A 56571-nucleotide genomic window follows, 5' to 3' on the forward strand; every position below is an offset into this window, starting at 1 on the left:
CGCCCGTTCTTCCCGGCCAATGGCTGGGTATGCTGGGCGGCGGCCAACTCGGCCGCATGTTCTGTTTTGCCGCCCAGTCGATGGGCTACAAGGTCTGCGTGCTGGACCCGGATCCGCGCTGTCCGGCCGGTGCCGTGGCCGATCGCCTGATCGTCGCCGATTATCGTGACGAGACCGCGCTGGCCGAACTGGCCTCGCTGTGCCCGGCCGTGTCGACCGAGTTCGAGAACGTGCCGGCGCAGTCGCTCGACTTCCTCGCCGCGTCCACGACCGTGAGTCCCGCCGGGCGCTGTGTCGCCATCGCGCAGGACCGGGTGGCGGAGAAGCGCTTCATTGAAAGCTGCGGCGTGCCGGTGGCCCCGCATCTGGTGATCGAGTCGAACGAGGCGCTTGCCGCCATCGGCGACGCGGCCATCGAGCGTGTGCTGCCGGGCATTCTGAAGACGGCGCGTCTGGGCTATGACGGCAAGGGCCAGGTGCGCGTGAATACGGTCGCCGAGGCTCGCGAGGCTTACGCGGCGCTCGCCGGCGTGCCCTGCGTGCTGGAGAAGCGTCTGGCGCTGGCCTTCGAGGTGTCGGTGCTGAGCGCGCGCGGCGCGGACGGTGCGGTTGCGACCTACCCGCTCGCCCAGAACGTGCACATCGACGGCATTCTCGCGACCACGACGGTGCCCGCGCCCGATGCGGCTCCGGCACTGGCCGATGCCGCGCGCGCCGCGGCGGCCAAGATCGCGTCGCAAATGGATTATGTCGGCGTGCTGTGCGTCGAGTTTTTCATTCTCAAGGACGGGACGCTCGTCGCCAACGAAATGGCGCCGCGTCCGCACAACAGCGGCCACTACACCATCGATGCCTGCGCCGCCAGCCAGTTCGAGCAGCAGGTGCGTGCGATGGCCGGGCTGCCGCTCGGCGAGACGCGTCAGCACTCGCCGGCCGTGATGCTCAACGTGCTTGGCGACGTCTGGTTCGACGGTGCCGCCAAGGATCATCCGCGCACGCCCGCGTGGGCGGACGTGGTGGCGCTGCCGTCGGCGCGTCTGCATCTGTATGGCAAGGAAGACGCCCGCGTCGGCCGCAAGATGGGTCACATCACGTTTGCCGGCGCGTCGCTGGACGAAGCCCGTCAGGCGTGCGTGACGGCCGCGGCGAGCCTCGACATCCCGCTGGAAGACTGAGCGATGGCAATGCCTCGAGCGCCGCGCATCGTCATGCCATCGGCAGCCGCGATCACGCAGGCGGCCGAACAACTGGCGGCCGGCGAACTGGTCGCATTCCCGACGGAAACGGTCTACGGCCTTGGCGGCGACGCGGAGAATCCGGCGGCCATCGCGGCTATCTATGCCGCGAAGGGTCGTCCGGCGAATCATCCGGTCATCGTGCACTTCTGCCCGGAAGGGGATCCCGGCTACTGGAGCAACGACGTCACGCCGGCTGCCCGCAAGCTGATGGACGCCTTCTGGCCAGGCCCGCTCACGTTGATTCTCAAGCGCGCGCCCCATATTCCCGAGGCCGTCTCCGGCGGACAGGATTCGGTGGGGTTGCGCTGCCCGTCGCATCCCGTGGCGCAGGCGCTGCTGCGTGAGTTTGCCCGGCTCAAGGGGGGGCAGGGCGGTGTGGCAGCGCCCTCGGCCAATCGTTTCGGTCAGGTGAGTCCGACGGCGGCACAGCACGTGCGCGACGAGTTTGCCGGACTGCCGGGCGTCACCGTCCACGTGCTCGATGGCGGCGAGGCCGCGGTGGGGATCGAGTCGACGATCGTGGATCTGTCGCGTGGGTTCCCCGCGCTGCTACGCCCGGGACATATCACGCCCGAGCAGATCGCCGAAGTGCTCGGGCAGATGCCGCGCCTGCCGGGGCAGGACGCCGACGCGCCGCGCGCCTCGGGCACGCTCAAGGCCCACTATGCGCCGCGCACCCCGTTGTATCTGTGCGATGCCGGGCAATTCGGCCCGGCGCTGGCCGTGCGTCCCGCGGCAGAGCGCGTGGCGGTGGTGGCGTTCGCATCAACGCTCGCGACGCTGCCCGCCGAGGTGTCGGCGTCGGCCGCGATCGTGAAGGTCGAGTTGCCGGGCACGCCCGCCGCGCTTGCGACCGACCTGTACGCGATGCTGCGCCGGCTCGACCGCGCCAACGTCACGCATATCCTGTTCGAGCGTCTGCCGGACACGCCGGCATGGGCGGCGGTCGGCGACCGCCTCGGTCGCGCGGCAGCGGCGTTCGAGCGCGCATAACGAACGCGTAGTGCTGCCCTGGCGAGGCGACGACGCCTCGTCAAGGCGCGTTGCGCGACGCTCCGACGCTGCCGACATCTCCCGCACCTCCGACACCTCCGACACCTCCCGATAATCCGCCGGCTGATGGGGTGGCAGTCTGTCCGGCGGCGACTTGCGCCGCCTGCCACGCGCGTCGCCACTCGGGCGGCCCGAACAGCGCCATCGCCTTGTTGCGCCAGCCCGGCATCGTGAGCGCGTCACGCGCCATGGCCTGCCATTCGTGAAATGTCAGCGTGATCGGGTTGTGCGTGCGAATCGGCTCGACGATGCCGAATTCGCACGGCTCGGTCTCGCTTTCCTCGACGTAAGACCCGAACATGCGATCCCAGACGACCAGCACGCCCGCATAGTTGCGGTCGATGTAGCGGGGATTGCGCGCATGATGGGCACGGTGGATCGACGGCGTGTTCAGCACGTATTCAATCCAGCCCAGTTTCGGAATCGCCTGGGTATGCACGAAGAACTGGAACGCAAGATTGAGCAGAACCACGCCGACGATCTGTGTCGGTGTGAAGCCGATGAGCGCCATTGGCGTCCAGAACAGCCACATGCCCGCGACCGGATACATCAGGCTTTGCCGAAAGGCCGTCGACAGGTTGAGCCGCTCGGACGAGTGGTGCACGACATGCGCCGCCCACAACCAGCGAATGCGATGACTGGCGCGATGAAACACGTAGTAGAGAAAGTCCTGCACGACGAAGAGCAGCACGAAGCCGAGCCATCCGCCCGGCATCGTATAGAGACGGTGATGGTCGTAGAGCCAGGCATAGAACGGCACGATGAGCAGCCAGGCCAGTTTGTCCGCGCCCTGGTGCATGAGCGCGAGCGTGGCGTTGCTGACGGTGTCCTTCAGGCTGTACATGCCCGGGCGGCGCCGTCGCCAGTACCAGGCTTCGACGCCGATGCACAGCACGAACACCGGCGCGAGCGCCAGCAGGATCAACTCGACGTTCATGACCTCGCGTCTCCTCACGATGGGGTCATTGGAATCGGTGCGCCGGCGTCTTGGCGTCGGTGGCACCGATGGAGCGTCTATTCTGACGTGAATCGAGCGGGGCAGCGCGGCGGTTAGAGGGAAACGTCAAATGCTGCCCGCCAGCACCGCCGTGTCAAACGGTGCGCAACATCGGAATCAGGGGGCGTTCTCGTACACCCACGAAATGAGTGCGTCGTTGAAGCCGCGCGCGTGGCTCGCGCGCGGATCGTTGATCAGCGAGACCACCACGTAGATGTTGCCGGAGCGCGTGCCGACATAACCGGCCACGGCGCCCACATCGTCGAGCGTGCCGGTCTTGATGTGCGCGTTGCCGGCCACATCGCGGTTCATCAGCCGATTGCGCATCGTGCCGTCGACGCCGACGGTCGGCATCGACTCGATCAGTACCTGGGCGGTTGGACTGTTGATGCCGTGTTGGAGCAGGCGGGCCAGCTCCGCCGCACTGATGCGCTCGATGCGCGACAGACCCGAGCCGTTTTCCACGACGAGCCCTGGCATGGCGAGATCGTTCTTGTCGAGCCAGCGGTTCAACACGTCGCGCGAGCGCGTCAGGCTGGCGGGCGTGCGATTGTTGTCGGCGGCGAGACCCAGCGTCAGGAACAGTTGTCGTGCCATTACGTTGTTGCTGAATTTGTTCATGTCATGCACGACTTCGGCCAGCGTCTGGCCGCGATGCGTGACAAGCAGGTGGGCGCCCGGCGGCACGATGCCTGTACGCACATTGCCATTGAACTGCCCGCCCGACGCTTGCCAGAGGGCGCGAAAGCCCCCCAGGAAGAACTGATCGCGATCGGGGGCGGCCACGTTCCAGCCCTTGTCCTCGCACGAGGCCGGATACGTGCCAGAGAAGTGCGCGACATAACTGCCGTCGGCCATCGCATTCAGCGTGGGATGAATGCGGGCGAGCCAGTCGCCGCAATTTCCCGAGCCGGTCGACGACAGGTTGTTCGACACTTGCAGGTTCGCCAGCGGCGGCAGCACGCCCACGTCGACGGTGCCGTTCGGATTGCCGGCGAAGCTGAACGAGACCGCCTTGAACGAGTACAGCAGCGGATCCGGTGCCACGTTGTACGGCCGGTCGTCACCGCCGTCGATGGCGCCGGTGTCGCCGATGTCCGCGCTGTAGGCGGAGCGGTCGAGCACGATGTCGCCGTTGATGTTCGTCACCCCGGCGTGGTGCAATTCTGCGACGAACTTCTCCATCTCTTCGGGCACGAGCTTCGGATCGCCCGAGCCCTTGAAATACAGATTGCCGTTGAGCGTGCGGCCATCGGACGTGCCGTCCGTGAATGCCTGCGTGCGCCAGCGATAGTCGGGGCCGAGCGTGTCGAGCGCCGCAATCGTCGTGACGAGCTTCATCGTCGAGGCCGGATTGCGTGGCACGTTTGGATTGACGGCAAGCAGCGGCGGCGCGATACGGCCTCGGGTTTGCAACGGATTGTCGACCTTCGCCACGATCACGCTCACGTGGGCGGCGGGCACCTTGCTCGCGGCGAGCGCGCGTGCCAGCTCAGGCGGCAGCGGCGTGGCGCGGGCGGCGCTCACCGGCACGTGGGGCATCTTCGCGTGCTTGTGCGGTTTCGCCTGGACGGGCGCGCTCGCGAGCATCACGAGTGCCAGTGATACACAGCCCGCGCGAGCGACGTCACCCATGACGCGGCGTGATGTCGGCGAATCCAGTAAGCCCGAAACGTTGGGGCGGCGAAGGGCGCTGCGGAGCAGGCGAGGAACGCGCATGACGGGCATGAGTCTCCAGTGTTGCGCGCTGCGAAACCGTACGGCCTGAGTGCACAACAGGCACAGGCAAAGCGATGCGGACGCGGCGGCGAAGCGATGAGAAAGTAACCGAGCCGCGATGTGCGTCTGCCATGCGCGGCGCATGCGTGACATTGTAAGTCGGTCATGCAACGAACTGTCGCTACAATGGGTCGAAATCCGGAGAGTGTCACGCGCAGGCAACATCGGGCGACCTCATGCGACCTCAAGCAACGTTGCATTGGCGGCTCGTGACACCCGGAGATGGTCTCAACGGGTGCCCAATCCATGCGAATTTTGTTGGTGGAAGACGATGCGATGATCGCCACGGCCGTCACGAAGGGGCTGCGCCAGGACGGCTGGACCGTCGATCATGTTGGCGACGGGCAACGCGCGCTCGACGTGCTCTCGCTCGAGTCGTACGACGCGCTGCTGCTCGATCTCGGTTTGCCGCGTCGTGACGGCATTGACGTGCTGCGCACGTTGCGTGCACGCGGCCAGACACTGCCGGTGCTCATCGCCACAGCGCGTGACGCGGTGGCCGACCGGGTGAAGGGGCTCGACGCGGGCGCCGACGACTACCTCGTCAAGCCGTTCGATCTCGACGAACTGGCTGCGCGCTTGCGTGCGCTGGTGCGGCGTCAGGCCGGGCGCAGCGAGCCGTTGCTGCGCCATGGCGGTATCGTGCTCGACCCCGCAACGCGTCAGGTCACGTGCGGCGGGTCGCCCGTGGTGCTCTCCGCGCGCGAGTACGCAGTGCTCGAAGCGTTGCTCAACCGACCGGGCGCGGTGTTGTCGAAGGCGCAACTGGAAGAGCGCATCTATGGCTGGGGCGAGGAAGTGGCGAGCAACGCGGTCGAGGTGCACATCCACGGGCTACGCAAGAAGCTGGGCGCGGACGCGATTCGCACCGTGCGTGGCGTCGGTTACATGATGCCCGCGCACATCGGTGAGACGCCACCGACGGCGGGCACGACCGCACCGGAGGCGAACTGATGCGCTCGATTCGTCGTCGTCTGCTGTTCGGGTTGCTGATCACGCTCGTGGTGGCGCTGCTGCTCGCGGGCATTGCCATCTTCCGTCAGTCGCGCACGGAGGCCAACGCGCTGTTCGATTTCCAGTTGCAGCAAATGGCGCTGTCGTTGCCCGCAGAACCGTTCTCGAGCGTGCCGGGCGCGCACAACGACGCGGGCGGACTCGTCATCCAGATATGGAGTCGCAACGGGGTGGAGTTGTATTACTCGCACCCGAGCACGCCGTTGCCGCCGCGCGCCGAACTCGGCTTCACCACGGTGCAGACGCCCGAAGGCGACTGGCGCGTGTATGCGGCGCTTGTCGGCGACAACGTCGTGCAGCTCGCGCAGCCGATGGTCATCCGCGATTCGCTTGCGGTCTCGATGGCCGTGCGCACGTTGTTGCCGCTGGTGGTGGCGATGCCGGTGCTCGCTTTGCTCGTGTGGATCGTAGTGGGACGCGGTTTGCAGCCGCTGCGACGTGTGACGAAGGCGCTCGACACGCGGGCGCCGGGCGCGCTGGACGCCCTGCCCGAGGTCGGGTTGCCCGATGAGGTGCGTCCGCTTGTGCGGGCGCTCAACAGTCTGCTTGGCAGGCTCGACGCGTCGCTCGCGCAGCAAAAGGCCTTCGTGGCCGATGCGGCGCACGAATTGCGCACGCCGCTCGCCGCGTTGCAGCTACAAGTCCAACTGCTCGACCGGGCGCACACGGACGCGGAGCGGGCCGAGGCGATGCGTGATCTGCGCGATGGCGTGCGACGCGCTTCGCATATGGTGGCCCAATTGCTTACGCTCGCACGACAAGAGCCGGATGCCACACGGGCGGCTGCGGCATTCGTTGAGGTGCCGCTGGCCCCGCTGCTGGGCGAAGTCGTGGCGCATCATGCCGCGCTGGCGGTGGCGCGCGGGATCGATCTCGGGCTGGACGCGCCCGACGCGCTGGCGGCCGTCAGCCGCGTGCGCGGCGATGCGAACGCATTGCACACGCTCTTCGGCAATCTGGTCGACAACGCGCTGAAGTACACGCCGCGTGGCGGGCATGTCGACGTGCGTCTGGTCGCGGCAACGCCGGCGCCGGTGGTGGAGATCGAAGACACCGGGCCGGGGATTGCGCCGGCCGAGCGCGAGCGCGTGTTCGACCGGTTCTTCCGTGGGGGCGCGGCGTCGCTGGACGGCGCGGCATCCGGGCAAACCGTGCAGGCGGACACCGCATTGCACGACGATGCCGATGCCCCGCGCGCACAGGGCAGCGGGTTGGGGCTGGCAATTGTGCGCAACATTGCACAGGCGCATGGCGCGCACGTCGAGTTGTTCGACGCCCGCAACGCTCATGGGCTTCGCGTACGCGTGAGTTTCGGCGGCGCGACGTCGGCGCCGCCGCCTGCGCTTTGAGGCGTCCATTGCGTATGACACTCACCCGCGCGACACGCTCGTGACCTTGTCGTTATCGATCGTCAGCGTGCGGCGATCTGGGCGATAGTCGCGCGTCGTCGGCATCGCCTTGCCGTCCTGCATGCCGATCCGCCACGGGCAACCCCGAAGCATCGCCTTGGCTTCGCCGAGCGACTTGCCCACGAGGGCCTGATCGGCCGGTGCTTCCGGTGTGCAGGCGCGGGTTTGGCCGGGCGTCGCGTTCGGCATTGGGGCGGGCATCGGGGCGGGCATCGAGTCGGCCGGGCCTTGCGTTCCCATCCCATTGCCATGGCCGCCGGGCGCGGCGTGCACGGCAGCGGCGAATGCGAGGCACAATGCGGCCCCGGCGCATCCCATCCAGTGCGAGGCGCGGCGATGCGTGTGCCGGCGATAAAGCGGTGTATCAGTCGTGGGCATCATGATTCTCCAGTAGACGAAGCCGTGCGGCGCGGGATCGCGCCACTTCGCCACCGTAGTCAGCGGAACGCGTCGTGCGCAAGGCAAACGACGCGAGTTGGCCCTTCAAACACCTGCTGCCGTAACGCATAGCACTCAGTGCGACACCATTTTGCGGTTGATAAGTGACTTTGGGACGTCTTCGTGCGCTCCCTTAAGGTTGCCTTAAGGGAGCGTCTCTACCATCACAGTCATGTCAAACGTGGTGTCAGTCAGGAGAGACTCATGCGGACCTCAAAGCTCACTCGTACGCTGGTTGCCAGCGCTGTGCTCGTCGCGTTGACGGGCGGCTACGTCGCAGGACGTCAGCACTGGCAGGCCCCGCTCGCTTCGGAGATGGTCACCGACGCCAATGCGGCGAACCCGGCCACCCCCGCCGCCAATGCACCGAACACCCCAAATACGCCGAATGCCGCGCCGCGCATGCTCGTGCCGGACTTCTCGCAACTGGCGGAACAATACGGACCGGCCGTAGTCAACATCAGTGTGACGCACGATGGGAAACCTTCGGCGGGTGGCGGTGCCACTGCGATGCCGATGCCGCCGGGCATGGATCAGAACGATCCGTTGTTTCAGTTCTTCCGTCATTTTTACGGCGCGCCGGGCAACGATGGGGGCGGCGATGGCAGTGGCGATGGCAGCAGCGTACCGACGCGCAGTCTCGGTTCGGGCTTCATCGTGAGTTCGGACGGTTACATCCTGACCAATGCGCACGTCGTGGACGATGCGAGTCAGGTCACGGTGAAGCTCACCGACAAGCGTGAATACAAGGCGAAGGTCGTGGGCAGCGACAAGGCGAGCGACGTGGCGTTGCTCAAGATTGCCGCGACGAACCTGCCGACGGTGAAGATCGGCGATCCGTCGAAATCGAAGGCCGGTGAGTGGGTGGTGGCCATCGGGTCGCCTTACGGCTTTGACAACACGGTGACGGCGGGCATCGTGTCGGCAAAGGCACGGGCGTTGCCGGACGAGAACTACACGCCGTTCATTCAGACGGACGTGCCGGTCAACCCGGGGAACTCGGGCGGGCCGCTGTTCAACCTGAACGGCGAGGTCATCGGCATCAATTCGATGATCTATTCGCGCACCGGCGGCTTCCAGGGGCTGTCTTTCGCGATTCCGATCGACATGGCGATGAAGGTCAAGGCGCAGCTCCAGCAGTACGGCAAGGTGAGCCGTGGCCGGATCGGCGTGACGATTCAGGAAGTGAACCAGTCGTTGGCGAAGTCGTTCGGGTTGCCGAAGCCGACCGGCGCGTTGGTGTCATCCATCGACAAGAACGGCCCCGCCGCGAAATCGGATTTGAAGCCGGGCGACGTCATTCTGGCGGTCAACGGCACGACCATCGAGGACTCGGTGCAGTTGCCGGAGAAGATCGCCGACATGCGTCCGGGGCAGAAGGCCACGCTGACCGTCTGGCGCAATGGCGCGAAGCAGGACGTGAGCGTGAGCGTAGCGGCGCTCAATGAGAAGAAGGACGTTGCGAGCGCCGACGACTCGGCCACGCACGGCCGGCTGGGCCTCGCGGTGCGCGAACTGTCGCCGGACGAAAAGCGCGCGGCGCAAGTCACGCACGGTTTGTTGGTGGCACGCGCGAGCGGTCCGGCGGAACAGGCCGGGGTGCAGCCGGGCGACATTATTCTGTCGCTCAACGGCACGCCGGTGACGAGTGCCTCGCAACTGAGCGATAAGCTCAAGAAAGCGGGCAATAATGTCGCGTTGCTCGTGCAGCGCGACGGGCAGCAGATTTTCATCCCGGTTGATCTCGGCTAACCATCGGGCGAGACACTCGCGGGGTGCCACGCACTACCTTGTGTGCCGGTGCGCGGCCGCGATGGCTTCACGGCTGCCGCGTCACCGGTGCGATCCTGCATCGTGACATCATGAACGGGAGGTCGAACATGGGGCAACAATGGCAACGCTGGTCGATGGCTGTCGCCGTGGCCGCAGCATTGGTCGGAGGGCTTGGCGTATCAGTGGCGCATGCGCAGGGCGGCACGCTGCCGCCGTCGATGCAACAGGGCGACGTGACCTACGTCTCGGGCGGTATCGACAGCGATCAGTCGGGCGCCTTCAAGCGCGAAGCGTCGCACTGGCCGTTGTCCATCGAGATGGCGGCACGTGGCGACGGGGCGAACGAGTATATCGCCGACGCCCAGGTGCAGATCATGCGCGGTAGCAAGACGGTACTCGACGCACGGTCGGAAGGGCCGTTCATGCTGGTGAAGCTGCCCGAGGGCCGCTACACCGTGAAGGCGACCTATGACGGCAAACCGATGACGAGAGAAGTGAAGGTGCCTGCCAAGGGGCACGCAGCAGCAATGTTCTTGTGGCCGCACGACTGATGTGCCGATCGATCGTGTGAAGTGAAGCGCCACGAATGACGAGGTAACCCAGGTAGTACCACTCTGCAACGAGTGAGCGAGTTGCGCCGCCGAAAGGCGGCGCTTTTTTTTGCGGCACGTGATGTATGGTGATGCTCGACGACGGGAGACGACGGGAGACGACGGGAGACGACGGGAGCCGAGGGGAGACGAGGGGAGACGAGGGGAGACGAGGGGAGACGAGGGGAGACGAGGGGAGACGAGGGGAGACGAGGGGAGACGAGGGCAGGCGACTGGGGGGCGACGTGAGGCGACGGATCGTGCCAGCACTCGCGTCGAGGTTCAGGCCGTGCTGCGACACGCCGCGGTTTCGCCATCGAGGGGGGCGTCGGCGGTGCGCAGGGAGAATGTTTGTTTGACGTCGACGCCGTTCTTGATGGCCGTCATTTCCGCGAGAATCGCGACGGCGATCTCGGCTGGCGTGCGTGCGCCCAGGTGCATGCCGACCGGGCCATGCAGCCGGTCGATTTCCGCCGAACTCAGATCAAACAGCGACAGTCGCTCGCGGCGTCGTGCGTTGTTCACGCGCGAGCCGATCGCGCCGATGTAGAACGCGGGCGACTTGAGCGCTTCGAGTAGGGCCATGTCGTCGAGCTTGGGATCGTGCGTGAGGGTGAGCACGGCGCTGTGCGAGTCGAGCTGCAAGCGCACGATCAGGTCGTCCGGCATCTCGCGCGAGAGTTCGGTGCCCGCCACTTGCCACCCATCCGCATATTCGCTTCGGGGGTCGCAGACGATCACCTGATAGTCGAGCGCGCACGCCATGCTCGCCACGTACTTCGAGAGTTGCCCGGCACCGATCACCACCAGTCGATGGCGTGGGCCGTGCGAGGTGATAAGACGCACGCCGTCGAATTCGAGCGACGGCGTGTGATGTCCGGGCGCGACGCGCACTGCCCCGGAGGTCATGTCGAGTTCGCGCACGACGAGTCGGAATCGCGCGATGGCGTCGAGCAGTTCCGGAAGGCGCGAGGCGTCGCGCACCGGCTCGAGCACCAGTTGCAGGGTGCCGCCGCATGGCAGCCCGAAGCGATGCGCTTGTTCGGCCGTCACGCCGTAGCTGGTGAGTTGCGGGCGATCGTGCGGCCAGTCGGCATCTCGAATGCGGGCGATGAGGTCGTCTTCGACGCAGCCGCCCGACACGGAGCCGACCAGGTGGCCATCCTCGCGAATCGCGAGCATCGAGCCCACCGGGCGCGGAGCGGAGCCCCACGTGCGTACCACCGTGCACAGCGTGACGAAAAAGCCCGCACGGCTCCACTGCACGGCAGACTTCAGCACTTCCAGATCGACACTGTCCATAGCACGGTTCCTTGGCCATTACGCGAGTGGCAGCCCATCGGCCAAGGCGTGGGCCGTCGTCAATTTGCCGCTCGATGTGATGCGCCGAGTATAGCGCGCCTTGGCTTGCGCTGTACTCCACGGGATCTGGCGCATTGCCCTGCCTTTTCGTCACCTCGCGACGCGTCGCAGCGGCGCGCTAACGCGGGGGAACTCGTGTCACAATAGTTCGCGTTTCGAGGGAACGCCGCAATACCGACGAGCGATCACATGGCGTTTGGGGAGGGGGCAATGGAGCTACATGACAGACGGCAATTGCCGGTGGCGCGAGACCTCGCATGGATCGCGCTGAACGACCCGGGCATCTTGCGTGGGTGCATTCCGGGCTGCGAGTCGATCGAGCGGATCGACGACACGACATGGACGATCGTCGTGGGGGTGGCATCGGGGCCGCTGGTCGGTCGCTGGACAGGCAGGATCACGATGACCGATGTGATGGCGCCCACGTCGTACACCTTGAATTTCGATGGCCTGGGTTCTGCCGCCGGACACACCGAAGGCAAGGCCACCGTCACGTTGCAGGCGCACGGGCCGATACACACATTGCTCACGTATGACCTCACCGCGCGTGTCGGTGCCGAGTCCGCGCATCTGGACACACCTCAGGCAGAAGCCGCGGCCCACAAGCTTGTCGACGAATGCCTCGCGCGTCTGACTGCTGCGATTGCACCGCACGTCGCGACCTACCCGCCGATTGCTGCCGACGGCGAAGTGGCCGCCGCGCTCGCGACGGATGCGGCGCTGCGCGATACGCCGGCCACGCCTGGCCTGCTGGCGCGCTGGTGGCCGTGGATTGTGGCGGCGTTGATTCTGATCGTCGTCCTGCTGTGGGGCAGCCATGCCAGTTGAGCGTCGTCGAGGCAAAGGCGGCACGCAGCTTACGCCGTTCGCGCAGAACTTCGCGGCGCACTCCGACACGCTGCTCAACCAAATCGGGTTGCTGCTCGACGCCCACGTGCCGACCTTCGACGCGTTTCTCAAAGGCGGCGAGGCGCAGGATCCGGATGTCGCGCGGGTACCGTCGCATCGCCCGTGATGCCGGACCCGTCCGAATATCACGAAAACGTTATTTTTCTGTGAGGACTTCGTCACCGGCCTGACGTGACACTGGCTCCATCGACGCCAACCCAGCGATGGAGGTTCCCATGTCCCCCTTGGCAAAGTCCTTGCCGCCCGCCGCTCAGCCCCCCGGGCGAGCCGGTCCGGTCCAGCCTGGCTGGCTGCGCGTTACCCACTGGCTGAACGTGCTGGCGGTGCTCACGATGGTCACGAGCGGCTGGCGTATCTACAACGCGTCGCCGATTTTCGGCTTTCGCATTCCCAATGAGATCACGCTGGGCGGCTGGCTTGGCGGCGCGCTGCGGTGGCATTTTGCCGCGATGTGGCTGCTGGCGGCCAACGGGCTGGTCTATCTGCTCGTGAATGTCGCGAGCGGACGGCTGTCGCGCCGCTTCTTCCCATTGACGTTGCGCGGCATGTTGCGCGATGCGTTCGCCGCACTGCGCGGGCGTCTCGCGCACGACGATCCTCATCAATACAACCAGGTCCAGCGTGCCGCGTATCTGTTCGCGGTACTCGATCTCGTCTTGCTCGTGGCGTCGGGACTCGCGATCTGGAAGCCCGTGCAGCTCGGTTGGCTGTGTGCGTTGTTCGGGGGATTCCAGGGCGCGCGCTGGGTACATTTCTTCGCGATGGCGGGCCTCATGGCGTTTGTCGCGATCCATGTCGTGATGGTGGCGCTGGTACCGCGCACGTTGCGCACGATGATTACCGGACGCTGAGCGCGTCGGCGACAAGACACGGAGCTGCCATGACCTTCGATCGAAAGCCCAGCCACCTTCCCCCCGACGCGCCGGTCGTGCGTGACGGCGAAGCGATTCTCCATGAGGCGCGTGCGTTGATGACACGACGCGTGACCGAACCCTCCCGCCGGGCCTTCCTGACGCGGACGCTGTCGCTCGGTGGCGTGGCACTGCTCTCGGGCTGTTCGCTCGATGACAACGCGGGTGTCGCGTCGGCGCTCGACACGATCTCGCGGTGGAACGATCGGGTGCAGGCCGCCCTGTTTCGCCAGGACGTGCTGGCGCCGACGTTCCCGGCATCGCGCATCACGCGGCCGTTCCCGTTCAATGCGTACTATTCGATGGACGAAGCTCCCGTCGTCGAGGAAAGCGATTACCGTCTGGAATTGTCCGGCCTCATCGCGGACAAGGCCCCCTGGCGGCTCGACGCATTGCGTCGTTTCGCCGCCCCGCGCGCGGCGGAACAAATCACGCGCCATGTGTGCGTGGAGGGCTGGAGCGCCATCGGCCGCTGGGGTGGCGTGACCTTCGCCGATTTTCTGCGCCACATCGGCGCGGACACCACGGCACGCTACGTCGGCTTCAAATGCGCCGACGACTACTACACGAGCATCGACATGCCGACGGCGTTGCATCCGCAGACGCTGCTCGCGCTGACCTATGACGGCCAGACGCTGCCACGGGAGTACGGCTTTCCGATGAAGCTTCGGATTCCAACGAAGCTCGGCTACAAGAATCCCAAGCATATCCGCGCGATTTTCGTGACCAACACGTATCCGGGCGGGTACTGGGAGGACCAGGGCTACAACTGGTTCGGCGGCAGTTGACGCAACCGCGCGACTGCATGATGGACGGGGCGCTGGCACGGCGTTTCGGCAGGACTCACTCACATTTCGAGGACTACGGCAATGAAAATGCGATACCTGGCAGTCATGATGATGGGATTGGCGCTCGGCACCGGTGCGGCATTCGCGCAGGACGCGATGAGCAAGGGCGACGCGATGTCCAAAGGCGGCGCAATGAGCAAAGGCGATGCCATGAGCAAGGACATGGACAAGAGCGGGAAGATGTCCAAGGACGACGCGATGGGCAAGCACGACGCGATGTCAAAAGGCGGTGCGATGAGCAAACCCGCTGCCAAGGGCAAGATGGACAAAGGCGGCGAAATGTCCAAGGGCGGCGGGATGGGCAAATCCCAGTAAGCGAGCTGACGTAGCACGACATACCGACAAGGCGTCGCCCCGGATCTGCGTGGCGACGCCTTGCGCGTTCTGGGCGATGGCCGCGCCGCTTCATCACGTCAGCGCGTCAAGGCAACCGATTTGATGAGCAAATACACGTCGCGGCCCGTCGCCAGTTGCAGTTGATCGGCAGAGAAGCGTGTGATGCGAGCGCGCAGCACAGTCCCCGCGGTATCGCCGAGCAGCGAGGCGCTGACTTCCACCGAATCGCCCAGGTCGCGCAGCGATGCCACGCGTGCGCCCAGCACGTTCAGCACGCTGGTGTCGACTGGCCGCGATGTGGCGACGGCAACGTCGCGCTCGCGCACGAGAATCCGGCAGGCGTCCCCCGCTTCGCCACTGGCACGCGGCACTCGTAGCCGAACCGTAGCGCTGCCGTTCACGGCCAGCTCGGTCAGCCCGTAATGGGCATCGTGCGCGACGATGCGCGTCTCCAGCACCGTGCCCGGCGACTCGGCGGTACCGTCGAGCGCGTCGCGATGCACGTTGAGCACGTCCGCCGGCGCGCCTTGCGAGATCGTGCGTCCGTCCCTGAACAACACGACCTGATCGGCCAGTCGCATCACTTCGTCGAGCGAGTGTGTGACGTACAGTACAGGCAGTGCCAACTCACGACGGATGCGGTTCAGGTAGTCGAGCACCTCGAGCCGCCGCGCATGATCGAGCGAGGCGAGCGGCTCGTCCATGAGCAGCAGGCGCGGGCACGACAGCAGCGCACGTCCGATCCCCACGCGTTGCTTCTCGCCGCCGGAGAGGGCGCCCGGGCGGCGATTCAACAAGTGACCCAGGTTCAGCACGTCGACCACGTGTGCAAGCGCAATGGCGCCGGTGCCGGCGGCGGCCACGTCGCGGCGCCGCAACCAACGACCGAACAGCAGGTTCTGACGCACGGTCAGATGCGGCAACAGGCGCGCGTCCTGGAACACATAGCCGATGCGGCGACGCCATGTCGGCAGCGCGACGCCGGTGTCGCTGTCGAAGAGCACCTCGCCGCCCACGACGATGCGTCCGGCATCGGGCGTGAGCAGGCCGGACACCGCGTTGACGACCGTGCTCTTGCCGCTGCCGGACGGCCCGAACAGCGCGCTCACGCCCATGCCCGCGGCGAACTCGGCATCGAGCGCAAAATCGCCGAAGCGATGTTGGAGACGCACTTCAACCGTCATAACCGAGCGCCTTGCGATGACCGAAGCGGATCAGCACTTCGGAGACGATCAGCGTGGCGAGCGCCAGCACGACCGAGATGGCGCACAGGCGCCAGACCATGGCGTCGCCATCCGGCACCTGCGTGGCCGTGTAGATCGCCAGCGGCAGCGTCTGTGTTTGTCCGGGAATGTTCGAGACGAACGTGATCGTGGCACCGAACTCGCCCAGCGCACGCGCGAACGCGAGCACGAAGCCATGCAGAGCGCCGGTCGCGGTGAGCGGCAACGTTACCGTCAGGAAGGTGAGCCAGGGGCCTGCGCCGAGCGTCTGCGCTGCCTGCTCGAGTTTCGTGTCAGACGCTTCGAGTGCTTGCCGGATGGCGCGCACGAGCAGCGGGAAGCCCATCACGCCGGCGGCCAGCGCTGCGCCCGTCCAGCGGAACGCAAAGGTGAAGTGAAACCACTCATGCAGCCACTTGCCGATGGCGCCCTGGGTGCCGAACAGCACGAGCAGCGCGAAGCCGACGACGACCGGCGGCAGCACGAGCGGCAAGTGCAGAAGGGCATCGAGCAGCGCCTTGCCTGGGAACTGACGACGGGCGAGCAGCCATGCGGCCGCGTAGGCGAGGGGCAGGCTGCACAGCGTGCCCCACAAGCCCACGCGCAGGCTCAGCGCGATGATGCCCCATGTTTCCGGTGTGAGGCTCATGATGGACGGGGCGGGCAAGTTACGGGCGGGTGAAGCCGAAGCGCTGGAACGTGGCCTGGGCGGCCGGCGTTTGCAGGAATCGGTAGAACGGATCGGCATCGGCTCGGTTGGCCTGCTTCGTCACCGCCACCGGGTAGACGATCGGCGCATGGCTGTCGGCCGGGAACGTGCCGGCGATGCGCACGCGCTTCTCGGCGTTGGCGTCGGTCTTGTAGACGATGCCGTAGGGCGCTTCGCCGCGTGCGACCAGCAACAGCGCGCTGCGCACGTTGTCGGCGGCCGCGACCTTGCCTTGCACCTTCGACCAGAGACCGAGCTTTTCGAGGGCCGCCTTGCCGTAGAGACCCGCCGGCACGTGCGCCGGGTCGCCCATGGCGAGCTTGCCGCTGCCGAGCTTGGCGTCGATGTCGGCGGCGCCCGGCGTCAGATCGACATTGCCCGCGGTCGAGGCCGGGGCGATCAGCACCAGCGCGTTGCCGAGCAGGTTGTGACGCGTGTTCGTGTCGATCAGATCGTGCTTCTGCGCATAGTCCATCCAGTCCTGGTCGGCCGAGATGAATACATCGGCGGGGGCGCCTTTCTCGATTTGACGAGCCAGCGTCGAGCTGGCGCCGTAGACAAGCACCGGTGTCTTGCCGGTTTCCTTCGTGTAGGCGGCCGACACATCGTCGAGTGCGTTCTTCATGCTGGCGGCGGCATACACCTGCTGGGCCGCGGCGTGGCCGGCAAACAACAGGCTTGCGCCAACGGTGGCGATGCCGAGTGCGCGGTGCAACATCGTGCCGGTGTTGTTCCGGGCGTTGTTCTGGGCGTGGGACTTGAGGCGTGCGATGACGATAGTAACGACAGCTTTCACGAACGTGGTCTCCAGCATAGGTTGGCTCGGCTGACTCGGTGTTCGGCGAATGTCGCCGTGAGCCGGCTCATGAATGCAGTCCGGCCGCGAGGCCGGACGCCCGGTTGCGCAGGGTGCGCAACGCGTTATGTAGGATTATATATAACGCTGCGACGCTGTACAGGTATACGGCGTATCACGGCGCTCAGATGGCACTCATGGGGCGTGAGAGGGGGCGCCAAGGGGTGTGTGAGAGACCGCTGGGGCGCGAAAAGGTGCATGAACCGCATGAAGTGCGCGAAGCGCATGAAGCGCATGAAGCGCACAAGGCGCATGTGGCCGCGTCAGGCGGCGCTCGGCGGCGGTTCGTTGCCGGCGCGCAGCATGGCGGGGCTCGTACGCAGCATGTCGAAAAAGCCGTCGACCACGGCATCGCACTCCACGCCGAGATCGTAATCCGGCAGGAAGAGCCAGTCCGACATCATGCCGACCACGAGCGCGTGCAACATAATCGCCGCGCGGCGTGTGTCGAGTGCCTTGGGCAGTTGACCGCGCTCGATCGCGCGTTCCATGTCTCGCGTGATGCGCTGCTTGCCGTCGGCGCACGCTTCGCGCTGGCGTTCGAGCACCGACAGCATCTCGTTTGTGTATTCGCACTTGTGAAACAGGATGTCGAGCACGCGGCGACGGCGCTCGTTGCGCGCCGTCTCCCGGAGCACGAGCTTGCAGATTTCGTGCATGCGCGCCATCGGGTCACCGTCCAGCGGTTCGGTGCATTCCTCGTCGATCATGCGCTCCATCGGCAGGCGGATGCGATCCGTCATGGCGTTGAACAGATCGATCTTGTTCTTGAAGTGCCAGTAAATGGCGCCGCGGGTCAGGCCGGCGGCTTCGGCGATGTCGGCAAGCGATGTACGCGACACACCCTTCTGTGCGAACACCGTCTCGGCGGTGTCGAGCAACAGATTGCGGGTCTCGATCGCTTCCTCTTTGGTTTTGCGGGCCATCGTCGTGTCAGAGGGGCGGCGGAAATTGGCGAAATGCAATGGAATGTAACGTCAATCGCGCCGCACCTTGGTGCGACGCAATATCATTTACATACATTCATGAATGTATCTATAATAGCAGCCGCTTGCTCTATTGCACAGGGAACATTTAAGCTCCTTCGTCTAAGGGAAACACCTCACTGATTCCAGGGAGCGAATTGACCGGGGCGCACCGGGCGGCGGGCGGCAGGACTGACCTGCTCCGTTGCCGGGGTCTCCGGAGCCTGTTCGACGATCTCACATGAGTGCCAGCGTGCGCGAGGTTCGCCGCGCCGGGGATGTCTTCTTGGCCGCCTTCCGGGCCTGTCTCCGAGGATCCGCCTGTCGGTCTCCTCAGGCACTTGCCGACCCGCCTTTGCGCGCCGGAATGTCGGATGGGCCTTTGCCGCCGCAATCGTACGCAACGTAATTGTCATTTTGGTTGACCGCATTCCATTTATCGGGGGCGTATATGCACGTCAAGAGAAGTTCACTGGGGATGGTCACTGCCGTCGCACTCGCGGTGCTGACCCTGGCCGCGTGCGGCAAGAAGCCGCCGCCGCCGCAGGCCATGGTGCCGGAAGTCGGCGTCGTGACACTGCAATCCCAGAACGTCACGCTGACGACCGACCTGCCCGGACGCACCTCACCCTTCCGCGTTGCGGATGTTCGTGCGCGTGTCGACGGCATCGTGCTCAAGCGCGATTTCACCGAGGGCAGTGACGTCAAGGCAGGCCAGCGTCTGTACAAGATCGATCCGGCCACGTACCAGGCCGCGTATGAAAACGCCAAGGCAACCCTGGCGAAGGCCGTGGCGAATCAGGCGTCGACAAAGCTGCTGGCCGATCGCTACAAGCAACTCGTGGCTGTCGAAGCGGTGTCCAAGCAGGACTACGACAACGCCGTCGCCGCGTCGCTGCAGGCCGACGCCGATGTGCAGGCCGGCAAGGCGGCCGTCGACACGGCGAAGATCAACCTTGGCTACACCGACGTGCCGGCGCCGATTTCGGGCCGCACGGGGTTGTCGCAGGTCACGGAAGGCGCATATGTGCAGGCTGGGGCTGCCACGCTGATGACGACTGTGCAGCAGATCGATCCGATGTACGTGAACGTAACGCAATCGGCGGCGCAGGGGCTGCGTTTGCGCCGTGCGCTGGCCGACGGCAAGCTGCAAAGCGCGGGCAAGAATGCCGCCAAGGTCGAGCTGACGCTGGAAGACGGTACGACGTACCCGCTCGAAGGCAAGCTGCAGTTCTCCGACATCACCGTCGACCAGACGACCGGCTCGGTGACCGTGCGCGCCATCTTCCCGAACCCGAACCGCGAGTTGCTGCCCGGCATGTTCGTGCACGCGAAGCTCCAGGAAGGCGTGAAGGAAGGCGGTCTGCTCGTGCCGCAGCAGGGCGTCACGCGTGACCAGAAGGGCCAGCCGACCGCGCTGATCGTGAACAAGGAAGGCAAGGTCGAGTTGCGCCAACTGGTCACCGATCGCGCGATCGGCAACATGTGGCTGGTGAGTTCCGGTCTCGTCGCCGGCGATCAGGTGATCGTGTCGGGTCTTCAGAAGGTGCGCCCGGGCGCGCCGGCGAAGGCGGTTCCGGCGCAGTTGCCGGGGGCCGAGGCGCCTGCGGGTGCCAGCGCACCGGCCGCTGCCGCCCCCGCCTCGGGCGCCAAAGCCCAATAACGGGGAGCCTCTTTCATGGCAAAGTTTTTTATCGATCGCCCGATCTTCGCTTGGGTGATCGCGATCGTCATCATGCTGGCCGGCGCGCTTTCGATCCTGAAGCTGCCGGTCTCGCAGTATCCGCCGATCGCACCGCCGTCCGTTCAGATCACGGCCGTTTATCCGGGCGCCTCGGCGCAGACCGTGCAGGATACGGTCACGCAGGTGATCGAGCAGCAGATGAACGGTATCGACAACCTCGAATACATGTCGTCGACGTCCGACGGCTCGGGGACCGCCCAGATCACGCTGACTTTCGCGCAGGGCACGAATCCGGACATCGCGCAGGTGCAGGTGCAGAACAAGCTGCAGCTCGCCACGCCGCTGCTTCCGCAGCAGGTGCAACAGCAGGGGATCAAGGTCGCCAAGGCGACCAAGAACTTCCTGCTGGTGATCGGTGCGTATTCCGACGACGGCAAACTGAGCGACATCGACCTCGCCAACTATCTGGCCGCCAACGTGCAGGATCCGATCAGCCGTGTGAACGGTGTCGGTCAGGTCCAGCTCTTTGGCGCGCAGTACGCCATGCGCGTCTGGGTCGATCCGCAGAAGCTCAACGGCTACAACCTGACGATCCTCGATGTCTCGAGCGCCATCCAGGCGCAGAACGTGCAGGTCTCGGCCGGCGAGCTGGGCGGTGCGCCGGCGGTGAAGGGCCAGCAGCTCAACGCCACGGTGATGGCGCAGAGTCGTCTGCAGACCCCGGAGCAGTTCCGCAAGATCCTGCTCAAGGTGAACAAGGACGGCTCGCAAGTGCGCCTGGGCGATGTCGCCCGCGTGGAGCTGGGCGGCGAGTCGTACCAGGTGGTCGCGCGCTATAACGGCAAGCCGGCGGCAGGTCTCGCGGTCACGCTGGCCACGGGCGCCAACGCGCTGCAAACGGCCACCGCCGTCAAGCAGAAGGTGGCGGAACTCGCGCAGTACTTCCCGACGGGCATGAAGGCGGACTTCCCGTACGACACCACGCCGTTCGTGAAGATCTCGATCGAGGAAGTGATCAAGACCCTCATCGAAGGCATTGTGCTCGTGTTCCTCGTGATGTATCTGTTCCTGCAGAACCTGCGGGCGACGATCATCCCGACGATTGCCGTGCCGGTGGTGCTGCTCGGCACGTTCGGCATCATGGGCGCGGCGGGCTTCTCGATCAACACCTTGTCGATGTTCGGTCTGGTGCTCGCCATCGGCCTGTTGGTGGACGATGCGATCGTGGTGGTGGAAAACGTCGAGCGGGTGATGTCCGAAGAAGGGCTGAGTCCGAAGGAAGCGACGAAGAAGGCCATGGGCCAGATCGTCGGTGCGCTGGTGGGCGTGGCGCTCGTGCTCTCGGCGGTGTTCGTGCCGATGGCATTCTTCGGCGGCTCGACCGGCGCCATCTATCGCCAGTTCTCGCTGACCATCGTGGCCGCCATGGCGCTGTCGGTGCTCGTGGCCATCGTGCTCACGCCGGCGATGTGCGCCACGATCCTCAAGCCTATCAAGAAGGGCGAAGTGCATGAGAAGCGCGGCTTCTTCGGCTGGTTCAACCGCACGTTCGACAACAGCTCGAAGAAGTACCAGAGCCAGGTGGAGCGCATTCTCAAGCGCAGCACGCCGTTCGTGATCGTCTACGTGGTGATCGTGGCCGTGGTGGGCTTCCTGTTCGTGCGCATGCCAACGGCGTTCTTGCCGGACGAAGATCAGGGTTACTTCTTCAACCTCGTGCAATTGCCGCCGGGCGCGACGCAGGAGCGTACGCTCGACGTGATGAAGCAGGTCGAGAAGCACTATCTGGAGAATGAAAAGGACGCCGTGCGTTCGATTTTCACCGTGACCGGCTTCGGCTTCAACGGCCGGGGGCAGAACGTGGGTCTTGCGTTCACGATGATGAAGCCGTGGGATGAGCGCCAGTCGTCCGATCTCAAGGTGCAGTCGGTGATCGCGCGGGCGTACCGGGCGTTTGCCGGCATGAAGGACGCGATGGTCTTCGCGATCAACCCGCCGTCGGTGCCGGAACTCGGCAACGCGGGCGGTATCGACTTCGAGTTGCAGGATCGCGCGGGGCTCGGCCACGACGCGCTCATGGCCGCCCGTAACCAGTTGCTGGGGATGGCGGCGAAGAACCCGAACCTTGCGAACATGCGTCCGAACGGGCTCGACGACACGCCGCAGTACAAGGTGGACGTTGACGAAGAAAAGGCCGCGGCGTTGGGGCTGTCGATCTCCGACGTGTACAGCACGCTCTCGGCGTCGTGGGGCTCGTCGTACGTGAACGACTTCATCGACCGGGGTCGCGTGAAGAAGGTGTACGTGATGGCCGAGGCGAAGGACCGCATGCTGCCGCAGGACATCAACAAGCTCTACGTGCGCAACTCGAGCGGGGCGATGGTGCCGTTCTCGGCGTTCGCCACGGGCCAGTGGATTTACGGCTCGCCGCGTCTGGAGCGTTACAACGGCGTGCCTGCCGTGGAAATTCAGGGCATGCCGGCGCCGGGCAAATCGTCGGGCGACGCCATGAAGGCGATCGAGGAAATCGCGAAGCAACTCCCGACCGGGATCGGCCTGGAGTGGACGGGGCTGTCGTTCGAAGAGCGCATCTCCGGCTCGCAGGCGCCGGCGCTGTACGCCATCTCGATCCTGATCGTGTTCCTGTGTCTGGCGGCGTTGTACGAAAGCTGGTCGATCCCGTTCTCGGTGATTCTGGTGGTGCCGTTGGGGGTGTTGGGGGCGCTGCTCGCCGCGACCCTGCGTGGGTTGTCCAACGACGTATACTTCCAGGTGGGTCTGCTGACCACGGTGGGGCTGTCGGCGAAGAACGCAATTCTGATCGTGGAATTCGCCAAGGATCTCCAGGAGCAGGGCCGGACCCTGATGGAAGCCACGATGGAGGCGGTGCGACTGCGTCTGCGACCGATTCTGATGACATCGATGGCGTTCGTGCTCGGCGTGCTGCCGCTGGCGATCTCCAACGGCGCAGGTTCGGCGTCGCAGCACGCGATCGGTACCGGCGTGATCGGCGGTATGCTGGCGGCGACGTTCCTCGCGATCTACTACGTGCCGGTCTTCTTCGTGCTGGTGCGCAAGCGCTTCGCGCATGAGTCGCTGGACACCGTGGAGCATCCGGAAGCGCGCAAGCCGAACCCGGACGCCACCGAAGGCCCCGCCAAGGAAGGAAACTGACCCATGAAGCACAAAGCATTGTCGATTGCCTTGGCGGCAGCGTTCCTGGCAGGCTGCACCTTGGCGCCGCACTATGAGCGGCCCGAGGCGCCGATTGCCACGACGTTCCCCAGCGGCCCGGCCTACAAGACCCCGGGCGCGGCGAACCAGAACGGCACCGCGGGCAGCAACGCCGTGGTGGCGGCCGATCTGGGCTGGCGAGAATTCTTCACCGACCCCCGCTTGCAGAAGTTGATCGAGATCGCGTTGCAGAACAACCGCGATCTGCGCGTGTCGATGCTCAACGTCGAAGCCGCGCGTGCGCAGTACCAGATCCAGCGCTCGGCGCTGCTGCCCTCGGTGGGGGCGGCGGGGCAGGCGTCGGTGCAGCGCATGCCGGCGGACCTGACGTCGTCCGAGCGGGCGAGCATCAGCCGCAGCTATCAGGTGGGTGTGGGGTTCACGTCGTACGAACTCGATCTGTTCGGTCGTATCCAGAGCCTGAAGGATCAGGCGCTGGAGACGTACCTGGCCAGCGAGGACACGGCCAAGACGGCGCACATCACGCTGGTCTCGGAAGTGGCGACGGCGTACCTCACCTGGCTCGCCGATCAAGAATTGCTCAAGCTCACGTCCGACACGCTCAAGAGCCAGGAGTCGTCGTATCAGTTGACCAAGCGCAGCTTCGACGTGGGGACGGCCTCGGGGCTGGATCTGCGCCAGGCGCAAACCCCGGTCGACGCGGCGCGGGCGAATCTCGCGCAGTACACGCGTCAGGTCGCGCAGGACGAGAATGCGCTCGCGCTGCTCATCGGTCAGCCGTTGCCGGCCGATTTGCCGCCGGGGCGTCCGCTCGACGGGCAAGGCTTGCTCGCCGATCTGCCGGCGGGGTTGCCCTCCGATCTGCTGCTGCGTCGCCCGGACGTAACGGCGGCCGAGCACACGCTCAAGGGCGCCAATGCCAATATCGGCGCGGCGCGCGCGGCGTTCTTCCCGTCGATCTCGCTTACGGCGAGCGCGGGCACGGCCAGCGCGTCGTTGAGCAACCTGTTCAAGGGCGGGCAGGGGGCGTGGTCGTTCGCCCCGAGCATCACGCTGCCGATCTTCGCGGGGGGGCAGAACCGCGCCAACCTTGATCTGGCCAAGGTGAAAAAGCGTATCGAGGTCGCCAATTACGAGAAGGCAATTCAGACGGCGTTCCGCGAAGTGTCCGACGGGTTGGCCGCACGCGGCACGCTCGACGATCAGGTTGCCGCGCAGGAGTCGCTCGTCAAGGCGAGCGATGAGAGCTACAAGCTCTCGGATCTGCGTTATCGCAACGGCGTGGACAGCTACCTGAACGCGCTCGTCTCGCAACGCTCGCTGTATTCGGCGCAGCAGTCGCTGATCGCGACGCGCCTGTCGCGCTGGACCAACCTCGTCACGCTGTACAAGGCGCTCGGCGGCGGTTGGGAAGAGCACACGGTTCCGGCCAATGCGGGGGCGTCGTCGGCCCCGGTGGCGTCGGCATCGTGACCGTGACGCGAGGCAGGTGCGCGGCGTGAGCGGCGCAAATGTCTCGTGACGGTGCAAGACTTGACGATCAAGACGCCCGGCAATGCCGGGCGTTTTTCTTTGGTGCGTCTCGATTCGAGGTGAAGAAGCTCAGTTCCCGAGAGGTTTAGACGCGGGGTTCTACGCTCGCCCCTACCTGGCTTGCGGCTTCGTCGATATCCTTGTTCGCGTTGTATTCGCAACACCCCGAGCGTCGACGCGAGCGTTATCCAGAGGTTGCCGACGTGGCGCACGGGTCACTTATAAGCTGACGGCTTTTCCAGGGAGAGACACCATGAGCGATCTACAAGCGCGCTTCGACGAGGCGGTAGCCCAATCCAAGACGCTGCCCGAGCGCCCCGATAATTTCACCTTGCTGCGGATCTACGCGCTCTTCAAGCAGGGCACGGAAGGTGACGTGTCGGGGGCGCGCCCGGGCATCACGGATTTCGTCGGCCGCGCCAAGTTCGACGCCTGGGAGATGCTCAAGGGCAAGTCGAAAGAAGAGGCACAGCAAGCGTATGTCGCACTCGTCGACGAGTTGAAGGGATGAGGTTGACGGGTACACGCTGCGGGTAGGCGAGGCCATGTCGCGACGACGTCGATGGGGCGAGGAGTCGATGGGTTGATTAGGCAATGCGTGGGTGGGGTGGCGTTGCATCGATGGCGCGGCGTCGAGTCCCTTCGGTACGACAAGCCAGCAGACGGCGACTTCGGTCGCCGTTTTTTATGGGCGCGTGCGTGATGAGGTGGCGATGCGTTGCGTATGAGAAGTGAGGTGGCGCATGACGGGGCGGGTTTTGCGGTGGTGTCTGATTGGCGTGTCGTTGGCCGTGCGCGACGATGGATGCGTCATCAACGAGACGAGGTATCGAACCATGAGACATGATCGCCGGCACCCTGTGCGCTTCGCGGATCGGCATACGCTGCACGATGCACTGATCAATCGCGCCCGAACGCGCTTGCGACGAGGCCACGGTTTGCCGCTGCTCGACGCGGGCCGACGGCGGGGGCCGAGGCCGCTGCCGCCGCGTGAATCGGAGGCGCCGAGGGGGGCGACGTCGACGGGCCGGCCGCAGCGAGGTGTGCGGCGCAAGATGTTGGCACGGGGCGCAACAATGCTCGACGTCATGTTTGCCGTCATGGCGCTCGCGGCCGGTGCGCAGGGCTTTGCACGATGGCAGGCTGCGGGAGGGGTGAGCTCGGCGGAACTGGCGACGATACCGAACGTGACGATGTTGGCCATGCCGGCTCGGGCGCCAGCCCTCGCACGTGCTCCGGCAGCGAGCGATGCATGGCTCGTTCGCCGTCGGCCATGAGGGTGCCGTACGGTAACCAGGGCGCCAGCGCTCGCACGCGCCCCGGCAGCGAGCGAGGTATGGCTCGTTCGCCGTCGACCACGAGGAGGCCGCGCGGTAACGCGGGCGCGAGCCCTCGCACGCGCCCGGACGGCGAGCGATGCTTGGCTCATTCGCCGCTGACCATGAGGGCGCCGCGCGGTCGCACGGGCGAAGGATCGCGCAAGCCTGGCATGGCGGGCTTCACATTGCTCGAAGTGGTGCTGGCCATGCCGCTGGGCTTGTTGGTTGTGATGGCAGCGACGGCGATCTATCTGGCGGGCATTCGCTTGTGGCGCGTTCAGGCCGAGCGACACGACGTCAACGAGCGCGCCATCTTTGCGCTGACGCAGCTCACGCGGGCCGTCGCGATGGCCGGCTATCGCAATTGGGATCCGATGGAAGGCGCGATCCGGTTGCCTGGGCCTACGGCGCGAGACTGGCCGTCGCTGCGGGTCGGTGCCGAGTGTGCGGGTACGGCCGACAAGTGTTCGCGGTTCGGTTGGCAGGGTAGTGCGCTGCTGGAGGTGCAGTTTCACGGGGCGGGCTTTTCGACGGGTAATGGGGCCGTCCACAACTGCGCCGGTCGGCGCGTGAAAGCCACGGGGCGTCTGGATGAGCGCCAACTCAGCATCTTCTATGTCGACAAGGGAGAAGATAAGATTCCGTCGCTTTTCTGCCGCTACGGTTCGCGACAAGGGAGGGCGACGGATCTGAGGCCTGCACAAGTGCTGGTCCGGGGTGTGGAGGCGATGTACATCCGGTTGGGGTTTCGCGACAGTGGGACTGGGGGACTGCGTTGGGTCGCCCCGGCCCTGCAGATGCGGAACCGACCGCCGCGCCCGCCGGCCGGAGAGCGGGGATGGGAGAACGTGGCGGCGGTCGCGTTTTCGTTGGTGATGCGCGGTGCACCGCGAAGCGGTGGCAAGCCGAGGGGGGAGCAGGTGGTCGAGGTGTTCGATGCGGCGTCCGGCGGTCGTGAGTTCAAGCGACTGGGCAACGCCGGCGATGTCCACTTACACGTGTTCAATGCGGTGGCCTTTCGTCGTAACGACGGTGGCGTGGAGGAGGCGGCCCAATGGTTGGCGTCTTCATTGTGATGTGGTTGGCTGCCCTGATGTCGCTCGCCGCGTCCGGCATGCAACATCGCCAGTTGGCAAGCCGCTTTGTCGCGTACACGAACGATCGCGCAGGCGCGTTTGCCGCGGCCGACGAGGCGCTTGCCGAGGCGCGGCGCTGGCTCACCGATGACGCTCGCGCCGAGGACATCGCGGCGATGTCCGCGTTCGACGCGGGGCCGCATGGGGTGCTCGCGGCGAGCCATCGGGGTGATGTCTGGTATCCCCAACGGGTGCCTCGATGGCGGACGCTCGAGTGGGGCAGCAGCGGGGCGGTCGTCAGGGTGCACAAGGCGCGATACTTTATCGAGAGGATCGCCTTCTCCGCCTATTTGGCGGGTGACGCGGCGAAGCGCGACCCGTCAGTGCGACGTTATCGGGTCAGTGCGATGGGATGTGGCGACTTGCCCGGGACGCGCGTCTACCTTCAGGCGATCTACGAGGTTCGGCGGCGCGCGCCGGCGGTGCGTCCCGGTGCGGGCAGCCCATCCGATGCTTCGCGTTCGTCGTCTGCCTCCTATGCCTCGCGCTTATTGAATTGGCGTGAGGTGGTGACTTGGCATGATGGTGCCGCGGGCGTATCCGCATCGGGTGCCCAACGAGAACCTTGCGATGCGTCGTGATCCACGGACGACGTCGGGCGTCACGTTGCTGGAGTGTGTCGTCGCGATGGCGGTACTTGCCGTGGCGCTGCTGGCCGTCGCGCCCTCCATCGAGGCGGTTCGCCGTCGGGTGGGGGTGGATATTACGGCGCGCGCGTTCCTGGCATCGATGCAGACCGCACGCGCGGAAGCGCTGGGGCGTCACCGGCGCGTGGCGATAGCACCGCAAGGCGATGGGCGTCTGAGCAGTGGCTGGGTGACGTTCGTGGACGAAAATCGGAACGATCGCTTCGACGCGGGGGATCAATTGCTGGGAAGATATGCGCCACTGCCGCCAGGGATCAACGTCGAAGCGGACTGGGCGCTGTACTACACGGAGGGACTGGCGTTCGCGGAAAGCGGCTTCATGCGGACAGAGAACGACAGATGGCTCTCGGGGACGGTACGAATCGAAGGGCACGGGCGGCGCATCTGTATCACGATCAACGCCTATGGCCGCGCCCGCATCGCGCGCCGTTGCGCTGCCGCACCGCGATGAATCCGTGTGAATCCGTGACGACGTGAAGCCAAGAGGTCGGGCGGCCATGATGCGACGACACGAAGGCGCGATAACACTGCGACGCCCTGTTCGCATAACGCAATGAGGCGATGACGCTACGGCGCTATGGAGCTATGGAGCCGAGATGAACCCGTGATGTTATGACGTCTGGGAGCGGCGTCGCCGCCACGCAGGGACGTGTCAGGCGGCGGTCGTGTCGGTTACATGATGGGCGGTACGCCAGCGTCGTTCGTGTCGGTTTTGGAAGCGTTCGTGGCAGACGCCGCGGCCGACCCAGAGCGGGACGCGCCGGGATCGTCGGCTTGTGGCGTCGACGGCTTCGTCGATTCCTGCCAGAGCTTGATGCCTTGCCACGCAAGTACGCCGAGGCCGCCCCACTTGAGGCTGCGACGAACCAGGCGTCCGACAGGCTTCCGCGACAATCCGGTGAGGGCCAACGAAGCGACCGAACTGACCAGGGGATAGCGCTCGAACAGGCCGCCGAGCTTGAGTCCGGAGTTGGCCAGTCCCCCAAGCCCGGCGAGCTTTGCAAAGCCGCCCGGCAGCAGGTAGCGCACCCAACGGAAATTGCGCAGACGCTCGCGCGTGACGCGCGAGACCTGGATCAGTTCGGCTCGCTCGACGGCAATGCGCGTGAGCACCAGTTCCTTGCGAATGGCGAGGAGTTCATGACGCGAACGTCGTGACGGTCGCGGGCGGCGAGGGCGGTTCGGTTCGAGCGGCACGGGGCAGATCTCCTTCAGTCCGGACGCAGCGCGTCGCGATCCTTTTCGAACTCGGCCAGTGTGGCCTCGAACGGCATTGGGGCATCGCGCAGGATGTTTCGCGCGCGTGCGGCGCACCATCCCGCGAGCCCCAGATACACGACGAAGATGCCGGTCATTGCCTGAAGACGATAGGTGTCCCAGAAAAGCACGATAACCAGCGCGGTGAGCGACACCAGGGCGAGCACGCCGAAGAGCATCGCCGCCAGACCGAGAAAAGCCACGCCCATCAGGCGTTCCTTTTCTTCGGTCAGCTCGATGCCGATGAGTTCGATGCGCGACTGTACGATCTCGAGCAACGTACCGGCGAGGCGCCGCAGCGAAGGCCGCGGCGGGGTCGTGCGATCAGGGTCGGTCATGAAGTGAGCTGGGCGGCCCACCCGACCTGTCGCGCCGGTCAGGCGGGCTCCGCCTTGGGCAGAGGAGTGAGCGAAGACGTGACGAATACCGGTGTCTGCGCCGCTTACTTGCGATTGAGCAGGAGGCCGATTACCACGCCGATGCCGGCGGCGATGCCCACGGCTTGCCACGGATGATCGTGAACATAGTCGTCGGTCACGCGAGCGGCCTGCTTGCTCTTCTCCACGACGACCACCTGCACGTCGGAGGCTTTTTCCTTGGCTTGCTTGAGCAGTGCCAGGGCCTTGTCGCTCAGCTCGGAGGCGCGCTCACCGGTCGTGTTGGCGGCTTGCTTGAGCAGGTCTTCGGCGTCGGCCAATACGGATTTGATATCGGTCATGAACTTCTCCTTGTTGGTAGGTACTTGCGACATGGTCGTTACCCGATTTTGGGAGGAAAATGCCAGAGGGATATGAGTGACATCGTAACGCGTTCAATGCGTCGTTGCCAGAAAACAACGTCCCGGTGGTCTTATATTTCGATTAATTATTTGCACCAAATTTTTTATTCGTTCTGGCAAAGGTTAGCATCCTTTAGTCTTTCCCCCACTGAGTTGACGGACATCAAGGAGACTGTAAATGACATTGCGTTTGGGTGACATTGCCCCCGATTTCGAGCAAGACTCGTCGGTTGGCAAAATCAAGTTCCACGAATTTCTCGGCGATAGCTGGGGGGTGCTCTTCTCCCACCCGGCCGATTACACGCCAGTGTGCACGACTGAGCTGGGTCTGACCGCCAAACTCAAGGGTGAGTTCGAAAAGCGTAACGTGAAGGCGATTGCGCTGTCGGTGGACGATGCCGAATCGCACAAGGGCTGGATCAACGACATCAACGAAACCCAGCACACCACGGTCAACTTTCCGATTCTGGCCGACGGCGATCGCAAGGTGTCGCAGCTCTATGACATGATCCATCCGAATGCCAGCGAAACCGTTACCGTTCGCTCGCTGTTCGTGATCGATCCCAAGAAGAAGGTGCGTTTGATCATCACGTATCCGGCCAGCACGGGGCGCAACTTCGACGAAATCCTGCGCGTGATCGATTCGCTGCAACTGACCGACAACTACTCGGTGGCCACGCCGGGTAACTGGAAGGATGGCGAAGACGTTGTGATCGTTCCCTCGATCAAGGACGAAGCTGTGCTGAAGGAAAAATTCCCGAAGGGCTACAAGGTCGTGCGTCCGTACCTGCGAATGACGCCCCAGCCGAACAAGTAATCCGGCCAACCCGTCGGGTCGCAAAGCCGTCAGCGGTCGTTGACGACATAAGCGAAAATGCCAGCGCGAGAGCGCTGGCATTTTTTGTTTGGTACGCGCCGTCACTCGGGGGATTGACGGCCCGCGACTTGCGGCCTGAGAAACGACGCGTACCAGACAAGTGCCATGCACCGCGAGACGCGCGAGGTGCATGGCATCCGGTCAATCGAATCGATCGATCAGAAGAACGCCTGGATGCCGGTCTGTGCGCGACCGAGGATCAGGGCGTGGATGTCGTGCGTGCCTTCGTAAGTGTTGACCACTTCGAGGTTCACCAGGTGGCGGGCGATGCCGAACTCATCGGAGATGCCATTGCCGCCGAGCATGTCGCGCGCGAGACGGGCGACGTCAAGCGCCTTGCCGCACGAGTTGCGCTTCATGATCGAGGTAATCTCGACGGCGGCAGTGCCCTCGTCTTTCATGCGACCCAGACGCAGGCAGCCTTGCAGGCCCAGCGTGATTTCCGTTTGCATGTCGGCCAGTTTCTTCTGGATCAACTGATTCGCGGCGAGCGGACGGCCGAACTGCTGACGGTCGAGCACATACTGACGTGCCATGTGCCAGCAGAATTCGGCGGCACCCAGTGCACCCCAGGCGATGCCGTAGCGGGCCGAGTTCAGGCAGGTGAACGGCCCCTTCAGGCCCGAGACGCCCGGCATCAGGTTCTCTTCCGGCACGAACACCTGATCCATCACGATTTCGCCGGTGATCGATGCCCGCAGGCCGACCTTGCCGTGAATGGCCGGGGCGGAGAGACCCTTCCAGCCCTTTTCCAGAATGAAGCCGCGAATCTTCTCCTCGCCATTCTCGTCGGCGAGCTTGCCCCAGACGACGAAGACGTCGGCGATCGGCGAATTCGTGATCCACATCTTGCTGCCGCTCAGCTCATAGCCACCTGCGACCTTCTTGGCGCGCGTGGTCATGCCGGCCGGGTCCGAACCGTGGTTCGGTTCCGTCAGGCCGAAGCAGCCGATCCACTCGCCGCTGACCAGCTTCGGCAGGTACTTTTGCTTCTGCGCTTCGCTGCCGAATTCGAAGATCGGCACCATGACGAGCGACGACTGCACCGACATCATCGAGCGATAGCCCGAATCCACGCGCTCGACTTCACGCGCGATCAGGCCGTAGGCCACGTAGTTCAGACCCGGGCCGCCGTACGCTTCAGGAATTGTCGGGCCGAGCAGGCCGATCTCACCCATCTCACGGAAGATGGCCGCGTCGGTGCGCTCGTGACGGAACGCCTCGAGCACGCGCGGTGCGAGCTTGTCGTTCGCGTAAGCGGCGGCCGCGTCGCGAATCATGCGCTCCTCGCTGGTGAGCTGCGCGTCGAGCAACAGCGGATCTTCCCATTGAAACTGTGCATTGCCTGCCATGACCTATCTCCTCCGATGTCCTCGAAAAATGCGCTGACAAATCCTCGTCGGCCCTGCCCCATCGTCCGGTGGGCGTTGTGGCACCCCGAACCGGGAAAGCGCGACGACTTGACTAAAGTTCCGCAATGCGGAACAATGTTCCGAAACTGAAGTTAGTTTAACACTAAAATTTTTGGCTCGGCAACGGTCAGTTGTTGTGCGGGTCGATCCATTTTGATGCGGAGCACGCGATGGTTGTGGTCAAAACGTCCCTGTCTGCCTTTGCCGGCGCGCCGGCGCATGGTGTGCCGCCGTCGCACGACGAGCGCAAGTTCGTCACGGCGCTTGCGCGTGGTCTTGAACTGCTGCGCGCCTTTGGCCCGGATGACACGCTGCTGGGCAATCGCGACTTCGCGGCGCGTACCGGATTGCCGAAGGCGACCGTCAGCCGGCTGGCCTATACGCTCACCGAGCTGGGCTATCTGCGCTACGACGCCGAGTTGGGCAAGTACGCGCTCGACGCCGGCGTGCTGGCGCTGGGGTACGCGTTCCTGAATGGCACCGACATGCTCACGTTGGCGCGTCCGCACATGCGCGCGTTGGCCAAGGAAATGGGGTGCTCGATTTCGCTGGGTTGCCGCGAAGGCATCGACATGATGTATCTCGAGACCATCCGCAGCGATTCGGCACATCTCACGCTCGGCCTGACGGCGGGTTCACGTTTGTCGATGTTGACCAGTTCGATGGGGCGCGTCTACCTGGCGGCCATGACCCCGGTCGAGCGGGAGACGATGCTGGCCGATCTGCATGACGCCTATGACGCGAAGCCAGCGGCGATGCGCAATGTTGGCTGGGACGCGCTGCGATCGGGCGTCGACAAAGGGATCGAGACGTACAAGCGCGAGGGGTGCTGCTACTCGTTTCGCGAATGGCATGAGGGCGTGAATGCAGTGGCGGTGCCGCTACGCGACATCAGGCAGAACCGCTGGCTGGCGATCAGTTGCAGCGGCCCCTCATCATCGATCCCGGATGCAGTCTTCCGTGAAGAGATCGCACCACGATTGAAGCAACTCGCCGCGCGCCTCAGCGGGCAGGTGTAAGTCGGTGTAAGTCCGCTGACGTCGTCTGAAGCCGTCTGAAGCCGGCAAAAATCGGCGAACGTCAGTGGTCCATCGGGTTGGGGCTCGCCCGCGGCACTCCATTGCCGGTTAAGTCGCACCGCGGGCGACCCCCAACCCGATCCGCAACCGCCTTCGATTCGACAACTCCCACCAACATGACACGGCCAACAAAGCCAGAACGACAACAGTAGCAACAGACCGGACAACAGCAGGAACAACAGCAGGAACAACAGCGGGGACGAATGCTGGGATGATCAGGGATCAACAGGGGCGAACGGGGTGGAACGTAGGGGCGCACGATGGCGGTGATTGTCCGTTCCCTGACGTAGCGACTTAACCGGCATTGGAGCGGAGTCAGGGGACGGGCAAGCGCCGCAGCCCTGGGCGTGTGACAGGGCGACGTGCGAATCTATGCGATGGGTGTCATCACCGCACAGAAAAGAACTCACAGCAACGTCCGCACATGCCAAAGCTCGGGGAAGAGCACGACATCGAGCATCTTGCGAAGGTAGGGGGCGCCATTGGTGCCACCGGTGCCTTGTTTGAAGCCGATGATGCGTTCGACGGTCGTGACATGGCGGAAGCGCCATTGGCGGAAGGCGTCTTCGAGATCGACCAGCTCCTCGGCCATCTCGTACAGTTCCCAGTGTTGCGAGGGGTTGCGATACACCTCGAGCCAGGCGGCTTCGACGCTCGCGTCGTGCGGCGTTGCCGTCGTCCAGTCGCGCTCCAGGCGTTCGGGTGCGATGGCAAATCCGCGACGTGCGAGCAGACGCACCACCTCGTCGTAGAACGACGGGGCGCGCAGCGCGGCTTGCACTTGCTCGAAGAGATCCGGGCGATGGGAATGAGGCTTGAGCATCGCTGCATTCTTGTTGCCGAGCATGAACTCCAGAATGCGATATTGATACGACTGAAAGCCCGACGAGCTGCCGAGCGACGGGCGCATCGACGAATACTCCGACGGCGTCATCGTCGCCAGAACGCTCCACGCCTGCACCAGTTGTTCGAGAATGCGCGACACACGGGCGAGCATCTTGAACGCGGGCGGCAGGTCATCGTTGTGCACCGCTGTACGCGCCGCCTGCAGTTCGTAGAGCGCGAGTTTCATCCACAACTCGCTCGTCTGATGCTGAATGATGAACAGCATCTCGTTGTGGTCGGTCGAGCGCGGATGTTGCGCGTTCAGAATCGGATCGAGCGACAAATAGTCGCCGTAGCTCATGCTCTTCGAAAAGTCGAGCTTTGCCTCGTGCCATTGCGTGGCATCGGCCGACGCCTGCGCCGGGGCGGAAGTCGCGCCCGGTGTCGCATCGTCCGTGCGCTGATGCCCGAACGGGCACCCGCCCGATGCGGGCGTCACCTGGGGCGGCGTGTCCTGCGTGTCCTGCGGCTCGAGCGCGCGGGAAGGGGTCTTGCTCATGCTCATGACTCCTCGCTCAGGTCACCGCACCGCGGCGGTGAAATTCGGGCTTGTCCCACGAGCCCGTTGCCAGCACGTCGCGCAGAATCTCGACCGAATCCCAGACATCGGCAAAGCTCGTGTACAACGGCGTCATGCCGAAGCGCATGATGCGCGGTTCACGATAGTCGCCGATCACCCCGCGGGCAATCAGCGCCTGAATCACGGCGAACCCTTCCGGATGCTCGAAGCTTACCTGCGACCCGCGTGCCGCGTGATCGCGCGGCGTTACCAGCGTGAGCGGGAATTCGGCGCAACGCGATTCCACCAGTTGGATGAACAGATCGGTCAGCGCAAGCGACTTGCGACGCAACGCTTCCATCGAGGTCTGCGCAAAGATGTCCAGGCCGCACTGCACCAGCGAGAGCGAGACGATCGGCTGCGTGCCGCACAGGTAGCGCCCGATGCCGTTGTCCGGCGTGTACTCGGGGTGCATGGCGAACGGCGTGCGATGGCCCCACCAACCCGACAGCGGTTGCCAGAACGTATCCTGAAGACGCTTGTTCACCCACACGAACGCCGGCGCGCCCGGGCCGCCGTTCAGATACTTGTACGTGCAACCCACGGCGTAGTCGGCGTTGGCACCGTTCAGGTCGACCGGCACCGCGCCGGCCGAGTGGCACAGATCCCACACGCACAGGGCACCGGCCGCGTGAATCTCCGCGGTGCGCGTCGTCATGTCGTACATGGCGCCCGAGCGGTAGTTCACGTGCGTAAGCAGCACCACGGCGACGTCGTCGCCCAGCGCGGCGGGCAACTCGTCCGGCGAATCGATCAGGCGCAGCGAGTAACCGTCGTCGAGCAGGCGCGTGAGGCCCTGCACGATGTACAGGTCGGTCGGGAAGTTGCTGCGCTCGGAGACGATCACCTTGCGTTGCGGCGCGAGCGTGCGCTGCGCGTCCAGCGCGGCGGCCATCACCTTGAACAGGTTGCTCGACGTGGTATCCGTCACCACGACTTCGCCTTGGCCTGCGCCGATGATCGGGGCCAGCGCGTCGCCCAGCGTGCGCGGCAGCGCGAACCAGTCGGCTTCGTTCCAGCTGCGAATGAGACCCACGCCCCATTCGGCCGTAATCACCTCCTGGGCACGTTGGGCCGAGGCGACCGGGCGCGCGCCCAGCGAGTTGCCATCGAGATAGATCACGCCGGGGGGCAGATCGAATTGAGCGCGCAGCGGGGCGAGCGGATCGGCCGCGTCAAGGGCCAGACAATCGTTGCGAGAAGACGTCATGGTTTGCGTTTTGTCAATGTAAGCAATGCGAAAAAAGGAAGTCGTATGTCGTGCGCCCAGCCCGGGCCGTGCCCCTCAAAGCGAGCGCAGCACCGCGCGCACCGGACTCGCATCGAGCCGCATGAACTTGAGCGGCAATGCGATGAGTTCGTAATCGGACGGCACGATGGCATCGAGCACCAGTCCTTCCAGAATAGCCATGCGATGCGCCCGAATGCGATGGTGGGCATCCATCGTCTTGCTGTCCTGAGGATCGAGCGACGGCGTATCGATGCCGACCAACTTCACCCCGTGCGACGCAAGCAGGTCGATGGTCTCGGGCGCGACGGCGCAGAAGTCACTGTCCCAGCGGGCGACAGGCGCTTGCGCATAAGTGCGCAACAGCACGCGCGGCGGCACGTTCGTCAGGTGCGGCGCGACCTGATCCGGCGTGACGGCCGGCGACGCGCCGAGGCAATGAATCACACGGCATGGGCCCAGATAGGTCTCGAGCGCCACTTCCCCGATGAACGCACCGTCATCGTCGTAATGACGTGGCGCGTCGGCGTGCGCACCCGTGTGCGGTGAGAGCGTGATGCGGCCAACGTTGACCGGGCAGCCCGGTCCGATCTGCCACACCGCCGCTTCTGTGAACGGCGTGTCACCGGGCCAGACCGGCGTGTCGCTCGAAAGCGGGGCGCTGATATCCCATACGCGGCGCTCGTTGCGCGCGTCGGCTGGGCGGTGGCGGGGTTCGGTCATGGGCGTGCGCAAAATCGTGAATCGATATGCGCATCTTAGAAGAATTCGCGTCGCAAGTGCTTGCGTATTCGGGGACGGTGATGCGTGAAATTGATTGGAAAAATTGATTTTTCTTGATTTGTTGAAAGGATATTCGACAATATTGCGAAGTGATCGAATATTCAACGATTCATCGCGAAGGGCTTTTCGCGATTTCAGACCCCGCCGCACGGCGATCGGAATGTGCCCACGGGGCGTGCGCGCCCCTTGCGTCCCTCAGGTTCCGGACGTTCCCGACGTCCCTTGCGCCATCTCGTCGATCAACCGGCGCAGCGTCGCTTTGAGCAAGGTGGATTGTTCCGCGCCGAAGCGGGCGAGCACACCGGCCTCGTGGCGTCGCGCGCTGGCGAGCAGTGGCGTGACGCGATCGCGTCCGGCGTCGGTGAGCGAGACCAGCGACTGGCGCCGATCCGTAGCGCTTTCACCGCGCACGACGTCGCCGGTCGCTTCAAGCCGGTCGACCATCTTGGTGAGCGTCGGCTGCTTGGCGAGCACGATGTCGGCCAGTTGATTGATGGTGCGCGCACGACCGTCGGAGAGCGTGGCGAGCACACGCCACTCCGTCACGCCAAGTCCGGCCGCCGCCACTTCACGATGGAATTCGTCGGACACCAGCGTGCTCGCGCGGGCGAGCAGATACGCCAGGTAGTCGTCGACGAACGGCGCACCGGCGGCAGGCATGCGGCGCCTCAGCCCAGCGACTGCGGCTTGTGGAAGCCGCCCGCGTGGAAGATCAGCGGCATGCGCTCGGCAACGTGGGCATGCACGCCGCACCGCTCGACCTCGCCGACGAAGATGACATGATCGCCCTCGTCGTAACGGCTGCGGTTATGACATTCGAACCAGGCCAGCGCGCCATCGAGCACCGGCGTGCCCGACGCCGAGAGCGTGTAAGGTACGCCCGCAAAACGGTCACCCTTCATCGTGGCGAAACGTTTGCAGATTTCGAGCTGATCGGACGCCAGCACATTCACGGCATAGTGCGAGTTCTCGCGAAAGACCGGCATGCTGCCCGCGCGCGTGGCAAGACTCCACAGAATGAGCGGCGGGGTGAGCGACACTGAGTTGAACGAACTGGCGGTGATCCCGATGAGCGAGCCGTCGTCGGCGCGCGTGGTGATCACGGTCACCCCGGTCGCAAATTGACCGAGCGCATGACGAAAGGCTGCACTGTCGAAATCTGGCGCTGAGGCGCGTTTGGCGTTCACTGTCCCTGCACTCCCGTCCGGCAAATTTGATCGGGTTGATTTGTATGAATATTCATATACTATGGCACGAACAACAGATCGACAAGACGCGTGACGGCCAGCCGCGCGCCGAGGGGCAAAGCCCCCGGCGGGCGAGAGGGTCAGACGCTCAGGAGACGATATGCTGATCGAGCGAATCGAGCATAAGTGGATCGACGTATTTGCCGAGACCTTGCGGCGCTGCGACATCGGACCCGGTGATGTGGTGGCGATTGTAGCCGAAACGCAATCCCGGCCTGTCAACGTGGAATTGGCGCAACTGGCCGCCGAGTCGCTTGGCGCCGCGCCTTTCCGGCTGGTTGTGCCGAGTCCGCGCGTGCGTGCGCCGGTGCCCGTGCGCTCGACCGGCGCCAGCGACGCGCTGGGCGGATTGGCACCCGTCGTCGCGGCGCTCAAAGCCGCCACGCTTGTCGTCGACTGCACTGTCGAAGGCTTGCTGCACGCCCCCGAACTGCCCGACATCCTGGGCGGCGGCGCGCGCGTGTTGATGGTCTCGAACGAACATCCCGAAATTCTGGAACGCTGCGCCACCGACCCGGCGCTGGAGCCGAAAGTGCGCGCCGCGATCAAGCGCTTGCGCACGGCCGCCCAAATGCACGTTACCTCCTTTGCCGGTACCGATCTGCGCATCGGACTTCGCGACGCGCGCGTGGGCGGGGTCTGGGGCTGGTGCGCCAAGCCGGGGCAGGTGGCGCACTGGCCGGGCGGCCTGGCACTGGCATTTCCCGCCGCGCACAGCGTGAACGGACAGCTCGTGCTGGCCCCGGGCGACATCAACCTCACGTTCAAGCAGTATCTGCGAGATCGCATCGAACTCACCGTCGAAGACGACTACGTGGTCGCGATCGATGGCGAAGGCGTGGACGTCGATCTCATGCGCGACTATTTCGCGGCTTGGGGCGATCGCGATGCCTACGCCGTCTCGCACGTCGGCTTCGGCCTGAACCCCCGGGCGCGCTGGGACGCACTCGCCTGTTACGACAAGCGCGATTGCAACGGTACCGAGCAGCGCGCCTTTGCGGGCAACTTCCTGTATTCGACCGGCGCCAACGAAGTGGCGGGACGTCACACGCTCGGGCATTTCGATCTGCCGCTGCGGCGTTGCACGATCGCGCTTGACGGCGACGTCGTCGTACGCGACGGGCAATTGCAAGGGGAGTTCGCCGCATGACGCTTCCCGTGCCTGCCTGTCGCACCGCCGGTGACGGTCCGCTCACGCTCGTGCTGCTGCACGGCATCGGCGGCAATCGTCATGTGTGGCCCGCGCAATTCGAGGCGTTCGTGGCGGCGGGTTATCGCGTCGCGGCCTGGGACATGCCCGGTTACGGCGAGAGCGCCATGCCCGCCGAGCCGACGATGGCGGCGCTGGCCGAGCGCTTGCGGACGATGCTCGATGCGTTGGGACCCGCGCGTTTCGTGCTCGTCGGCCACAGCATGGGCGGCATGGTCGCCCAGGAGCTGATGGCGCGTGGCGCGCCGTTCACGCGCGATATCGCCGCGCTCGTCCTGTGCGGCACATCGCCTGCGTTCGGCAAGCCCGACGGCGATTTTCAGCGTGAATTCGTGCGGCAGCGCACGGCGCCGCTCGACGCCGGCAAAACCTTGCGCGAGATGGCTGAAGCCATCGTGCCGGGCATGCTCGGCGAACCCGTTGAATTCAGCGAACCCGCCGCTACCGCGCGAGCGAGTGCGCAGGCACTCGCCGTCGATGCGATGGGCGCGCTCACGCCTGCCGCCTATCGCGCGGCGCTCCAGGCGCTGGTCGGTTTCGAGCAGCGCGCCGCACTCGCGCGTCTTGCGGTGCCGGTCCTGCTCATCGCCGGCGAGCACGACGCCAACGCACCGGCGAAAGTCATGGCGCGCATGGCCGAAGCGATTCCGCACGCTCGCTACGTTTGCCTGCCCGGGGCCGGGCATCTCATGAACCTGACGCACCCGGCGGACTTCAATGCCGAGGTGTGCGCCTTCCTCGCAACACTCTAGGAGACAACCGTGGCCTATCAGCCCCCTTCGATCGTCGGCGAGCATTTCCCGCTCACTGACAAGCAGCGGCGCCTGCTGGCGCTGGCCGAGCAGGTGGGACGCGAGTCGCTCGCGCCGCGCGCCGCGCGCTGGGATCGCGAAGCGTCGTTCCCGTTCGAGAACTACGACGACATGCGTGCCGCGGGCTTGCTGAAGTTGTGCATCCCCGAATCGGACGGCGGCCTGGGCGCCGATTTCGCCACGTACATGATGGTCTCCGCTGAACTGGGTCGCCATTGCGGTGCGACGGCGCTCACGTTCAACATGCACACGTGTTCGATGATGTGGACCGGCATTCTCGCCGACGATCTCGACATGACGCCCGAGCAACGCGCCGACCATGCGCGCTACCGCGAGCATCACTTCGCGCGCGTGATCCAGGACGGCGCGATCTATGCGCAACCGTTCTCCGAGGGCAGTGCCGCGGCCGCCGGCAAGGCACCGTTCGGCACCACGGCGACGAAGGTCGACGGCGGATGGAAGATCAATGGGCGCAAGATCTTCGCGTCGCTCTCGGGCGCGGCCAACTACTACGGCGTGCTGTGCACCGAAGAGACGCCCGAGTTGTCGATGAAGGACACGTTCTACATTGCCGTGCCGGGCGACGCCCCGGGCGTCACCGTGACCGGCGACTGGGACCCGCTCGGCATGCGGGGCACCGTCTCGCGCACGCTGCTCTTCAAGGACGTGTTCGTCCCCGACGAACTGCAACTGATGCCGCGCGGCGTCTACTATCAGGCCGCGAGCCGTTGGCCGCACATGTTCATGACGCTCGCGCCGACGTATATGGGCATCGCGCAGGCGGCGTACGATTTCACCGTGCGCTATCTGCGGGGGGAAGCCGAGGGCATGGGGGCGCCGGTCAAGCGTCGCATGTATCCGACCAAGCAGATCGCCGTCGCGCAGATGCACATCATGCTGGAGCAGACGCGCGCGCTGTTCCTGCGCGCGTTGCAAGACGGCCGCGCTGACCCGGGCAAGGAGGCGCGTCTGCGCGCCTATGCGGCGCAGTACACAATCATGGAGAATGCCAACGAGTTGTGCCGTCTGGCCATCCGCACGTGCGGCGGTCAGTCGATGCTCAAGTCGTTGCCGCTCGAGCGCCTGTATCGCGATTCGCGTTGCGGCGCGCTGATGCTGCCGTGGACCGCGGAGCTGTGCCTCGATCGCATCGGCCGCGAGGCGCTCTACGAACCCGGCGAGCGCGACGAGTAAGTCGCGCACCGACGCCTCGTCGTCTCTCTTGTCACGGAGAACAAGTTGACGCCTTTTGTAGAAGCGCTTGCCCGTCACGCACGTGCCACCCCGCAGCGGCTGGCGCTGCGCTGCGGCGTGGGCGATGAAGCGCAGCAGACCGATTTTGCCGCATTGTGGCGCCGCATCGAGCGCGTGGGCGGGCATCTGCGCGGTACGTGGCATATCGCCCCGGGCGAGCGCGTCGCGTGCCTGGGGCTGAACGACGAGCTGCAACTGGCGCTGCTGTTCGCGTGTGCACGCGCCGGGGCCATCTTCTTGCCGTTGAATTTTCGTCTCGCCGTGCCAGAGCTGGCGACCATCGTGCGTCATGCGGGCGTGCGCGTGCTGTGGTCCGACGCCATGCATCGCGACATGGCCCGCCAGATTCGCGACGCGCTCGAACCCGCCTCCGGCAACGACAACGACCTGCCCCCGCCGGCCATCGCGTCGATCGAAGGGCTGATCGCGGTGCCGTCGATCAAGCCGGTCGATTACCCCGACGTCGCGGCCGATGCTCCCGTGTTGCTCGCCTATACGTCGGGCACGACGGGCGAGCCCAAGGGGGCGCTGCACACGCAAGCCGGATTGCTGGCCAACGCCGAGGCCAGTTGGTGGGCGCACGAGATGCACGCCGATGACCACGTGCTCTCGACGTTGCCGATGTTCCACGTCGGGGGGCTGTGTATCCAGACGTTACCGGCGCTGTTGCGCGGGGCGAGCGTTACCTTGCATCCCCGCTTCGATCCTGCGGCCTGGCTGGCCGATGTCGAGAAACATCGGCCGACACTGTCGTTGATGGTGCCCGCGACGATGCGCGCGGTGCAATGCCATGCGCGTTGGCAGACGACCGATCTGTCCTCGTTGCGCGGGGTGATGGCCGGATCCAGCGTGGTGCCGATGTCGGCCATCGACGCGTTCCATGCCCGCGGCATCCCGCTCGGGCAGGTTTATGGCGCGACGGAGACCGGCCCGGTGTCGATCGCGTTGCGCTTCGGCGAGGCGAAGGCGCATCCCGGCGCGGTCGGCCGGGCGTGCCCGGGGGTGGACATCCGCCTGACCGATGCTGCCGGCCAGGACGTGCCCGCCGGCGACGTCGGCGAGATTCTCGTGCGCGCACCGAATGTGATGCGCGAATACTGGCGCATGCCGAACCACGTCTCGTTCGACGACGGCTGGTTTCACTCCGGCGACCTGGCGCGGCGGCGCGAGGACGGCTGCTTCGACGTCGTGGGCCGCAGCAAGGACATGATCATTTCGGGCGGTGAGAACATCTACCCGGCGGAAATCGAAAACGCGCTGGTCGATTGTCCGGGCGTGCTGGAGGCGGCGGTCGTGGGCGTGCCGGATGAGCGATGGGGCGAGGTGCCCGTTGCCGTCATCGTGCCCACGCCATCGGCGAGCGCGACGCAACAAGCCGTGCTCGATTTCCTAGGCGCACGCATTGCTCGCTTCAAATTGCCGCGACGGGTCGTCATCGTCGATGCACTGCCCAAGAGCGCCCTTGGGAAAGTGCAGAAGCCAATTCTCATAGGCTGGTTATCGGTCGCCCCCGAATCTGGAAACGCAACGCTAAGTCCGTCATAAAGCGCGTCACCCGATTTTCATGAAATAAGCGCCGAATCCCTTTTCAAATAAGGGGTTCGGCGTTTTTTCATGGATCAACGCCATCGTGCTTAAGGGAAAATACCTATGCGTGACGCCTCAGTTTGTTACCATCCGATGGGAATTCAATTTTTTACTTTGGGAATTGCGTCGCAAGATAGCGCCCATGTCGTCATCAACGGGGCTGCCCGCTGATTTTTTTGCTTTCTTTGGTTTTGAAGACGATGGACACCACCGAAGCGCAATCGGTCTCAGAACGCGTGTTGCAAGTCCTTGTGACTGTCGCACGCCATGGACGGCCGATCGCCGCGCGCGAAATTGCCGCGCAAACGAGCCTGCCGCTTTCCACGGTTTACCGCCACCTCGTGCCACTCAAGAAGTGGGGCCTGGTGCAGGAGCACGCCCACGAGGCGCTCTACGAACCGGGACCGGTCGGCGTGCAATTGGCGTGGGGGTTCGACCACAACTCGCATCTTGTCACCCAGGCACGCGAAGAAATCGAAGCCCTCGTGCAGCGTACCGGCGAGACCGTCGGTCTGCTGGTGGCCGCGAACGGCCAGGTCGTTTGTCTTGACATGCACGAGAGCGAGCAATCGCTGCGCTGCTCGTTTGCGAAGGGGCGTGCGCACCCGCTGGTGCATGGCGCTTCCGCCAAGGCATTGCTCTCGTTCCTGCCGCAAGCCACCCGCGAGAGCCTGATCGCGCGACAACTGGCGGGCCAGCCGGTGGCGCAGGAGCGTCTGGTTGCGCAGGTCGAAGAGATTCGTCAGCAGCGGTATGCGGTGTCCGAAAGCGAAGTCGACTTCGGCGTCTGGGGCGTATCGGCCCCGGTGTTCGCCGCCAAGGAGCGTCTGGAAGGCACCATCACCCTGATGGCGCCGGCCGTGCGTGTGGCGCAGCGCCACGATGAGCTGATCCGCCTCACGTTGGCGGCAGCCGAGCGTATTTCGAATCGATTGCAATACTTTTAACCGGTTATCCGACCGAGACTACACGAAGGAGTCCCAGATGAAATTGCGTCACATCCTGTTCACGATGGCGCTGGCCATCACCTGCTCGAGCAAGGTCTTTGCGGCCGACGACGTGCTGCGTGTCGCCACCGATGCGACCTTCCCGCCGTTCGAATACGTGGAAAACGGCAAACGCACCGGTTTCGACGTCGAGATGATCGAAGCCCTCGGCAAGGTCATGGGCAAGAAGATCGAATGGACGGACATCGACTTCAAGGGCCTGATTCCGGCCGTGCTGTCCAAGCGTGCCGACGTGGCCGCCTCGGCGATCTACATCACCGACGAGCGTCTGAAGGTCGTGAACTTCACGCATCCGTACTACACCGGCGGCCTGGCGATCCTGGTCAAGACTGACAACACGGCCATCAAGGAACCGGCCGATCTGAACGGCAAGAAGGTGTCGGTCCAGGTGGGCACGAAGTCGGTGCAGTTCCTGAAGGACAGCTACCCGAAGGTCGAGCGCGTGGAAGTCGAGAAGAACGACCAGATGTTCGAACTCGTGAAGATCGGTCGTGCCGACGCCGCCGTGACCGGCAAGCCGGCGGCGCTGCTGTACGCCAAGGCCAACCCGGTGGTGAAGGTGCTCGACAAGACGCTGACTGTCGAGCGTTATGGCTTCGCTGTGCGCAAGGGCGACACCGAGCTGACCAACGAGATGAACAAGGCGCTCGAGAAGTTGCGTGCCGACGGCACCTACGCCGCGCTGGTCGCCAAGTACTTCGGTACGTCGAAGTAATTCATTCACAAACGCAATACCGCGCGGGTCGACCGTCGCCCCCGAGTGGGGCAGCGGCGCCCGCCGACGCAATAACGCCGTAGAACTACTGACGGAGTACGCATGGAACTCGATTTTTCGCCGGTGTGGGCCAACTGGCAGGACCTCGCGCGGGGCGCGCTCGTTACCGTCGAGGTAACGGCCTGCGCACTGGCGCTGGGCTGCGTGTTGGGTTTGCTGATCGGCATGGGTCGCCTGAACCCGGCGTATCGCATTCGCTACAGCATTTGTACCGCCTACGTCACATTCATTCGCGGTACGCCGCTGTTGGTGCAACTCTTCATCCTGTTCTTCGGCTTGCCGCAGTTCAACATTCTGCTGCCGGCATTTCTGTGCGGTGTGCTGGGCCTGGGCATCTATAGCGGCGCCTATGTCTCGGAAATCGTGCGCGGTGCCATCCAGTCGATCGAGCGCGGTCAGATGGAAGCCGCCCGCTCGCTCGGTATGCCTTACGGCATGGCGATGCGCACCGTGATTCTGCCGCAGGCGATCGTGCGCATGATCCCGCCGCTGGGCAACGAATTCATTGCGCTGATCAAGAACTCCGCGCTCGTGTCGCTGCTCACGATTCATGACGTGATGCACGAAGGCCAGAAGATCATCAGCGTGTCGTACCGCTCGCTCGAGGTGTATCTGGCGATCGCATTTGTTTATCTGATTCTGACAGGCTCCACCACGCTGCTGCTGCAGCGCGCCGAAAAGTCCCTGCGTGCCGGAGGTGCCGTGCAATGAGCGAAGTGAAGAAGGAATTCGGCGCGCCGATTCTCAAGATCGAAGGACTCGGCAAGGCGTACGGCAGTCTGCAGGTGCTCAAGGGCATCGATTTCGAAGTTGATGCGCGTCAGGTGGTGGTCGTCATTGGCCCGAGCGGTTCGGGCAAGAGTACGTTCCTGCGCTGCTGCAACGGGCTGGAGACGGCCGAGCAGGGCACCATCGAGATCGTCGGCCAAAAGCTCGTCGATCACGGCAAGATGATGGGCGAGAACGCGCTCAATCATCTGCGCACCGAGGTGGGCATGGTGTTCCAGTCGTTCAACCTGTTCCCGCATTTGACGGTGCTCGAGAACGTCACGCTCGCGCCGCGCAAGCTGCGCGGCATGAAGAGCGCCGAGGCTGAGACGCTGGCGCGCGAACTGCTCGCCAAGGTGGGACTGGCCGCGAAGGCGGACGTCTTTCCGGGCACGCTCTCGGGCGGTCAGAAGCAGCGCGTGGCGATCGCCCGCGCGCTGGCCATGCAACCGCAGGTCATGTTGTTCGACGAGCCGACGTCAGCGCTCGATCCGGAACTGGTGGGCGAAGTGCTGCAAGTGATGAAGGCGCTGGCGAACGATGGCATGACGATGCTCGTCGTCACGCACGAGATGGGGTTCGCCCGCGAAGTGGCGGATGTGGTGGTGGTGATGGACCAGGGCCGGATCATCGAAGCCGGGTCGCCCGAGCAGATTTTCACCGCGCCGCGCGAAGCGCGTACGCGAGAGTTTCTGCAAGCGGTCATTGCACGGTAAGGCAGGCAAAACGTATGACAATCGATCGAACGGCCTGGCAAGGCCGTGTGGATACCGGCGAGGCCGGCCATACTCTGCGTCTGCATCAGGTGCTGCGCGACTACGACGCGTCGCAGGTCGCCGGTGGCGCTGTCGTGCTCGGGTTTTGCAGCGACGAAGGCGTGCGCCGCAACCATGGGCGCGAGGGGGCGGTCGCCGGCCCGGACATGCTGCGTCGCGCCCTGGCAAGCCTGCCCGTGCACGGCACGCCCGCCGTGTTCGAGGGCGGCAACATCGTGTGTGCCGACGGCCGGCTTGAAGCAGCGCAGGCCGCGCTCGGCCATCGCGTGGCCGAGGTGCTGGCCGCGGGGGCGCGTCCGGTGGTGCTTGGCGGCGGACACGAGATCGCCTACGGCACGTTCCTCGGCGTGGCCGAGCATTTCGGCGACCGTCTGCGCGACGAGCCGATCCTCATCCTCAACTTCGACGCGCACTTCGATTTGCGCGCCCAGCCGAGCGCCAGTTCGGGCACGCCGTTCTGGCAGATCTCGCAGTGGCTCGCGGGCCGTCAGGCGCCGTTCCACTATGCGTGTCTCGGTGTGAGCCGTTACAGCAATACGGATGCGCTGTTCGAGCGGGCGGCGGCGTTGCAGGTGGACTATTGGCTCGACGACGCCATGCTGGCCCATCGTCTGCCGGACATGTGCGAGCGACTCGAGGCAATGCTCGACCCCGTGAGTCACGTGTACCTGACCATCGACATGGACGTGTTGCCGGGCGAGAAGGCGCCAGGGGTATCGGCGCCGGCGGCGCATGGCGTGGCGCTCGAAGTGGTCGAGGCACTCATCGGTGTGGTGCGTCGCTCGGGCAAGCTGCGCGTGGCGGATATCGCGGAATACAACCCGACGTACGACCGCGACGGTCTCACGGCACGCGTCGGCGCGCGTCTGCTGCATCCGCTCATCACGCAATTCGAGGGCTAGGGTGTTGGACGTGCACGGGCGTGAGATGCGTGGCGCATAGGGTTATTTGCGCCGTTCACTGGACTTCTGCGCGACAATAGGGCGGGCGATCTGCACATGGATCGCCCGCCCTTTTGGTTTGGTGCGCCGCCGCAATATCATAGTCGACAAGCGAGGTCATGATGACAGAGCAGACGAACTCCCTGAGCAATACCCATATGGCAGTTGCCACGCTGGCCGGTGGTTGTTTCTGGTGCCTCGAGGCCTGCTATCAGCAGCTCGACGGCGTCAAGTCCGTGGTCTCGGGCTATGAAGGCGGTCATGTCGAGAACCCGACCTACGAGCAGGTTTGCGACGGCGACACCGGTCACGCGGAAGTGGTGCGGCTGACTTACGATCCGGACGTGGTTACCTTCGAGGAATTGCTGATCGTGTTCTTCCAGATCCACGATCCGACGACCCTCAATCGTCAGGGCAACGACATCGGCACCCAGTACCGCTCGGCCATCTTCTATCACGACGACGCGCAGAAAGCGGCGGCAGACCATCTCATTGCCGAATTGATGGCCGAGATGACCTATCAGCACCCGATCGTCACGCAAGTGGTGCCCGCGCAGACGTTCTGGCCCGCCGAGGCCTATCACCAGAACTACTTCCGCCAGCATCCCGATCAGGGCTACTGCGCGTATGTCGTCGCACCGAAGCTCAAGAAATTCCGTGAGAAGTTTGCCCGTCGCCTCAAGTCGGCTGCATAACCGCGCCAACCCTCCGCCGCCGCCCCTTTGCAGACATATCGCTGGCGTGTGAAGGCTCGGGGCGGTGGCGCGGTAGGGCCGCCCCGATGTCACAGAATCGCGCACACGCTGTTTTGCATCAGGTCGAGCGGATCGTGACGGGTGTGGCGATCCTCGACTGAGCGAGGTGAGCGGCCCAGATCGGTGCGTTGGTGGCATCGCGCCACCTGCGAGGTGAAATCACACAGGGTCGTATCGTCCTGGATCGCCAGTGCGTATCCATCGGGCGGCAATGTGGTGTGCCCGCGCATCCCCGCTGCGCGGTAATGAAAGGCAAGAATCGCCGAGTGATCCTTCCGGATAAGCGAGGCGTGAGGATTGCCTTCATGGAGAAACGCCAGTTCACGCTCGCCGGCGAACAGGAATGCCGCCTCTTGCGCGATGTCGAGTTCGGGGAACGTGAACCGGCCGATATCGATACTGTGGGCCCCAACGTCATAGGTCAATGCGCTCAGCGTGCCGGGCAAATAAGCCGGATCGTCCCGCAGTAGCGACGGCAGCCCCAATGCTTTGATTCGCGCGTCGACCGAGACGCTGGCGCCGTCAGGGTGAAGCGTCAGCAAGTCGCCGAGCGTCTTGCGAAGTTCGGCATTGGTGGGGTATTGAGGTGCTCCACACTCGCCAAGCGGTGTGACGAGTTCCGCGAGCACGTTGTCGAAGTAATCGTTTGCGGGAATCGTGCGGCACGTGACGGCCGCCCCAGGCAAGTGAGCGTTGGATCGCTTCGCAGCTTGCGACGCAGGTTTCCACGCGTGAGTCTGATTCTCGATCTTTTCGATATCGATGGCGATTTCGTGGCGATTCGCGTGAGCGTCAATCGCATACGAAGCCGGGTTGGATTGCGCGTAAGGAATAGCCAAGGCGAGGAACGGCATGGTCCATGCTCCCTGAAGTGGGTCCTGCGGGGAAAGGGGGGCACTGAGAAAATTCGACGTGTGCGTGACGGTCATCGTCGCCGTAAGGACTGTGTCAACCTACGACACGCACGGACGCACCACTGGCCGCCGCAAACAGGATCAGACATGGCTCTGCGACATGCGCCGCGTGTCCATAGGCAGCGTCGAGGCTGTCGAAGAAGAACGCTTCTGCCGCGCTCTGCACCTGGTGCGTCACGATTTCGAAGCGATGGTGATCGAAGCGGATGTCGAGATACGTGAGACTCGTGTGAAACCAAACCACGTAGCCGGCGAATGGCAGTACCGACGGCAACGCCGGAACGAGTCGAGCCGAGCGCGGCTCGCTGTCTGATGCCGTGGCGGTCTGCGCTTCCTGCCAGCGTCGATAGTCCTCGCGCACAGGTCGGTTTTTCATGGTTGTCTCTCCTGAGAAGTGACGACGACGCTCCCTGAAGTGTCGAGCGATGGTGCGGCCGTTGTTAAGTCACGGTTTTCGCAAATCGCCCGGACCTTGCCGGATTTGCGTCGCGCTGTCGAGGCGCGCGGCGTTCGGCGGCGCGCTCACGCCTGATGAGTGCTCACACGCTTGCCGGGGCCGGACGCCATTCAAGGCTGGCGATCGGCTTCGATCGATGTCCCGCCAACGAATCGATCATGCCTGTTGCACTGGCCGACGGGCTGAAGGAGCGTCCGAAAGGGGTATCGGACAATGCCTGGTTCTGGCGATACCGGTGAGACGACGCGCACCGAGGCGACCGTCGTGGTAGTGAATGTGGCTCGGTCTGCCGTTGAATTTTCTTCGGAGAGGGCCACCGTCGTGGGTTCTGCACAGCCAGATCGCCACCTGCCGGGGCATGGCGGGCGATAGCGCCCGGAAACCCGTGCCGCGCCTGACAATTCATATGTTCATTAATTTTCACGTAAAATGTCGGCTCCCCTCCATGTCGTCTTCAGGTAGCCCGCCGTGCGCCCCCTGCCTTTCCGCGATGCGTTGATGGCCATGATTGGCATTGCGCTCGTCAACATGCTGGTCGCCCTCGACCAGACCGTCGTCAGTACTGCACTGCCGTCCATCGTCGCCGAACTCAAAGGTTTCGAGTATTACGCCTGGATCGCCAGCATTTACCTGCTGGCCTCCGTCGTGACCGTGCCAGTGTTCGGGCGACTCGGCGATTACTTCGGCCGTCGCCGGTTCGTGATCGCCTCGGTGGTGACCTTTACCGTCGCCTCGGTGCTTTGCGGTCTGGCCCCCAACATGCCATTCCTTGTTTTCGCGCGCGGATTGCAGGGGATCGGTGGCGGCATGATGGTCGGCACCGCCTTCGCGTCCGTGCCCGATCTGTTCCCCGACGCCCGCTCGCGAGTGCGTTGGCAGGTCGTGATCACCACGGCCTATGGCATCGGCACGGCCGCGGGGCCATCGCTGGGCGGCCTGCTCTCCGAGCATTTCGGCTGGCGCTCGACATTTTTCGTGAACCTGCCGGTCGGTCTGGCGGCGCTGTATTTCGTCTGGCGATACCTGCCCAAGTTTCCGTCGGCACATCAAGGCGACGTTCGCGTCGACTGGCGTGGCGCACTTTGGATCGCCGTCGTGCTCGGCGGCTTCCAGGTGTTCATCGAGAACTTGCCGGCCCGCGGCGCATCGCTCGGGAATGGGCTGCTGATTGCCGGCGTTGCCATCGGCTTCTGGGGGCTGCTACGCACGGAACGCCGCGCCACGCATCCCATCGTGCCGCTCGACATGTTCCGTCACCCCCAGCTTGTGGTGCTCTTCACGCTGTCGGTGCTGATCGGCTTCGTGATGTACTCGCTGATCTTCTTCGCGCCGCTGCTGTTGCAGGGTGGCTTCGGTCTGAGTCCGCAGGCCGCTGGCTTGATCGCGACGCCGCTTGCTGCCTGTATTGCGCTGGGCAGCTTCATCAATACCCCGATCGTGGTGCGACTGTCGCGTCCGACCAACATGCTGATTCTCGGCTTTTGCCTGCTGGCGGCCGCGTCGGCGGGCGTGGGACTGTCCCATCGCGTGACGTCGCACGGCATGATCGCCCTGATGATGGGGTGTGCGGGCATCGGCATCGGTTTCATCCTCAACAACATGAACGTGTTCGGGCAGGAAATTGCCGGGCGCGAACGTTTCGGCATCACCACTGCGCTGTTGCAGTCGACGCGCATGGTCGGCGGCATGCTGGGCACGACGATCGTGGGCACGCTGGTCAATCACTGGTATGCCAACGGGGTGGCCGGTGTGGTGTCGGGCTACGATGGCACGCCGGCGGCCCACGCCGTCGGCCGCGCGCTCGACCCGCGCATTCTGATCGATCCGACGCTGCGTGCCGACCTGTTGACCGATCTGCGGGCCGTGGGGATCGATGGCATGCCGCTGGTCGAGACCGCTCGCCTGACGCTCGTGAACGCCGTCCACGCGGGGGTGCTGCTCACGGGCATCGCGGCGATTGCCGCCGCATTGCTGGTGCGCCGCATCCGGCAGATTCAGTTTCCCAAGCGTCGCGATCGCTCGACCGTGGCCGCGCCGGAATAAGTCGTGAGCCGCCCGGTGTTGTCCGAACGGGTTGCGCCGGGTGTCTGAAAACCAAGGCATGGGGTGAGAGAACCCCCGTCAAAATGCCGGGTCGGTGCCGACCTCGTTTACAATGCGCGGTGTTTGCCGGGTGAGCCGGCATCTCCGATTTTTGTGAACGAGGTTTCCATGATCATCAAGCCACGCGTGCGCGGCTTCATCTGCGTCACCACCCATCCTGTCGGCTGCGAGGCCAACGTCAAGCAACAGATCGCCTATGTGAAGGCGCAAGGCGCGATTGCGAACGGTCCGAAGAAGGTGCTCGTGATCGGTGCGTCGACCGGCTACGGTCTGGCCGCGCGCATTACCGCCGCTTTCGGCAGCGACGCGGCGACGCTGGGTGTGTTCTTCGAGCGTGCTGGCAGCGAGACCAAGCCGGGAACGCCGGGGTGGTACAACACGGCCGCCTTCGACAAGTTCGCCACCGAGAAGGGGCTGTACGCGAAGAGCATCAACGGCGACGCTTTCTCCAAGGAAATCAAGGCCAAGACCATTGAGACGATCAAGCAGGATCTCGGTCAGGTCGATCTGGTCGTCTACAGCCTCGCGTCGCCGCGCCGCACGCATCCGGAAACGGGGCAGGTGTTCAGCTCGGTGCTCAAGCCGGTGGGCAAGTCGGTGACGCTGCGCGGCATCGATACCGACAAGGAAGTCGTGAAGGCATCGGTGTTCGAGCCGGCCACGCAGGAAGAGATCGACAACACGGTGGCCGTCATGGGCGGCGAAGACTGGCAAATGTGGATCGACGCGCTTGCCGAGGCAGGCGTACTCGCCCCGGGCGCCAAGACGACGGCGTTCACGTATCTGGGCGAGAAGCTCACGCACGACATCTACTGGAACGGGTCGATTGGCGCTGCCAAGAAGGATCTCGACGAGAAGGTGCTCGGCCTTCGCGCCAAACTCGCGGCCAGCGGCGGCGACGCCCGCGTGGCCGTGCTCAAGGCACTGGTCACGCAAGCCAGTTCGGCCATCCCGATGATGCCGCTCTACCTCTCGCTGCTGTTCAAGGTGATGAAGGCCAAGGGTACGCACGAAGGTTGCATCGAGCAGATCTACGGCCTGTACAAGGACAGCCTGTACAGCGCGACACCGAAGCTCGACGAGGAAGGCCGGGTGCGCACCGACCAGAAGGAGCTTTCGCCCGACGTGCAGAGCGAAGTTGCGGCACTGTGGGACAAGGTGACCGACGAGAACCTGTATGACCTGACGGACTTCGCCGGCTACAAGCACGAATTCCTGCGCTTGTTCGGATTCGAGATCGACGGCGTGGATTACGAGGCTGACGTGAATCCGGACGTATCGATTCCGCATCTCGTGGCGTAAAGCATAAGGGCGTCCGGGGGCGTTCAAGGGCTTCCCGGGACGCTCAGCCGCATCGCAGTGCAATAACGATGGCCCGAGTTCGGCGCAGATGCCGGCTCGGGCCATCGTCGTTTTGGGGGGGGGGCGCGTGCCGCATGCCAAGCGTGGTGTGGCGTGGTCGCGTCGTCGTGCCTTCGCGCCGAGCCTCGCGTTGCCGTGATGTCGTGATGCCGCGTCGCTCCATCGTCCCGTCGCCGCATCGGTCAGGCCGGCGTCACTTCACGCTGGCGAGCGACGGCGCCGTAGACAACTCGACGATGCGTTCGGCCAGCGCGCGGCACGACAGCGGCGATGAGCCTTCGGCCTTGTTGTTGACGATCACGTACACGGGATGGCCGGCGAGGGCGTAGTGCGCGGCCAGTGCGGCCAGCACGTCGCGCGTGACCGGGTCGGGATCGACGATCTTGTCGAACGGCGCATATTTCGCCTTGGCTTGCTCGTAGCGATGGGCGCTGTTCAGATTCCAGCGCACCACGAGTGGCCCGGCACCCGCTTCGTCCAGCACGGCCAGCGCCGCGGCCTGACGCTCCACATGCGGCATCCGCGCGTGCAGGCCGAGGCAATAGCGCACCCCCAACTGCCCGAGCGCCCGCATGAGACGCGGCGTGAGCAATGCGCCGTCGCGAATTTCCAGTGCATAACAGGCCCCCGGCGCGGCGACGCCTTCGGGCGTTGCGTCATCCTGCGGCAGTGGCGGCAGTGGCGGCAGTGGCGGCAGTGGCGGCAGCGCGGCGAAGAAGGCTTCGATACGGTGAATCAGGGCGGGAATGTCGCGCAGCAGCGCCGACGGCAAGGGCGATACTTGAAACACCAACACCCCCGCCTTCGGCCCGAGCCCGGTCAGACATGGTGTCACGAACTGCTCGGCGGCAATTCGCGCGTCGAGAAAGCAGGGGTTCGCGCCCAGGCCTTCGCCTTTTTCTCCGCGTACGAGCGCATCGGTCACGATGCTGGGCGCCTTGACCAGGAAGCGGAAGTCCTCCGGCACCTGCTGCGCGTACTTCTGATACTCGACAATCGACATCGGTTTGTAGAACGATCGGTCGATCCCCACGCAGCGCAGCACCGGGTGGCTCGCGTAAGCGGCAAGTCCCTGACGCGAAAGCTTGGTGTCGCTGTAGTCGTCGTCCCAGACAATGCCTTTCCAGCCTGGGAACGACCACGACGAGGTGCCCAGGCGAATCGAGCCGGGCAGCCGGTCGCCCAACCGCTGCACGTCGTCCGGAATGTCGGCCGCGCCAACACCGCCGCGGCGCGTTTGTCGGGGGCGCGGTGCGTGCCTTGTCGGAGTCGCGGTGTCGTCATCGACCTGCCTGGCACGTCCGCCTGTCGCGGGATCGTCAGGCGTCGTGCCAAACAGATCGAACTGGCTCATCGGTTCTCGTACATGTAGCGGCGCGACCAGGGCAGGCGCGTGGCGGACTGGCCGGCCTTGCGGCAGACCACCTGATAGAGCGAGACGTGATCGTGCTCGAACGCATACGCGCAGCCTGCCAGGTACACGCGCCAGACGCGGAAGCGCTCTTCACCCGCCAGTTCGCGCAGACGCGGGGCGTGCGATTCAAAGCGTTCGGACCAGAGCGCGAGCGTGCGTGCGTAATGACGTCGCAGGCTTTCCACGTCGCTTGCTTCGAGTCCGCCGCGCTGCATGGATTCGAGCGCCAGGCTGATGTGCGGCAACTCGCCGTTCGGGAACACGTACTTGTCGATGAACTCGCCGCCGCCCATCGGCGTCTCGCCGCTATCCGGATCGGTCGACGTGATGCCGTGGTTCATGGCGACGCCGTCGTCCTTGAGCAGCGACGCCATCTTGGCGAAGTAGTCCCGCAGGTGCTTGCGTCCGACGTGCTCGAACATCCCCACGCTCGTAATGCGGTCGAATTGCCCCGCCACGTCGCGATAATCCTGAATGCGGATCTCGATCTGATCGGTCAGGCCGAGCTTCCTGACCCGTTCGGTGGCCAGATCGAACTGATTCTGCGAGAGCGTGATGCCGACACATTTCGCGCCGAATTTCTGCGCGGCGCGAATCACCAGGGCGCCCCAGCCGCAGCCGATGTCGAGCAACGTCTGCCCGGGCTGCAACTGGATCTTGGTGAGGATGTGATCGATCTTCTTTTCTTGTGCTGTGTCGAGGTCTTCGTCGCCGTTCTCGAAGTAGGCACAGGAATAGACCATGTTCTTGTCCAGCCAGAACTGGTAGAACTCGTTCGACACGTCATAGTGGAACTCGATCGAGCGCTTGTCGGACTTCTTGCTGTGCGTGTAGTGGCGGACTACGCGCTCCAGCGGGCCGAGCGTGGTGAGGCTACTCCCGGCAAGCGCGTAACTCATGTCGATGACGTCGACGAGCTTGCCCTCGACGTCGATCTCGCCCTTCACATAGGCCTCGCCCAGATTGTCGAGGCTGGGACTCAGCAAGCGCGTCATGGCCGCCGGGCCATTGATGCGCAACGTTACGCTGGGGTTGTCGAACGCGCCGAAATCGTAGTGCTGTCCATTCCAGAGCGCGAGGCGGATCGGCAGGTTGGAGGATGTCTTGACGCCGCTGACCCAGTTTTCGAGTTTTTTCTCCCACAACATGGATATGCTCCAAGTGTCACCAAAAAAACTTCAATCCGTAGCGCTCGGCGCAGTGACGTCTCCTCGTCAAACGGGCGGGTAGACGGACTGCGTCGGCGTCGGCATCGCCGACATCATGATTACGGGGACAGGCGCGCCACGCGCCAGGATCCGTCGGCAAGCCGGAAATATTTGATGCGATCGTGCAGGCGCGACTCGCGGCCCTGCCAAAATTCAATCGTCTCCGGCACGAGCCGGTATCCGCCCCAGTGCGGCGGGCGCGGCGGGGCGTCGCCGAACTGGCGCCGGAACGCCGCCTCGCGTTGCTCGATGATACTGCGATCGGCCACTTCGGCGCTTTGCTCCGACGCCCATGCCCCAAGACGCGAACCCACCGGGCGCGAATGGTAATAGGCGTCGCTTTGCGCTTCGCTCACCTTCTCGACACGTCCCTCGATGCGTACCTGGCGTTCGAGTTCGATCCAGTGAAACAGCAGGCAGCCGTAGGGCGTGGCCGCCAGCTCGCGGCCTTTGCGCGATTCGTAATTGGTGAAGAACGTGAACCCGCCTTCGTCCGCGCCCTTGATGAGCACGATGCGTGCATCCGGACGTCCCTCAGGCGTGACGGTGGCGAGCGTCATGGCGTTCGGCTCGGGCAGTTCGGCCGCGAGCGCCTGCTCGAACCAGCGTTGGAATTGATCGAACGGACTGGGCGCCACATCGGTCTCGGAAAGTGAGCCGAGTGCGTAATTTTTGCGCAGGTCCGCGAGAGATAGCGTCTGGGTCACGACGATCGGTGTCGGTCTGTTGCGGTTGGGGTTGCGACACAGTATAGCGAAGAGTCGGCGAACGTGCGCAAGTGACGATTTGCCGCGTTGCCTGCCCGTCAATCCGCTGAATGCGCCGCGGGATGGGCATCTCACGGCATGTGCTTGATATTTAGTAAGTGAAGTAATTGACGGTGCGGGTGGGAGCATTCGCGACATGGCGTGGCGTGGCAGCGACAAGTCCTTCATGCTGGCATGGGCATTGCTTCTGCGCGGCAAGGTGTTCGCGGTCGACGTCGGCGGGCGGGGCGGCTCACGGCGCATCGCGGCCCGGTCCGACCACGGGGGCGGTGGCAGAGGCGCGCGCGTCGCGCTTGCCACCGGCCAGGGTGCCGTTCGCGCCGCGCACCGGCTTGAGCGCCGACGGGTGGCGGCTGGGCGGATGCTGCAGGCTGGCGAGCAGTTCGCCGCATGGGCTGTCCTTGCCCGGGCCGAGTTCGAGCAGTGGCACGA

55 protein-coding genes (2 of these 55 running past the window's edge) are annotated in these 56571 nt (G+C 64.7%); 32 read left to right on the top strand and 23 right to left on the bottom strand.

What is annotated here, in order from left to right:
• On the top strand, positions 1-1175 hold the 3' portion of the coding sequence (locus PEP31012_RS20335) for a 5-(carboxyamino)imidazole ribonucleotide synthase (protein ID WP_150591110.1). 19 nt of this gene lie to the left of the window's left edge; 1175 of the gene's 1194 nt are visible here — the last part of the coding sequence; its start codon lies off the left edge, out of view; it ends in the stop codon at positions 1173-1175.
• A 3-nt stretch (positions 1176-1178) separates the two neighbouring features.
• On the top strand, positions 1179-2231 hold the full coding sequence (locus PEP31012_RS20340; protein ID WP_150591111.1) for an L-threonylcarbamoyladenylate synthase: 1053 nt from the start codon (positions 1179-1181) through the stop codon (positions 2229-2231).
• 40 nt (positions 2232-2271) lie between these two features.
• Here the strand turns inward: PEP31012_RS20340 and PEP31012_RS20345 are convergent, their stop codons facing one another.
• Positions 2272-3228 carry a sterol desaturase family protein gene (locus tag PEP31012_RS20345; protein ID WP_150591112.1) on the bottom strand — a complete coding sequence of 319 codons (957 nt, stop codon included), beginning with the start codon at positions 3226-3228 and terminating at the stop codon, positions 2272-2274.
• 177 nt (positions 3229-3405) lie between these two features.
• A complete protein-coding gene (gene dacB / locus PEP31012_RS20350; protein WP_150591113.1) occupies positions 3406-4923 on the bottom strand; it encodes a D-alanyl-D-alanine carboxypeptidase/D-alanyl-D-alanine endopeptidase in 1518 nt (505 codons plus the stop codon).
• Positions 4924-5313: 390 nt separating this feature from the next.
• Here dacB and PEP31012_RS20355 point away from each other — a divergent pair, with 390 nt between their 5' ends.
• A complete protein-coding gene (locus tag PEP31012_RS20355; protein WP_150591114.1) occupies positions 5314-6021 on the top strand; it encodes a response regulator in 708 nt (235 codons plus the stop codon).
• The gene (locus tag PEP31012_RS20360; RefSeq protein ID WP_150591115.1) at positions 6021-7430 is read left to right on the top strand and encodes an ATP-binding protein; all 1410 of its coding nucleotides are present in this window, start codon (positions 6021-6023) and stop codon (positions 7428-7430) included. The genes PEP31012_RS20355 and PEP31012_RS20360 overlap by 1 nt, the downstream gene beginning before the upstream one ends.
• 21 nt (positions 7431-7451) lie before the next feature.
• Here the strand turns inward: PEP31012_RS20360 and PEP31012_RS20365 are convergent, their stop codons facing one another.
• Positions 7452-7871: a hypothetical protein gene (locus PEP31012_RS20365; RefSeq protein ID WP_150591116.1), complete on the bottom strand. Its 420-nt coding sequence runs from the start codon at positions 7869-7871 to the stop codon at positions 7452-7454.
• A gap of 261 nt (positions 7872-8132) precedes the next feature.
• Between PEP31012_RS20365 and PEP31012_RS20370 the strand changes: the two genes are divergently transcribed.
• Both PEP31012_RS20370 and PEP31012_RS20375 read left to right on the top strand, forming a co-directional pair.
• A complete protein-coding gene (locus PEP31012_RS20370; protein ID WP_150591117.1) occupies positions 8133-9680 on the top strand; it encodes a DegQ family serine endoprotease in 1548 nt (515 codons plus the stop codon).
• 128 nt (positions 9681-9808) lie between these two features.
• Complete coding sequence (locus PEP31012_RS20375; protein ID WP_246171402.1) at positions 9809-10252, top strand: carboxypeptidase regulatory-like domain-containing protein; 444 nt, start codon at positions 9809-9811, stop codon at positions 10250-10252.
• 321 nt (positions 10253-10573) lie between these two features.
• Here PEP31012_RS20375 and PEP31012_RS20380 read toward each other — a convergent pair whose 3' ends face one another.
• Entirely contained in the window at positions 10574-11593 is a 1020-nt protein-coding gene (locus PEP31012_RS20380; RefSeq protein WP_150591118.1) for an XdhC family protein, read from the bottom strand.
• Positions 11594-11863: 270 nt separating this feature from the next.
• Here PEP31012_RS20380 and PEP31012_RS20385 point away from each other — a divergent pair, with 270 nt between their 5' ends.
• From PEP31012_RS20385 to PEP31012_RS20405, 5 genes are all read left to right on the top strand, one after another.
• Positions 11864-12481, top strand: a complete 618-nt coding sequence (locus tag PEP31012_RS20385) for an SRPBCC family protein (protein WP_174978339.1) — start codon at positions 11864-11866, stop codon at positions 12479-12481.
• Positions 12471-12668 (top strand): hypothetical protein, encoded by a 198-nt coding sequence (locus tag PEP31012_RS20390; RefSeq protein ID WP_150591120.1) that lies wholly within the window; start codon positions 12471-12473, stop codon positions 12666-12668. Before PEP31012_RS20385 ends, PEP31012_RS20390 begins: the two co-directional genes overlap by 11 nt.
• A 109-nt stretch (positions 12669-12777) precedes the next feature.
• The gene (locus PEP31012_RS20395; RefSeq protein WP_150591121.1) at positions 12778-13413 is read left to right on the top strand and encodes a cytochrome b/b6 domain-containing protein; all 636 of its coding nucleotides are present in this window, start codon (positions 12778-12780) and stop codon (positions 13411-13413) included.
• 29 nt (positions 13414-13442) lie between these two features.
• Positions 13443-14261 (top strand): molybdopterin-dependent oxidoreductase, encoded by an 819-nt coding sequence (locus PEP31012_RS20400; protein WP_150591122.1) that lies wholly within the window; start codon positions 13443-13445, stop codon positions 14259-14261.
• 81 nt (positions 14262-14342) lie between these two features.
• Complete coding sequence (locus PEP31012_RS20405; RefSeq protein WP_246171403.1) at positions 14343-14636, top strand: pentapeptide MXKDX repeat protein; 294 nt, start codon at positions 14343-14345, stop codon at positions 14634-14636.
• Between the two features lie 98 nt (positions 14637-14734).
• Here the strand turns inward: PEP31012_RS20405 and modC are convergent, their stop codons facing one another.
• The 4 genes from modC to PEP31012_RS20425 form a co-directional block, all read right to left on the bottom strand.
• On the bottom strand, positions 14735-15841 hold the full coding sequence (modC, locus tag PEP31012_RS20410) for a molybdenum ABC transporter ATP-binding protein (protein WP_150591123.1): 1107 nt from the start codon (positions 15839-15841) through the stop codon (positions 14735-14737).
• Positions 15831-16529, bottom strand: a complete 699-nt coding sequence (gene modB, locus PEP31012_RS20415; protein WP_150591124.1) for a molybdate ABC transporter permease subunit — start codon at positions 16527-16529, stop codon at positions 15831-15833. The genes modC and modB overlap by 11 nt, the downstream gene beginning before the upstream one ends.
• A 19-nt stretch (positions 16530-16548) precedes the next feature.
• Positions 16549-17385 (bottom strand): molybdate ABC transporter substrate-binding protein, encoded by an 837-nt coding sequence (modA, locus tag PEP31012_RS20420; RefSeq protein WP_246171404.1) that lies wholly within the window; start codon positions 17383-17385, stop codon positions 16549-16551.
• A gap of 323 nt (positions 17386-17708) precedes the next feature.
• Positions 17709-18371 carry a TetR family transcriptional regulator gene (locus PEP31012_RS20425; protein ID WP_150591125.1) on the bottom strand — a complete coding sequence of 221 codons (663 nt, stop codon included), beginning with the start codon at positions 18369-18371 and terminating at the stop codon, positions 17709-17711.
• 490 nt (positions 18372-18861) lie between these two features.
• Between PEP31012_RS20425 and PEP31012_RS20430 the strand changes: the two genes are divergently transcribed.
• From PEP31012_RS20430 to PEP31012_RS20460, 7 genes are all read left to right on the top strand, one after another.
• Positions 18862-20073: an efflux RND transporter periplasmic adaptor subunit gene (locus tag PEP31012_RS20430; protein WP_150591126.1), complete on the top strand. Its 1212-nt coding sequence runs from the start codon at positions 18862-18864 to the stop codon at positions 20071-20073.
• A gap of 15 nt (positions 20074-20088) precedes the next feature.
• Complete coding sequence (locus tag PEP31012_RS20435; protein ID WP_150591127.1) at positions 20089-23268, top strand: efflux RND transporter permease subunit; 3180 nt, start codon at positions 20089-20091, stop codon at positions 23266-23268.
• Positions 23269-23271: 3 nt separating this feature from the next.
• A complete protein-coding gene (gene adeC / locus PEP31012_RS20440; protein WP_150591128.1) occupies positions 23272-24762 on the top strand; it encodes an AdeC/AdeK/OprM family multidrug efflux complex outer membrane factor in 1491 nt (496 codons plus the stop codon).
• A 313-nt stretch (positions 24763-25075) separates the two neighbouring features.
• A complete protein-coding gene (locus PEP31012_RS20445) occupies positions 25076-25333 on the top strand; it encodes an acyl-CoA-binding protein (protein WP_150591129.1) in 258 nt (85 codons plus the stop codon).
• A 978-nt stretch (positions 25334-26311) separates the two neighbouring features.
• Complete coding sequence (locus tag PEP31012_RS20450) at positions 26312-27217, top strand: PilW family protein (protein ID WP_174978340.1); 906 nt, start codon at positions 26312-26314, stop codon at positions 27215-27217.
• A 17-nt stretch (positions 27218-27234) separates the two neighbouring features.
• Entirely contained in the window at positions 27235-27858 is a 624-nt protein-coding gene (locus tag PEP31012_RS20455; protein WP_174978341.1) for a pilus assembly protein, read from the top strand.
• Positions 27848-28375, top strand: coding sequence for a GspH/FimT family pseudopilin (locus PEP31012_RS20460; RefSeq protein WP_174978342.1), 528 nt, complete (start codon positions 27848-27850; stop codon positions 28373-28375). Before PEP31012_RS20455 ends, PEP31012_RS20460 begins: the two co-directional genes overlap by 11 nt.
• Before the next feature lie 221 nt (positions 28376-28596).
• Here PEP31012_RS20460 and PEP31012_RS20465 read toward each other — a convergent pair whose 3' ends face one another.
• The 3 genes from PEP31012_RS20465 to PEP31012_RS20475 all read right to left on the bottom strand — a co-directional run bounded on the left by PEP31012_RS20465 (position 28597) and on the right by PEP31012_RS20475 (position 29932).
• Positions 28597-29121 (bottom strand): DUF3318 domain-containing protein, encoded by a 525-nt coding sequence (locus tag PEP31012_RS20465; RefSeq protein ID WP_174978343.1) that lies wholly within the window; start codon positions 29119-29121, stop codon positions 28597-28599.
• Positions 29122-29135: 14 nt separating this feature from the next.
• The gene (locus PEP31012_RS20470; protein ID WP_150591134.1) at positions 29136-29519 is read right to left on the bottom strand and encodes a phage holin family protein; all 384 of its coding nucleotides are present in this window, start codon (positions 29517-29519) and stop codon (positions 29136-29138) included.
• 104 nt (positions 29520-29623) lie between these two features.
• Positions 29624-29932: an ElaB/YgaM/YqjD family protein gene (locus PEP31012_RS20475; RefSeq protein WP_026131540.1), complete on the bottom strand. Its 309-nt coding sequence runs from the start codon at positions 29930-29932 to the stop codon at positions 29624-29626.
• Between the two features lie 205 nt (positions 29933-30137).
• Here PEP31012_RS20475 and PEP31012_RS20480 point away from each other — a divergent pair, with 205 nt between their 5' ends.
• Positions 30138-30776, top strand: a complete 639-nt coding sequence (locus tag PEP31012_RS20480) for a peroxiredoxin (protein ID WP_150591135.1) — start codon at positions 30138-30140, stop codon at positions 30774-30776.
• A 218-nt stretch (positions 30777-30994) separates the two neighbouring features.
• Here PEP31012_RS20480 and PEP31012_RS20485 read toward each other — a convergent pair whose 3' ends face one another.
• A complete protein-coding gene (locus PEP31012_RS20485) occupies positions 30995-32188 on the bottom strand; it encodes an acyl-CoA dehydrogenase (protein ID WP_150591136.1) in 1194 nt (397 codons plus the stop codon).
• A 230-nt stretch (positions 32189-32418) separates the two neighbouring features.
• Here PEP31012_RS20485 and PEP31012_RS20490 point away from each other — a divergent pair, with 230 nt between their 5' ends.
• Positions 32419-33267, top strand: a complete 849-nt coding sequence (locus PEP31012_RS20490) for an IclR family transcriptional regulator (protein WP_246171405.1) — start codon at positions 32419-32421, stop codon at positions 33265-33267.
• Between the two features lie 466 nt (positions 33268-33733).
• Here PEP31012_RS20490 and kynA read toward each other — a convergent pair whose 3' ends face one another.
• The 5 genes from kynA to PEP31012_RS20515 all read right to left on the bottom strand — a co-directional run bounded on the left by kynA (position 33734) and on the right by PEP31012_RS20515 (position 37969).
• A complete protein-coding gene (gene kynA / locus PEP31012_RS20495) occupies positions 33734-34711 on the bottom strand; it encodes a tryptophan 2,3-dioxygenase (protein ID WP_150591137.1) in 978 nt (325 codons plus the stop codon).
• Positions 34712-34727: 16 nt separating this feature from the next.
• The gene (kynU, locus tag PEP31012_RS20500) at positions 34728-35981 is read right to left on the bottom strand and encodes a kynureninase (protein WP_150591138.1); all 1254 of its coding nucleotides are present in this window, start codon (positions 35979-35981) and stop codon (positions 34728-34730) included.
• Positions 35982-36056: 75 nt separating this feature from the next.
• Positions 36057-36722 carry an arylformamidase gene (gene kynB / locus PEP31012_RS20505; protein ID WP_150591139.1) on the bottom strand — a complete coding sequence of 222 codons (666 nt, stop codon included), beginning with the start codon at positions 36720-36722 and terminating at the stop codon, positions 36057-36059.
• A 255-nt stretch (positions 36723-36977) separates the two neighbouring features.
• A complete protein-coding gene (locus tag PEP31012_RS20510; protein WP_150591140.1) occupies positions 36978-37442 on the bottom strand; it encodes a MarR family winged helix-turn-helix transcriptional regulator in 465 nt (154 codons plus the stop codon).
• Positions 37443-37450: 8 nt separating this feature from the next.
• The gene (locus tag PEP31012_RS20515; RefSeq protein ID WP_150591141.1) at positions 37451-37969 is read right to left on the bottom strand and encodes a flavin reductase family protein; all 519 of its coding nucleotides are present in this window, start codon (positions 37967-37969) and stop codon (positions 37451-37453) included.
• Between the two features lie 160 nt (positions 37970-38129).
• Here PEP31012_RS20515 and PEP31012_RS20520 point away from each other — a divergent pair, with 160 nt between their 5' ends.
• The 10 genes from PEP31012_RS20520 to msrA all read left to right on the top strand — a co-directional run bounded on the left by PEP31012_RS20520 (position 38130) and on the right by msrA (position 47854).
• Positions 38130-39179: a 2,5-dihydroxypyridine 5,6-dioxygenase NicX family protein gene (locus tag PEP31012_RS20520; RefSeq protein ID WP_150591142.1), complete on the top strand. Its 1050-nt coding sequence runs from the start codon at positions 38130-38132 to the stop codon at positions 39177-39179.
• Positions 39176-39991, top strand: coding sequence for an alpha/beta fold hydrolase (locus PEP31012_RS20525; protein WP_150591143.1), 816 nt, complete (start codon positions 39176-39178; stop codon positions 39989-39991). Before PEP31012_RS20520 ends, PEP31012_RS20525 begins: the two co-directional genes overlap by 4 nt.
• 9 nt (positions 39992-40000) lie before the next feature.
• Positions 40001-41245 (top strand): acyl-CoA dehydrogenase family protein, encoded by a 1245-nt coding sequence (locus tag PEP31012_RS20530; RefSeq protein ID WP_150591144.1) that lies wholly within the window; start codon positions 40001-40003, stop codon positions 41243-41245.
• A gap of 45 nt (positions 41246-41290) precedes the next feature.
• On the top strand, positions 41291-42850 hold the full coding sequence (locus PEP31012_RS20535; RefSeq protein WP_150591145.1) for a class I adenylate-forming enzyme family protein: 1560 nt from the start codon (positions 41291-41293) through the stop codon (positions 42848-42850).
• Between the two features lie 242 nt (positions 42851-43092).
• Positions 43093-43839, top strand: a complete 747-nt coding sequence (locus PEP31012_RS20540) for an IclR family transcriptional regulator (protein ID WP_150591146.1) — start codon at positions 43093-43095, stop codon at positions 43837-43839.
• Positions 43840-43876: 37 nt separating this feature from the next.
• Positions 43877-44614, top strand: a complete 738-nt coding sequence (locus PEP31012_RS20545; RefSeq protein WP_150591147.1) for a transporter substrate-binding domain-containing protein — start codon at positions 43877-43879, stop codon at positions 44612-44614.
• A gap of 102 nt (positions 44615-44716) precedes the next feature.
• Positions 44717-45385, top strand: a complete 669-nt coding sequence (locus tag PEP31012_RS20550; protein ID WP_150591148.1) for an amino acid ABC transporter permease — start codon at positions 44717-44719, stop codon at positions 45383-45385.
• Positions 45382-46158, top strand: coding sequence for an amino acid ABC transporter ATP-binding protein (locus PEP31012_RS20555; protein ID WP_150591149.1), 777 nt, complete (start codon positions 45382-45384; stop codon positions 46156-46158). The genes PEP31012_RS20550 and PEP31012_RS20555 overlap by 4 nt, the downstream gene beginning before the upstream one ends.
• A 14-nt stretch (positions 46159-46172) precedes the next feature.
• Positions 46173-47120, top strand: coding sequence for a formimidoylglutamase (gene hutG / locus PEP31012_RS20560; protein WP_150591150.1), 948 nt, complete (start codon positions 46173-46175; stop codon positions 47118-47120).
• A 197-nt stretch (positions 47121-47317) separates the two neighbouring features.
• Positions 47318-47854, top strand: a complete 537-nt coding sequence (gene msrA / locus PEP31012_RS20565; protein WP_150591151.1) for a peptide-methionine (S)-S-oxide reductase MsrA — start codon at positions 47318-47320, stop codon at positions 47852-47854.
• An 89-nt stretch (positions 47855-47943) separates the two neighbouring features.
• On the opposite strand, the gene PEP31012_RS20570 is transcribed toward msrA, so the two are convergent.
• Together PEP31012_RS20570 and PEP31012_RS20575 are read right to left on the bottom strand one after the other, a co-directional pair.
• Positions 47944-48768 carry a hypothetical protein gene (locus tag PEP31012_RS20570; RefSeq protein WP_150591152.1) on the bottom strand — a complete coding sequence of 275 codons (825 nt, stop codon included), beginning with the start codon at positions 48766-48768 and terminating at the stop codon, positions 47944-47946.
• 94 nt (positions 48769-48862) lie between these two features.
• Complete coding sequence (locus tag PEP31012_RS20575) at positions 48863-49204, bottom strand: hypothetical protein (protein WP_150591153.1); 342 nt, start codon at positions 49202-49204, stop codon at positions 48863-48865.
• A 585-nt stretch (positions 49205-49789) separates the two neighbouring features.
• On the opposite strand from PEP31012_RS20575, the gene PEP31012_RS20580 reads away from it, so the two are divergent.
• Complete coding sequence (locus PEP31012_RS20580) at positions 49790-51328, top strand: MFS transporter (protein WP_150591177.1); 1539 nt, start codon at positions 49790-49792, stop codon at positions 51326-51328.
• 168 nt (positions 51329-51496) lie between these two features.
• Positions 51497-52690, top strand: a complete 1194-nt coding sequence (gene fabV / locus PEP31012_RS20585) for an enoyl-ACP reductase FabV (RefSeq protein ID WP_150591154.1) — start codon at positions 51497-51499, stop codon at positions 52688-52690.
• 253 nt (positions 52691-52943) lie between these two features.
• Here the strand turns inward: fabV and PEP31012_RS20590 are convergent, their stop codons facing one another.
• The 4 genes from PEP31012_RS20590 to PEP31012_RS20605 form a co-directional block, all read right to left on the bottom strand.
• On the bottom strand, positions 52944-54104 hold the full coding sequence (locus PEP31012_RS20590; protein ID WP_150591155.1) for a DUF72 domain-containing protein: 1161 nt from the start codon (positions 54102-54104) through the stop codon (positions 52944-52946).
• On the bottom strand, positions 54101-55312 hold the full coding sequence (locus tag PEP31012_RS20595; RefSeq protein ID WP_150591156.1) for an SAM-dependent methyltransferase: 1212 nt from the start codon (positions 55310-55312) through the stop codon (positions 54101-54103). The genes PEP31012_RS20590 and PEP31012_RS20595 overlap by 4 nt, the downstream gene beginning before the upstream one ends.
• Positions 55313-55431: 119 nt before the next feature.
• The gene (gene pdxH / locus PEP31012_RS20600; RefSeq protein ID WP_150591157.1) at positions 55432-56079 is read right to left on the bottom strand and encodes a pyridoxamine 5'-phosphate oxidase; all 648 of its coding nucleotides are present in this window, start codon (positions 56077-56079) and stop codon (positions 55432-55434) included.
• 292 nt (positions 56080-56371) lie between these two features.
• Positions 56372-56571, bottom strand: partial view of an AsmA family protein gene (locus PEP31012_RS20605; protein ID WP_246171406.1) — the final stretch only. It continues 1837 nt past the right edge of the window; the window shows 200 of its 2037 coding nt (coding positions 1838-2037); the start codon falls outside the window, past its right edge — the gene reads right to left on this strand; the stop codon is at positions 56372-56374.

The sequence above is a fragment of the Pandoraea eparura genome, from assembly GCF_902459725.1.
Classification (GTDB): domain Bacteria; phylum Pseudomonadota; class Gammaproteobacteria; order Burkholderiales; family Burkholderiaceae; genus Pandoraea; species Pandoraea eparura.

Excerpts from the sequence above, each read along its gene's own strand:
- PEP31012_RS20340 (WP_150591111.1), top strand. The coding sequence starts at position 1,179 with ATGGCAATGCCTCGAGCGCCGCGCATCGTCATGCCATCGGCAGCCGCG.
- PEP31012_RS20345 (WP_150591112.1), bottom strand. The coding sequence starts at position 3,228 with ATGAACGTCGAGTTGATCCTGCTGGCGCTCGCGCCGGTGTTCGTGCTG.
- dacB (WP_150591113.1), bottom strand. The coding sequence starts at position 4,923 with ATGGGTGACGTCGCTCGCGCGGGCTGTGTATCACTGGCACTCGTGATG.
- PEP31012_RS20355 (WP_150591114.1), top strand. The coding sequence starts at position 5,314 with ATGCGAATTTTGTTGGTGGAAGACGATGCGATGATCGCCACGGCCGTC.
- PEP31012_RS20360 (WP_150591115.1), top strand. The coding sequence starts at position 6,021 with ATGCGCTCGATTCGTCGTCGTCTGCTGTTCGGGTTGCTGATCACGCTC.
- PEP31012_RS20365 (WP_150591116.1), bottom strand. The coding sequence starts at position 7,871 with ATGATGCCCACGACTGATACACCGCTTTATCGCCGGCACACGCATCGC.
- PEP31012_RS20370 (WP_150591117.1), top strand. The coding sequence starts at position 8,133 with ATGCGGACCTCAAAGCTCACTCGTACGCTGGTTGCCAGCGCTGTGCTC.
- PEP31012_RS20375 (WP_246171402.1), top strand. The coding sequence starts at position 9,809 with ATGGGGCAACAATGGCAACGCTGGTCGATGGCTGTCGCCGTGGCCGCA.
- PEP31012_RS20380 (WP_150591118.1), bottom strand. The coding sequence starts at position 11,593 with ATGGACAGTGTCGATCTGGAAGTGCTGAAGTCTGCCGTGCAGTGGAGC.
- PEP31012_RS20385 (WP_174978339.1), top strand. The coding sequence starts at position 11,864 with ATGGAGCTACATGACAGACGGCAATTGCCGGTGGCGCGAGACCTCGCA.
- PEP31012_RS20390 (WP_150591120.1), top strand. The coding sequence starts at position 12,471 with ATGCCAGTTGAGCGTCGTCGAGGCAAAGGCGGCACGCAGCTTACGCCG.
- PEP31012_RS20395 (WP_150591121.1), top strand. The coding sequence starts at position 12,778 with ATGTCCCCCTTGGCAAAGTCCTTGCCGCCCGCCGCTCAGCCCCCCGGG.
- PEP31012_RS20400 (WP_150591122.1), top strand. The coding sequence starts at position 13,443 with ATGACCTTCGATCGAAAGCCCAGCCACCTTCCCCCCGACGCGCCGGTC.
- PEP31012_RS20405 (WP_246171403.1), top strand. The coding sequence starts at position 14,343 with ATGAAAATGCGATACCTGGCAGTCATGATGATGGGATTGGCGCTCGGC.
- modC (WP_150591123.1), bottom strand. The coding sequence starts at position 15,841 with ATGACGGTTGAAGTGCGTCTCCAACATCGCTTCGGCGATTTTGCGCTC.
- modB (WP_150591124.1), bottom strand. The coding sequence starts at position 16,529 with ATGAGCCTCACACCGGAAACATGGGGCATCATCGCGCTGAGCCTGCGC.
- PEP31012_RS20425 (WP_150591125.1), bottom strand. The coding sequence starts at position 18,371 with ATGGCCCGCAAAACCAAAGAGGAAGCGATCGAGACCCGCAATCTGTTG.
- PEP31012_RS20430 (WP_150591126.1), top strand. The coding sequence starts at position 18,862 with ATGCACGTCAAGAGAAGTTCACTGGGGATGGTCACTGCCGTCGCACTC.
- PEP31012_RS20435 (WP_150591127.1), top strand. The coding sequence starts at position 20,089 with ATGGCAAAGTTTTTTATCGATCGCCCGATCTTCGCTTGGGTGATCGCG.
- adeC (WP_150591128.1), top strand. The coding sequence starts at position 23,272 with ATGAAGCACAAAGCATTGTCGATTGCCTTGGCGGCAGCGTTCCTGGCA.
- PEP31012_RS20445 (WP_150591129.1), top strand. The coding sequence starts at position 25,076 with ATGAGCGATCTACAAGCGCGCTTCGACGAGGCGGTAGCCCAATCCAAG.
- PEP31012_RS20450 (WP_174978340.1), top strand. The coding sequence starts at position 26,312 with ATGGCGGGCTTCACATTGCTCGAAGTGGTGCTGGCCATGCCGCTGGGC.
- PEP31012_RS20455 (WP_174978341.1), top strand. The coding sequence starts at position 27,235 with ATGTCGCTCGCCGCGTCCGGCATGCAACATCGCCAGTTGGCAAGCCGC.
- PEP31012_RS20460 (WP_174978342.1), top strand. The coding sequence starts at position 27,848 with ATGCGTCGTGATCCACGGACGACGTCGGGCGTCACGTTGCTGGAGTGT.
- PEP31012_RS20470 (WP_150591134.1), bottom strand. The coding sequence starts at position 29,519 with ATGACCGACCCTGATCGCACGACCCCGCCGCGGCCTTCGCTGCGGCGC.
- PEP31012_RS20475 (WP_026131540.1), bottom strand. The coding sequence starts at position 29,932 with ATGTCGCAAGTACCTACCAACAAGGAGAAGTTCATGACCGATATCAAA.
- PEP31012_RS20480 (WP_150591135.1), top strand. The coding sequence starts at position 30,138 with ATGACATTGCGTTTGGGTGACATTGCCCCCGATTTCGAGCAAGACTCG.
- PEP31012_RS20485 (WP_150591136.1), bottom strand. The coding sequence starts at position 32,188 with ATGGCAGGCAATGCACAGTTTCAATGGGAAGATCCGCTGTTGCTCGAC.
- PEP31012_RS20490 (WP_246171405.1), top strand. The coding sequence starts at position 32,419 with ATGGTTGTGGTCAAAACGTCCCTGTCTGCCTTTGCCGGCGCGCCGGCG.
- kynA (WP_150591137.1), bottom strand. The coding sequence starts at position 34,711 with ATGAGCAAGACCCCTTCCCGCGCGCTCGAGCCGCAGGACACGCAGGAC.
- kynU (WP_150591138.1), bottom strand. The coding sequence starts at position 35,981 with ATGACGTCTTCTCGCAACGATTGTCTGGCCCTTGACGCGGCCGATCCG.
- kynB (WP_150591139.1), bottom strand. The coding sequence starts at position 36,722 with ATGACCGAACCCCGCCACCGCCCAGCCGACGCGCGCAACGAGCGCCGC.
- PEP31012_RS20510 (WP_150591140.1), bottom strand. The coding sequence starts at position 37,442 with ATGCCTGCCGCCGGTGCGCCGTTCGTCGACGACTACCTGGCGTATCTG.
- PEP31012_RS20520 (WP_150591142.1), top strand. The coding sequence starts at position 38,130 with ATGCTGATCGAGCGAATCGAGCATAAGTGGATCGACGTATTTGCCGAG.
- PEP31012_RS20525 (WP_150591143.1), top strand. The coding sequence starts at position 39,176 with ATGACGCTTCCCGTGCCTGCCTGTCGCACCGCCGGTGACGGTCCGCTC.
- PEP31012_RS20540 (WP_150591146.1), top strand. The coding sequence starts at position 43,093 with ATGGACACCACCGAAGCGCAATCGGTCTCAGAACGCGTGTTGCAAGTC.
- PEP31012_RS20545 (WP_150591147.1), top strand. The coding sequence starts at position 43,877 with ATGAAATTGCGTCACATCCTGTTCACGATGGCGCTGGCCATCACCTGC.
- PEP31012_RS20550 (WP_150591148.1), top strand. The coding sequence starts at position 44,717 with ATGGAACTCGATTTTTCGCCGGTGTGGGCCAACTGGCAGGACCTCGCG.
- PEP31012_RS20555 (WP_150591149.1), top strand. The coding sequence starts at position 45,382 with ATGAGCGAAGTGAAGAAGGAATTCGGCGCGCCGATTCTCAAGATCGAA.
- hutG (WP_150591150.1), top strand. The coding sequence starts at position 46,173 with ATGACAATCGATCGAACGGCCTGGCAAGGCCGTGTGGATACCGGCGAG.
- msrA (WP_150591151.1), top strand. The coding sequence starts at position 47,318 with ATGGCAGTTGCCACGCTGGCCGGTGGTTGTTTCTGGTGCCTCGAGGCC.
- PEP31012_RS20570 (WP_150591152.1), bottom strand. The coding sequence starts at position 48,768 with ATGCCGTTCCTCGCCTTGGCTATTCCTTACGCGCAATCCAACCCGGCT.
- PEP31012_RS20575 (WP_150591153.1), bottom strand. The coding sequence starts at position 49,204 with ATGAAAAACCGACCTGTGCGCGAGGACTATCGACGCTGGCAGGAAGCG.
- PEP31012_RS20580 (WP_150591177.1), top strand. The coding sequence starts at position 49,790 with ATGATTGGCATTGCGCTCGTCAACATGCTGGTCGCCCTCGACCAGACC.
- fabV (WP_150591154.1), top strand. The coding sequence starts at position 51,497 with ATGATCATCAAGCCACGCGTGCGCGGCTTCATCTGCGTCACCACCCAT.
- PEP31012_RS20590 (WP_150591155.1), bottom strand. The coding sequence starts at position 54,104 with ATGAGCCAGTTCGATCTGTTTGGCACGACGCCTGACGATCCCGCGACA.
- PEP31012_RS20595 (WP_150591156.1), bottom strand. The coding sequence starts at position 55,312 with ATGTTGTGGGAGAAAAAACTCGAAAACTGGGTCAGCGGCGTCAAGACA.